General features: G+C 39.6%; 50 protein-coding genes and 2 pseudogenes. 25 read left to right on the top strand and 27 right to left on the bottom strand.

Annotation, left to right across the window (positions count from 1 at the left end; translation table 11 throughout):
- Positions 1 to 437, top strand: a 437-nt coding sequence (locus tag Aru01_RS08500; RefSeq protein WP_042111283.1) for a YidX family protein, incomplete at its 5' end; no start/stop codon positions are given.
- A gap of 71 nt (positions 438 to 508) precedes the next feature.
- Here Aru01_RS08500 and Aru01_RS08505 read toward each other — a convergent pair.
- Positions 509 to 2,989, bottom strand: a pseudogene (locus Aru01_RS08505) (ABC transporter permease).
- 4 nt (positions 2,990 to 2,993) lie between these two features.
- A complete protein-coding gene (locus tag Aru01_RS08510; protein WP_016657121.1) occupies positions 2,994 to 3,704 on the bottom strand; it encodes an ABC transporter ATP-binding protein in 711 nt (236 codons plus the stop codon).
- Positions 3,705 to 3,772: 68 nt separating this feature from the next.
- Here Aru01_RS08510 and Aru01_RS08515 point away from each other — a divergent pair, with 68 nt between their 5' ends.
- Entirely contained in the window at positions 3,773 to 4,387 is a 615-nt protein-coding gene (locus tag Aru01_RS08515) for an arylesterase (RefSeq protein ID WP_016657122.1), read from the top strand.
- Between the two features lie 109 nt (positions 4,388 to 4,496).
- Here Aru01_RS08515 and Aru01_RS08520 read toward each other — a convergent pair whose 3' ends face one another.
- Positions 4,497 to 5,111, bottom strand: coding sequence for a carbonic anhydrase (locus Aru01_RS08520; RefSeq protein ID WP_016657123.1), 615 nt, complete (start codon positions 5,109 to 5,111; stop codon positions 4,497 to 4,499).
- 280 nt (positions 5,112 to 5,391) lie between these two features.
- Here Aru01_RS08520 and Aru01_RS08525 point away from each other — a divergent pair, with 280 nt between their 5' ends.
- Complete coding sequence (locus Aru01_RS08525; protein WP_016657124.1) at positions 5,392 to 6,390, top strand: hypothetical protein; 999 nt, start codon at positions 5,392 to 5,394, stop codon at positions 6,388 to 6,390.
- Between the two features lie 73 nt (positions 6,391 to 6,463).
- Here Aru01_RS08525 and Aru01_RS08530 read toward each other — a convergent pair whose 3' ends face one another.
- Together Aru01_RS08530 and nfuA are read right to left on the bottom strand one after the other, a co-directional pair.
- The gene (locus Aru01_RS08530) at positions 6,464 to 8,494 is read right to left on the bottom strand and encodes a ligand-gated channel protein (protein WP_016657125.1); all 2,031 of its coding nucleotides are present in this window, start codon (positions 8,492 to 8,494) and stop codon (positions 6,464 to 6,466) included.
- A 185-nt stretch (positions 8,495 to 8,679) separates the two neighbouring features.
- A complete protein-coding gene (gene nfuA, locus Aru01_RS08535) occupies positions 8,680 to 9,318 on the bottom strand; it encodes a Fe-S biogenesis protein NfuA (RefSeq protein WP_040331367.1) in 639 nt (212 codons plus the stop codon).
- A 161-nt stretch (positions 9,319 to 9,479) separates the two neighbouring features.
- On the opposite strand from nfuA, the gene Aru01_RS08540 reads away from it, so the two are divergent.
- Together Aru01_RS08540 and Aru01_RS08545 are read left to right on the top strand one after the other, a co-directional pair.
- Positions 9,480 to 10,097 carry a rhomboid family intramembrane serine protease gene (locus tag Aru01_RS08540; RefSeq protein WP_016657128.1) on the top strand — a complete coding sequence of 206 codons (618 nt, stop codon included), beginning with the start codon at positions 9,480 to 9,482 and terminating at the stop codon, positions 10,095 to 10,097.
- A gap of 168 nt (positions 10,098 to 10,265) precedes the next feature.
- Positions 10,266 to 11,795, top strand: a complete 1,530-nt coding sequence (locus Aru01_RS08545; RefSeq protein WP_016657129.1) for a hypothetical protein — start codon at positions 10,266 to 10,268, stop codon at positions 11,793 to 11,795.
- Between the two features lie 73 nt (positions 11,796 to 11,868).
- Here Aru01_RS08545 and Aru01_RS08550 read toward each other — a convergent pair whose 3' ends face one another.
- A complete protein-coding gene (locus Aru01_RS08550) occupies positions 11,869 to 13,494 on the bottom strand; it encodes an inorganic phosphate transporter (protein ID WP_016657130.1) in 1,626 nt (541 codons plus the stop codon).
- A gap of 444 nt (positions 13,495 to 13,938) precedes the next feature.
- Here Aru01_RS08550 and metH point away from each other — a divergent pair, with 444 nt between their 5' ends.
- Positions 13,939 to 17,634 carry a methionine synthase gene (gene metH / locus Aru01_RS08555; protein ID WP_040331368.1) on the top strand — a complete coding sequence of 1,232 codons (3,696 nt, stop codon included), beginning with the start codon at positions 13,939 to 13,941 and terminating at the stop codon, positions 17,632 to 17,634.
- 71 nt (positions 17,635 to 17,705) lie between these two features.
- Here metH and Aru01_RS08560 read toward each other — a convergent pair whose 3' ends face one another.
- The 4 genes from Aru01_RS08560 to sbmA all read right to left on the bottom strand — a co-directional run bounded on the left by Aru01_RS08560 (position 17,706) and on the right by sbmA (position 21,457).
- Complete coding sequence (locus Aru01_RS08560) at positions 17,706 to 18,557, bottom strand: Cof-type HAD-IIB family hydrolase (RefSeq protein WP_016657132.1); 852 nt, start codon at positions 18,555 to 18,557, stop codon at positions 17,706 to 17,708.
- A 150-nt stretch (positions 18,558 to 18,707) separates the two neighbouring features.
- Positions 18,708 to 19,214 (bottom strand): SRPBCC family protein, encoded by a 507-nt coding sequence (locus Aru01_RS08565; protein ID WP_016657133.1) that lies wholly within the window; start codon positions 19,212 to 19,214, stop codon positions 18,708 to 18,710.
- A gap of 182 nt (positions 19,215 to 19,396) precedes the next feature.
- A complete protein-coding gene (gene pnuC, locus Aru01_RS08570; protein ID WP_016657134.1) occupies positions 19,397 to 19,972 on the bottom strand; it encodes a nicotinamide riboside transporter PnuC in 576 nt (191 codons plus the stop codon).
- A gap of 288 nt (positions 19,973 to 20,260) precedes the next feature.
- Positions 20,261 to 21,457: a peptide antibiotic transporter SbmA gene (gene sbmA, locus Aru01_RS08575; RefSeq protein WP_016657135.1), complete on the bottom strand. Its 1,197-nt coding sequence runs from the start codon at positions 21,455 to 21,457 to the stop codon at positions 20,261 to 20,263.
- A 595-nt stretch (positions 21,458 to 22,052) separates the two neighbouring features.
- On the opposite strand from sbmA, the pseudogene Aru01_RS08580 reads away from it, so the two are divergent.
- Together Aru01_RS08580 and kynU are read left to right on the top strand one after the other, a co-directional pair.
- Positions 22,053 to 22,817, top strand: a pseudogene (locus Aru01_RS08580) (COG4705 family protein).
- A gap of 769 nt (positions 22,818 to 23,586) precedes the next feature.
- Positions 23,587 to 24,849, top strand: a complete 1,263-nt coding sequence (kynU, locus tag Aru01_RS08585; RefSeq protein ID WP_040331382.1) for a kynureninase — start codon at positions 23,587 to 23,589, stop codon at positions 24,847 to 24,849.
- Between the two features lie 53 nt (positions 24,850 to 24,902).
- Here kynU and Aru01_RS08590 read toward each other — a convergent pair whose 3' ends face one another.
- From Aru01_RS08590 to Aru01_RS08610, 5 genes are all read right to left on the bottom strand, one after another.
- Positions 24,903 to 25,205 (bottom strand): monooxygenase, encoded by a 303-nt coding sequence (locus tag Aru01_RS08590; RefSeq protein WP_016657139.1) that lies wholly within the window; start codon positions 25,203 to 25,205, stop codon positions 24,903 to 24,905.
- 72 nt (positions 25,206 to 25,277) lie between these two features.
- Positions 25,278 to 26,561 (bottom strand): MFS transporter, encoded by a 1,284-nt coding sequence (locus tag Aru01_RS08595; protein WP_016657140.1) that lies wholly within the window; start codon positions 26,559 to 26,561, stop codon positions 25,278 to 25,280.
- Positions 26,562 to 26,642: 81 nt separating this feature from the next.
- Complete coding sequence (locus tag Aru01_RS08600) at positions 26,643 to 27,926, bottom strand: L-fuconate dehydratase (protein ID WP_016657141.1); 1,284 nt, start codon at positions 27,924 to 27,926, stop codon at positions 26,643 to 26,645.
- A gap of 113 nt (positions 27,927 to 28,039) precedes the next feature.
- Positions 28,040 to 28,885: a fumarylacetoacetate hydrolase family protein gene (locus tag Aru01_RS08605; protein WP_016657142.1), complete on the bottom strand. Its 846-nt coding sequence runs from the start codon at positions 28,883 to 28,885 to the stop codon at positions 28,040 to 28,042.
- Positions 28,886 to 28,902: 17 nt separating this feature from the next.
- A complete protein-coding gene (locus tag Aru01_RS08610) occupies positions 28,903 to 29,655 on the bottom strand; it encodes an SDR family oxidoreductase (protein ID WP_016657143.1) in 753 nt (250 codons plus the stop codon).
- 128 nt (positions 29,656 to 29,783) lie between these two features.
- On the opposite strand from Aru01_RS08610, the gene Aru01_RS08615 reads away from it, so the two are divergent.
- The 4 genes from Aru01_RS08615 to Aru01_RS08630 all read left to right on the top strand — a co-directional run bounded on the left by Aru01_RS08615 (position 29,784) and on the right by Aru01_RS08630 (position 34,967).
- Positions 29,784 to 30,506, top strand: a complete 723-nt coding sequence (locus Aru01_RS08615; RefSeq protein WP_016657144.1) for a FadR/GntR family transcriptional regulator — start codon at positions 29,784 to 29,786, stop codon at positions 30,504 to 30,506.
- A gap of 297 nt (positions 30,507 to 30,803) precedes the next feature.
- Positions 30,804 to 32,195: a GntP family permease gene (locus tag Aru01_RS08620; protein ID WP_016657145.1), complete on the top strand. Its 1,392-nt coding sequence runs from the start codon at positions 30,804 to 30,806 to the stop codon at positions 32,193 to 32,195.
- 41 nt (positions 32,196 to 32,236) lie between these two features.
- Positions 32,237 to 33,400 (top strand): iron-containing alcohol dehydrogenase, encoded by a 1,164-nt coding sequence (locus tag Aru01_RS08625; protein WP_016657146.1) that lies wholly within the window; start codon positions 32,237 to 32,239, stop codon positions 33,398 to 33,400.
- A 70-nt stretch (positions 33,401 to 33,470) separates the two neighbouring features.
- A complete protein-coding gene (locus Aru01_RS08630) occupies positions 33,471 to 34,967 on the top strand; it encodes a CoA-acylating methylmalonate-semialdehyde dehydrogenase (protein WP_016657147.1) in 1,497 nt (498 codons plus the stop codon).
- A gap of 102 nt (positions 34,968 to 35,069) precedes the next feature.
- Here the strand turns inward: Aru01_RS08630 and Aru01_RS08635 are convergent, their stop codons facing one another.
- Positions 35,070 to 35,828 carry an IclR family transcriptional regulator gene (locus tag Aru01_RS08635; RefSeq protein ID WP_016657148.1) on the bottom strand — a complete coding sequence of 253 codons (759 nt, stop codon included), beginning with the start codon at positions 35,826 to 35,828 and terminating at the stop codon, positions 35,070 to 35,072.
- Between the two features lie 256 nt (positions 35,829 to 36,084).
- On the opposite strand from Aru01_RS08635, the gene Aru01_RS08640 reads away from it, so the two are divergent.
- On the top strand, positions 36,085 to 36,843 hold the full coding sequence (locus Aru01_RS08640) for an SIMPL domain-containing protein (RefSeq protein WP_016657149.1): 759 nt from the start codon (positions 36,085 to 36,087) through the stop codon (positions 36,841 to 36,843).
- Between the two features lie 257 nt (positions 36,844 to 37,100).
- Here Aru01_RS08640 and Aru01_RS08645 read toward each other — a convergent pair whose 3' ends face one another.
- The 4 genes from Aru01_RS08645 to catM form a co-directional block, all read right to left on the bottom strand.
- Complete coding sequence (locus Aru01_RS08645; RefSeq protein WP_016657150.1) at positions 37,101 to 38,393, bottom strand: type VI immunity family protein; 1,293 nt, start codon at positions 38,391 to 38,393, stop codon at positions 37,101 to 37,103.
- Between the two features lie 12 nt (positions 38,394 to 38,405).
- A complete protein-coding gene (locus tag Aru01_RS08650) occupies positions 38,406 to 39,413 on the bottom strand; it encodes a hypothetical protein (protein WP_016657151.1) in 1,008 nt (335 codons plus the stop codon).
- Between the two features lie 14 nt (positions 39,414 to 39,427).
- Positions 39,428 to 39,958, bottom strand: a complete 531-nt coding sequence (locus Aru01_RS08655) for a PAAR domain-containing protein (RefSeq protein WP_016657152.1) — start codon at positions 39,956 to 39,958, stop codon at positions 39,428 to 39,430.
- 299 nt (positions 39,959 to 40,257) lie between these two features.
- Positions 40,258 to 41,172 (bottom strand): cis,cis-muconate-binding transcription regulator CatM, encoded by a 915-nt coding sequence (gene catM, locus Aru01_RS08660; RefSeq protein WP_016657153.1) that lies wholly within the window; start codon positions 41,170 to 41,172, stop codon positions 40,258 to 40,260.
- 132 nt (positions 41,173 to 41,304) lie between these two features.
- On the opposite strand from catM, the gene Aru01_RS08665 reads away from it, so the two are divergent.
- From Aru01_RS08665 to pcaD, 6 genes are all read left to right on the top strand, one after another.
- Positions 41,305 to 42,414: a muconate/chloromuconate family cycloisomerase gene (locus Aru01_RS08665; RefSeq protein ID WP_016657154.1), complete on the top strand. Its 1,110-nt coding sequence runs from the start codon at positions 41,305 to 41,307 to the stop codon at positions 42,412 to 42,414.
- Between the two features lie 16 nt (positions 42,415 to 42,430).
- Positions 42,431 to 42,721 (top strand): muconolactone Delta-isomerase, encoded by a 291-nt coding sequence (catC, locus tag Aru01_RS08670; protein WP_016657155.1) that lies wholly within the window; start codon positions 42,431 to 42,433, stop codon positions 42,719 to 42,721.
- A 162-nt stretch (positions 42,722 to 42,883) separates the two neighbouring features.
- Complete coding sequence (locus Aru01_RS08675) at positions 42,884 to 43,558, top strand: 3-oxoacid CoA-transferase subunit A (RefSeq protein WP_016657156.1); 675 nt, start codon at positions 42,884 to 42,886, stop codon at positions 43,556 to 43,558.
- A gap of 14 nt (positions 43,559 to 43,572) precedes the next feature.
- A complete protein-coding gene (locus Aru01_RS08680; RefSeq protein WP_016657157.1) occupies positions 43,573 to 44,223 on the top strand; it encodes a 3-oxoacid CoA-transferase subunit B in 651 nt (216 codons plus the stop codon).
- A 243-nt stretch (positions 44,224 to 44,466) separates the two neighbouring features.
- Positions 44,467 to 45,681, top strand: coding sequence for a 3-oxoadipyl-CoA thiolase (pcaF, locus tag Aru01_RS08685; protein WP_016657158.1), 1,215 nt, complete (start codon positions 44,467 to 44,469; stop codon positions 45,679 to 45,681).
- Positions 45,682 to 45,696: 15 nt separating this feature from the next.
- Positions 45,697 to 46,491, top strand: coding sequence for a 3-oxoadipate enol-lactonase (pcaD, locus tag Aru01_RS08690; protein WP_016657159.1), 795 nt, complete (start codon positions 45,697 to 45,699; stop codon positions 46,489 to 46,491).
- Positions 46,492 to 46,683: 192 nt separating this feature from the next.
- Here pcaD and Aru01_RS08695 read toward each other — a convergent pair whose 3' ends face one another.
- Complete coding sequence (locus tag Aru01_RS08695; protein WP_016657160.1) at positions 46,684 to 47,601, bottom strand: AEC family transporter; 918 nt, start codon at positions 47,599 to 47,601, stop codon at positions 46,684 to 46,686.
- A gap of 233 nt (positions 47,602 to 47,834) precedes the next feature.
- Positions 47,835 to 47,945 carry a hypothetical protein gene (locus Aru01_RS08700; protein ID WP_016657161.1) on the bottom strand — a complete coding sequence of 37 codons (111 nt, stop codon included), beginning with the start codon at positions 47,943 to 47,945 and terminating at the stop codon, positions 47,835 to 47,837.
- 267 nt (positions 47,946 to 48,212) lie between these two features.
- Between Aru01_RS08700 and Aru01_RS08705 the strand changes: the two genes are divergently transcribed.
- From Aru01_RS08705 to Aru01_RS08715, 3 genes are all read left to right on the top strand, one after another.
- On the top strand, positions 48,213 to 48,605 hold the full coding sequence (locus Aru01_RS08705) for a DoxX-like family protein (RefSeq protein ID WP_016657162.1): 393 nt from the start codon (positions 48,213 to 48,215) through the stop codon (positions 48,603 to 48,605).
- Between the two features lie 69 nt (positions 48,606 to 48,674).
- Positions 48,675 to 49,460, top strand: coding sequence for a helix-turn-helix domain-containing protein (locus tag Aru01_RS08710; RefSeq protein WP_016657163.1), 786 nt, complete (start codon positions 48,675 to 48,677; stop codon positions 49,458 to 49,460).
- A gap of 189 nt (positions 49,461 to 49,649) precedes the next feature.
- Entirely contained in the window at positions 49,650 to 50,489 is an 840-nt protein-coding gene (locus Aru01_RS08715; protein WP_016657164.1) for a sterol desaturase family protein, read from the top strand.
- A 57-nt stretch (positions 50,490 to 50,546) separates the two neighbouring features.
- On the opposite strand, the gene Aru01_RS08720 is transcribed toward Aru01_RS08715, so the two are convergent.
- From Aru01_RS08720 to Aru01_RS08740, 5 genes are all read right to left on the bottom strand, one after another.
- The gene (locus Aru01_RS08720) at positions 50,547 to 51,230 is read right to left on the bottom strand and encodes a Rossmann-fold NAD(P)-binding domain-containing protein (protein WP_016657165.1); all 684 of its coding nucleotides are present in this window, start codon (positions 51,228 to 51,230) and stop codon (positions 50,547 to 50,549) included.
- Positions 51,230 to 51,997: an SDR family NAD(P)-dependent oxidoreductase gene (locus Aru01_RS08725; RefSeq protein WP_016657166.1), complete on the bottom strand. Its 768-nt coding sequence runs from the start codon at positions 51,995 to 51,997 to the stop codon at positions 51,230 to 51,232. Before Aru01_RS08725 ends, Aru01_RS08720 begins: the two co-directional genes overlap by 1 nt.
- A complete protein-coding gene (locus tag Aru01_RS08730) occupies positions 51,994 to 52,674 on the bottom strand; it encodes a glutathione S-transferase family protein (protein ID WP_016657167.1) in 681 nt (226 codons plus the stop codon). The genes Aru01_RS08725 and Aru01_RS08730 overlap by 4 nt, the downstream gene beginning before the upstream one ends.
- 55 nt (positions 52,675 to 52,729) lie before the next feature.
- Positions 52,730 to 53,575: a metal-dependent hydrolase gene (locus Aru01_RS08735; protein WP_016657168.1), complete on the bottom strand. Its 846-nt coding sequence runs from the start codon at positions 53,573 to 53,575 to the stop codon at positions 52,730 to 52,732.
- Positions 53,576 to 53,737: 162 nt separating this feature from the next.
- A complete protein-coding gene (locus Aru01_RS08740) occupies positions 53,738 to 54,676 on the bottom strand; it encodes a LysR family transcriptional regulator (RefSeq protein WP_016657169.1) in 939 nt (312 codons plus the stop codon).
- Between the two features lie 102 nt (positions 54,677 to 54,778).
- Here Aru01_RS08740 and Aru01_RS08745 point away from each other — a divergent pair, with 102 nt between their 5' ends.
- Genes Aru01_RS08745 through Aru01_RS08755 form a run of 3 tightly spaced genes read left to right on the top strand, consistent with a single transcriptional unit; the run spans position 54,779 to position 57,612 of the window.
- The gene (locus Aru01_RS08745) at positions 54,779 to 55,939 is read left to right on the top strand and encodes an acyl-CoA dehydrogenase family protein (RefSeq protein ID WP_016657170.1); all 1,161 of its coding nucleotides are present in this window, start codon (positions 54,779 to 54,781) and stop codon (positions 55,937 to 55,939) included.
- Between the two features lie 17 nt (positions 55,940 to 55,956).
- The gene (locus Aru01_RS08750; protein ID WP_016657171.1) at positions 55,957 to 56,757 is read left to right on the top strand and encodes an HpcH/HpaI aldolase/citrate lyase family protein; all 801 of its coding nucleotides are present in this window, start codon (positions 55,957 to 55,959) and stop codon (positions 56,755 to 56,757) included.
- A 21-nt stretch (positions 56,758 to 56,778) separates the two neighbouring features.
- Positions 56,779 to 57,612: an HTD2 family dehydratase gene (locus tag Aru01_RS08755; RefSeq protein ID WP_016657172.1), complete on the top strand. Its 834-nt coding sequence runs from the start codon at positions 56,779 to 56,781 to the stop codon at positions 57,610 to 57,612.
- The last annotated feature ends 59 nt before the right edge of the window (positions 57,613 to 57,671 follow it).

The raw sequence follows: 57,671 nt of genomic DNA on the forward strand, positions 1-57,671 counted from the left end.
AACCAAGCGTACAGACACTTGAGTTTAAAATGAACAGTACCAGCACTGAATCTCAACAAGATATTGCTGGAAAGCTCTATATCAATTTTACTAAACCACTGGATTTACTGAAGGCTGGTGAACAAAAACAACTCGAAGGATTACAGTTTAAATGTGATGCTCCAATCAATGGTCTACTCAACTGCCGACGCAATATTGAAGTCAATATCCGTCTGGCCTCTGCAATCAATTCAACAAAAAATTTGCAGCATACTTTAAATAATCCTGTCTTCATTAAAGTCGTTGAGGAAAAAGAAGGACGGGCACTCTCCAAAGCAACAAATACTGGAAAGTACGCACTTTACCCCCTTGCAGTCACTGTCGATATCGTCACGAGCCCAATCCAATTTGCCATTTTCTATTTTGCGCTTAAAGATGGTAAATGGATGAGAATGTAAAACATCTCCTTGTTGAAAGTCATCACAAGGGCACTGCAATATCGCATGCCCCTGTTCACGACCTCAAAGCTTTAATCAAATTCTCTTAAACTTTTTAATGGCGCTAAATCACATAAATAGCCCAATCGATAGCGTCCAATCAAACCACTAATACAGGCCATTCCAAGGGGTAAAAACACCCAAATAAACAGATGCATCTGCATAGCCATATTCATTTGATTGGCCAAGAGTGCTGCGATTACCTCAGCACAAATACAGGCTACAAAGCCTGATATCGCACCCAGTAATGCAAACTCAATAGTCAACATTCGCTTGAGTTGAGCTCTTGATCCACCAAAACTGCGTAATAGAGCAACTTCTTTCTTACGTTGATCAAGCAATAAATTGATACACGCCAATAAAACTAAAATGCCAGCAATTGCCACCAAGATTGCAAGTACGCTAAGTACCTGAAGTAAGACCTGAATCAACTGTTTGACTTCATTTAAAATCAAACTCATATCAATAATCACAGCACTTGGAAACTGTTCAATCAAACGGGCTATCTTATGCTGATCGCTAGGTGGAACATAGAAACTGCCCAAATAACTCCCTGCATTTTCATCTAAACTTTGCTCTGCAAAAATAAAGAAAAAGTTCGGACTAAAACTCTGCCATTCGACCTGTCTTAAGTTGACCACACGCGCATTAAATTGCCCTTCTGGCAGACTAAAACTAAGTTGATCTCCAACCTTAATCCCCAATGTATTTGCCAGTTTTACTTCTACTGAAACATCACCTGGGCGCTTAAGTACCACATCACCTTGTACAATTACGTTATCACGTGGGTATGCTTTACTCTGAGTTAGATTAAGTTCACGGCGTAGCGCATTGTTCTTTGAAATGAGTTCTGCACTAAACGACTGACCATTTTTTTGCACCAGTCGCGCACGAATATTTGGATACAATGCTGTAGCTTGCCATTGGTTCTGTGACAATTGTTGTTCAAATCGACTTAATTCAAATGGCGGTAAACCATAAACAAATTGGTTGGGTGTCTTGGCAGGAAGTTGTTGCTGCCAACCAGAACTCATATCTTGTCTGAGTACCAGTAACACGGCTATAAGCCCTAAACCTAAAGATAAAGCAGTAATTTGTATTGCACTTTGTACAGGTAAACCAAGATAACGAGCTAAGCCAAGTCTTGTGGCCTTGATGGTGGTTAATAATCCCCACATCAATAAAAACACCACAGCACATAGCACGACAGCAGACAATAAGACGATCACACCCAATTGACGCTGTTGGCTAATCAGCAAGGTAAAAAGCACTAAACTCAATCCACCACTTAGCCCTGTCCAAAGCAAGCGTTTTAACGCAACACCACTTGGTCTTAACACCTTAACAGGCGCTGTGTTCACCAACTGCCATAAACTTGGTAATACAAAACCAACCAGTAAACTGACACTGGTCAAAATGGCGATTGGAATTGGTCCAGTCCAAATTGCAGTCCAAGTTAAACTAAATTGAATTTGTGGGATTAACTGTTGTAAAAGTTGCAATAAGCTATAAGCAAACAACATCCCTAAACCACTGCCAAGTACAATCGCAACCATCACGATAAGCAACAATAAACAGAGATACGTTGTGATGACTTGTAAACGACTTGCCCCCATACAGCGCAGTAAAGCAATATCATCTTGGTTTTGCTGCATATAACGTTGGCAACTCAGCGCAATAGCAATACCGCAGAGCAATAAAGTTAATATATTAGCCAGTTGTAAATAGCTGTTGAGTTGATCAATCGGTTTGACTAAACGGATATTGGCTTTATCTGCAGTACGTAAGCGTAGTTCTGAAGCTGTTGAAGGATCTGCACCTTCATCTAACTCAGCCAACATTTTTGGCCGTAGCTTTTTAAACTGTTATGAAAATTGATTTATTTGTTCAGTATTACCTGCCAATAACAAGCGAGATTCAATCCGACTCCCCTGCTGTACCGCTTGGGTTTTGGCTAAGTCTTGCTGTGAAATCAACACCGTTGGAGAAAAAGCTGAAAAGCCAAGCTCCTGATTACTATCTCGTTGAATAATTGCAGCAACAGTGAACTTGGCATCAACCAGCGCAACCTCATCACCCACTTTTACCTTTAACAATTCAGCTGCTCGTAGGCTCAGCCAAACCTCACCAGAGGCAATTTTTTTCTGGACTGGTTGGAGCTCAAGTACACCACGTAGTGGAAAATTGTTTTCGATGGCTTTGACATTGACCATGACAAATTGGTCCTGACGATGAGCCATAGCATTAAATACAGTCACTTTTGACTGCTGTAGATGTAATTGTTCAGCCAATTTACCCCACTTGGCTTCAATCGGCTTTTGATCTGTTAAAACCAAGTCTGCTGCCTGCATTGCCGCAGCTTGGACATGAATCGCATCGCGAATTTGACTATGGCTAAACTTAAGTGCAGTTGTGGCACTAATTGCTAAAGTCAAAGCCAATAATAATAAGTAAGTAGCAGAACTGGCTAAACTCTGTCGCGCTAAACTGGTTAATAAAGCAAAATACTTCATAGCATCAACCTATAGACTGATCTGATCGAGTCGATAACTCATGTAAACGCCCTTCATGTAATTCAAAATGACGCTGACACTTTGCTGCTAACTGACGATCATGGGTGACCAGTACTAAAGTTGTGCCTAATTCACGATTGAGCTCAAATAATAATTGTTCAATTTCAACAGCAGTATGCTCATCTAAATTCCCCGTTGGCTCATCAGCAAAAATAATTTTAGGCTGGCTGATGAGCGCACGTGCTATAGCCACACGTTGCTGTTCGCCTCCAGATAGCACTTTGGGTTTTTGTTGTGCTTGACGCTGTAAGCCTACGCGTGTCAATAATGCCAAAGCCTGTTGTTCTGCTTGAGCATAATCAAAATGAGTCTGTAAACGTAAGGGTAACATGACATTTTCAAGTGCCGTTAAATGTGACAACAACTGAAAAGATTGAAACACAAAACCAATATGCGCCAAACGCAGCTGCGCTCGCTGTTCCTCATTTAAATCATGCACAGCTTGGCCACAAATATATAACTGCCCAGCACTGGCGCGATCAAGTGTCGCCAAGATCCCTAATAGCGTTGATTTTCCTGACCCAGAACGCCCAGTAATCGCCACTTGTTCTGCTGGAAAAATTTCCAAATCAAGTTGTTCTAAGATACTGAGTTGACGCTGACCATAGTCGATTCTTTGACTAATTTGCTGTGCGGATATAATCGCTTGTGGCATGATGTTCTATCTATTTTGGGCAATGACAAACTAAGCTAACGTTAAATGACCTAAGGGGCAATCTTATCATGTTAAAAAAGTATCTCCGTTATCTTATCTTTTTCATCGTATTGGGCTTTGCCAGCAGTAGCTATGCCAAAACTATTATGATTTTAGGTGATAGTATTAGTGCAGGTTTTGGTATTGCACCAGAACAAGGTTGGGTTAGCCTCTTACAAAAACGACTCGACAGCCAAAAAGCAAAACAACACAAAGTCATTAATGCCAGTGTTAGTGGTGAAACAACCAGTGGGGCTTTGGCAAGGCTTCCCAAGTTACTCCAAACGCATCAACCCGATGTGGTCGTCATCGAACTTGGCGGTAATGATGGCCTCCGTGGTGGACCACCACAGATGATTCAAAATAACTTAGCCCAGCTGATCCAGCTCAGCCAGAAAGCTCAAGCAAAAGTAGTATTACTGGGAATGAAACTTCCCCCAAATTACGGTACAGCCTACAACAGTGCCTTCGAGAACAACTACAAGGTTTTGAGTCAACGCTATAAGGTCACACTTTTACCTTTCTTTATGCAAGGTGTAGCAGGTCAAAACCACCTGATGCAAGCAGATAAAATCCACCCCAATGCCAAAGCACAAATGACTTTGCTAAATAATGCCTTTCCAAGCATCAAATCTGTGCTATAAACCTTTTAAATAGACATAAAAAAACCGCGCTATGTTCAACATAACGCGGTTTTATCCAAGGCTGATTTACCTCATACCTGGCAGTTCAACTGGCTGAGTCTGCGGTAAATCAAAAGTCAAAAAAAGTGACTTCACCCGTTTCTAGAGAATATTCAGCACCAATGACTTTTAGCATACCTTTCTCAATGAGGTTTTCTAATACTGCTGAACCGTGACGTAATTGATTAACTGAAGCAAAAACATTTGAACGTACTGCATGTTTAGACAATTTACACAGATCATTTTTCAATTCGGTTTGCATCAAGATTTCGACAGATGGACGTACCCGATTAACAATAGACATCAAGTTTGCTGAAGGTGGACTATCTGGATTCATCAATGTGTCAATTGTTGCTTGAATAGCACCACAATGGCTGTGTCCAAGGACAATCACCACAGGACAATCATAACGTTCCGCAGCAAACTCAACACTACCGACTTGTGATGGTGCGACAACATTACCTGCGACACGAATCACAAACAAATCACCTAGACCTTGGTCAAAAACTAATTCTGCTGGTACGCGTGAATCAGAACACCCCAGTACAATTGCAAACGGATGTTGCTCTTCGGCCATTTCCGCTCGTTGTTGATGTTCTAACAATGGACGATGTTTGACTTCCCCACTTACAAAACGCTGATTTCCTAATTTTAATCGTTCTAATGCTTCTTGAGCTGTCAGCATGATTTCTTCCCGTTGGTTGCATCAGTGAATTATTTTAAAGAGCTGCCCTTAGAATGTCACTGATAAAAATTTACTCCAACTCGGATATTTTGCTTTAATTTTCTTAATCGTATGTCTTTCGAGCCATTGTCAAAGCGCACACAATCCAAGTACTAATATAGGGCACTTAACAAGTTACAATTCAATCATTATTACTGAATATCCGACACCTTAAGTCATAAACGGATTAACATACTGATTAAGCTCAGCCATTTATACGTTTTATAGGGAGATAACATCCTTGAGCAATCCAAAAACTGAAAAACTGATCAATGCGCATTTGGATTTTTTAGACCAAACCTTTGCTCAGCCAGAAAATATTCAAAGTGAGTTTTTACATTTCTACCAATGGCTCAGAAAACAACAATTACAAGACATTTGGCAGTTTGAACATATCTATCAATTAATTGAACAACAAATTTTACTTACCCCAGCCAGTGATTTTCTGATTGAACAAATTATTGAACACTGCCGCTTTGCTTTAATACACCCTGTCAATGCCGACACACGTATTGAAGATATTATTTCAGTACACAGTATCGATAAAATCGCTCTTTATCTCTCTAAAAAAAGTAAACAACGCCAAAAACTAATCCACAGTATCGTCAATCATGCCGCCTTTACAGCAATGCTGAGTCAATTGATTCAACATGCTATTCAAGACTATATCGACAACGCCATGATGGCGAAGAAAGTCCCGGGTGTTGGGCGTTTTATGAAAATGGGGAAATCTGTTTTAGAAAGTGTCACTGACAGTAATTTAGATGATACCCTCAATCATTATTTACAAAAAAACATGTTAAAAATCATACAACTGAGTGAACAAGTACTCAACCAGCATATGGATGATAATAAGCTCTACCACTTACAAGCCAATATCTGGCACAAAATCAAAGGTATTCCACTCTCACATCTACAAGGTTATTTAGATCATGAGGATATGGACAGTGTGGTGAAACTCAGCAAAGAAGTTTGGGATCATTTCAGACAAACTGACTATTTAAAGCAACAGGTTCATGATGGAGTATATGCTTGGTATGTACGCAATCAGGAAAGAAGTTTCGACCTCTTATTGCGTGACCTCAATATTAACGAAGCCTTAGTCAGCAATCAACTGCAAGCGCTATGCACTCCACTGATCCAGCATATGATTTCACAAGACTATTTACGTCAGCGCGCACGCTACCATTTAGAGCAGTTCTATTATGCACAACATACTCAGCAGATTTTAGCTGAGTAAGTAGTATAAAGCAGGCCTTTTAATATAAAAAAAGGAGCTATTCAATGGCTCCTTTTTTCAAATCTAGCAAATATTAGAACTTATAGGTCATTCCTAAATTGTAGCGACGACCATCCAATACAAAATCATATGTATCTTGATTAATTTCTTTATCTAACAAGTTGTAAACTCCAGCTGCTATTTGTACTTGCTCAGAAACTCGGTAATTCATTCCGACATCCACCATCGCATAAGCTGGTTTACCTTTAGACATCGAAGTACGTGATAAATATTCAGATGTTTTACTTCTAAAGTTTAAACGTGACCATGTTGAGATTTGATCATTTACTTCCCAATCTACAGTCGTATTAAACATATGTTCCGGCATTTGGTTCAAAGGTTTTCCTTTGAATTTACCACTTTTTTGCTCAGTATCAGTGAAAGTATAGTTTGCAGTTAGATTTACAGTAGGAATAACTTGCCAAGTAAAAGTTGCTTCGACCCCACGCATATTCGCTTTATCAACGTTTTCGCGTAAACTCACAAAATCAAATCTCTCCCCCAACCATTCACATTCCAACTTTCCTGAATCACCGCTACAATCTCGCACCTCGGTAATTTTATCTTTAAATTCACTATTAAAAATAGTTAATCCAGCAGTAAGATTATCAAGATTGTCCCAGTTTACAGATACCTCATAGTTAGTACTTGTTTCTGGTTTCAAATCAGGATTACCAACAATAACTCCTTTACTAGAACCACCGCCAGTAGCTTGCCCCCATTCAGCAACAGTAGCTCGTAATGCTGGAGTTTTATAACCTGTAGAAACTCCACCTTTCACAGTCCATTGGTCATTTAAGCTCCAGACCCCATAGACTTTAGGACTCCAATGACTACCAAACTTCTCATCTTTATCTAACCGTAGTGAAGCAGTAACATTAAAACTATCAACGATGCTCCATGTATCCTCTGCAAAAAGTGCCCAGCTATAACGGTCTAAACTTGATATAGGTTCTTTTCCAGAAATCACTAACTGGTTGCCTTTATCGTCTAGTTCTTCTTCTAAATACATTCCACCAAAACTTAAATTATGCGCACCAAGTTCAATTTGGTTTATCGTGTTAAATGTCGTATTTACAGCTTCCATATTACGTGATGGGTTATCAGTTTCTTCACGTTGAATATAAGACTGAGTTTTTACACGGCCAAACTCGCCACGATGGTTAATACTATAATCAGTTCGATAATAATCACTATAAGAGTTGGTTGCTGGACCATTCCGACCGGGTTTATCTTCAATAGTCTTACCCACTGTACCACTACGATTTTGAATAGAACGTTGATACTCAAAATCAATTGCGTGTAAGTCATTTGGTGTCAAACTCAAAGTTGCACCACCTGCACGCATTTTTTGTTTATTGAATCCACCTATAATGTCATCTTCTTGGCGTTGTGAGAATGTACCATTCGCTTTTAGAGATAATAGGTTTTCAATCAATGGCCCTGAAACATAGGCATTAGCTTGATACAAATTTCCAGAGTCTTGATTTTCTTGTAAGGTTGTATCAAGTTTAACAGACCCACTCCACTCTGTAGCAGTCTTCTTGGTAATGATATTAATTACCCCACCCATTGCATCCGAACCATACAAACCCGACATTGGACCACGGATCACTTCAATACGTTCAATAGCTGTAATACCTGGTAACCATCCCTGCTCAATACCAGCATTATCACTATTTGGTCGTACAGAACGAGTATTTACTTTTTTACCATCTACTAGAATAACTGTATAAGCGCTACCCATACCACGGATACTAATATCACTTGAACTACCACCACCTGTAACAACAACCCCAGGTACATCTTTTAGTGCATCTGTTACATCACGGTATGCCTTTTTATTAATTTCTTCTTGGCTCAATACCGAAATCGTTGCTGGTGCTTTTTTAATATCCTGTTCAAAACCACTTGCTGTTACCACAATGGTATCCAATACAACTCTTTCTGACTGACCATTAGTTTGAGTTGTAGCCGAGTTTGTTGTATTCGCTTGTGCCTGTGTAACATACATCATCGACAATACAGCCATCGTTAATGCAGATTTCATTCGTAGTTGTGACATAAATATTCCAAAGTAACAATTGTGTATGAAGTTAGAACTAAATTGAACACATTGTAACAAATGAGAATCAATCAACAATGCTAATGAGAACAATTATTATTGTTTTTTCCTATAACATAAAAAACCTCCCGAAGGAGGTTGATTTATTTAAAGATTATATTTTAGTGAGCGAAAAACAATATGGCTTATTTAAAATAAGCACCTTCACTTTGTGTGTGATCCGTCTCATCTAGAACTCGACTGAGTTCAGGAATATGTTCTTTTAGCGTTGTTTCGACACCTTGCTTTAAAGTGACATCAATTGCTGAACAACCCTGACAACCACCGCCAAATTTAAGCACCGCAGTAAGACCATGTTCTTCATCTTCGATAACATTGACTAGACTACAGTTACCACCATGTCCTGCAAGACCTGGGTTAATCTCAGCTTGTAGAACATAAGTAATACGTTCTTCAATAGATGCATCTGGCCCTACACGTGGCACTTTTGAGTTAGGTGCACGGAAGGTCAACTGACCGCCAAAACGGTCCTTGTTGTAGTCAATAACTGCATCTCTTAAGTACGGAATAGAAGGCGCATCAACAAAAGCAGGAAAATCTGGATAATCTTGCTTGTAATCTGTAGGTACAACCTCTTCAGGGGCACTATAAGCCATACAACACTCAGCACGAGGGGTGCCAGCATTTTCTACAAATACACGTACACCAATGCCTGGCGTATTTTGCTTGGCCAATAAATCTTTTAAGTACTCCTGAGCATTTGGAGTAATCAATAAATTTGGAATTTCATCTGCAACAGCAGCACTGTTAGTCTCAGTCGTCATAACTTTTTCCTCACGCTGACCCAGCCATTCTACCCGAAGATCGAACAAATATAAAAATAATCCACTAAAACTGTCGGAATTCATGACGATACTATTTTTATTCGGTATTAAGCCGCATAATCAAACACTCATTTTTTGATTTGATCCGGTGCCAAACCAATATGATGAATTTACCCCTTAGTCATACACTAAGCCTCATCGCCATTACTGTAATCGTTTCAATTGCTGCTTTTAACATTCCAGCGCTAATGGACAGATTAATTTTTAGACCTACAGCAATGCGTCAAGGCCAATTAGATCGTTTTATTACTCATGGCTTTGTCCATGCCGATGCAACACACCTTCTATTTAACATGATCACGCTATTTTTCTTTGGCAGCATCATTGAAAATTTCTACAGACAATATTTCTATGACATGGGGTTTGTACTGTTTTATTTGGGTGGTTTAGTATTTGCAATACTACCGAGTTATCTCAAACATAAAAGTGATCCCTATTGGGCCAGCCTCGGTGCTTCTGGTGCTGTCTCTGCAGTACTTTTTGCCTATATCTTATTTGAACCTTGGCGCTTAATTTTTGTATTTTTCATTCCTGTACCTGCCATTATCTTTGCTGTTTTATATGTTGCTTATAGTATCTGGGCAGGTCGTCGTAATGGTGACAACATCAACCATAGCGCACATCTTTGGGGGGCTGCGTATGGGGTAATTGTTACATTGTTGATTGAACCACGCATTCTGGCCCACTTCCTCAATAAATTAATGCAACTCCCATTTTAAAAATATGTAGACAAATTAAACCTGCAAACAGTACGTCAGTAGAATGTTTGCAGGCAATAAGCTGTTGCTTATTGCTTGTAATTTGTCACTTCATGCCAGTTCAAAGTGTTAGCCAGAGGGTAATAATGAAGTCATTTTCTATTGTTATATACAGCTTCGGATTACCTTATGTCACAAATCGCAGAGGGTTTACAGTTTCCAGTTAACCCTAATAGTCAAAAAAGTAGTAGTTCTAATACCGCAAAAGCTATTATTGCTGCTGCGCTTCACCCTCTCGATTCAAATCTCGGTGATCAACTCACACAAGAAAAAAACTGGCGCAAAAACTATCCTATTTACTTTAAAGCATTGGTTGAACAAGGTATTAAAAGCACAGCTTATCCGATTCAAATTGCCGAAGCGGGTTTAAATAAGGCTCAGGAAAGTTTTGAGTTTTATCGTGATGGTCATGCTTATGCACTAAAAGATCTGATGCAGATCCCCAATATTGCTCAAATGCATCGCTATACGCTCCAAGGTCAATCCACTGAAGCACCAGAGTGGTATGTGCCCTATCATGGACGAGAGCTTCGCGGTGCAGCATTACTTCAACAAATTGATACTTGGCTGGCCAAAGGTGTTATTGAAAAAAGTCATGCAGATGCACTACGTTTGGTTCAAGCACATCCAGAATGGCTTGATCTTTCAAAACGACATATGGTGTTATTTGGCGCAGGCTCTGAAGCAGGCCCATTGAAATGGTTAGCAAAATGGAAAGCCAATATCATTGCAATTGATCTTCCAAACTCTAAAGTTTGGAAAAAGATTGTAGATACTGTCAGTGCGGGAAATGCCACGCTCATTGCTCCAAGTTTAACACCACTTAACGAGCATACTTCTACAGAACAAGCCATTGAACAATTGGGAGCAAATCTACTGACTCAAACCGCTGAAATTGCTAAGTGGTTAAGTGAACAGCCTGAACAACTTGATTTAGCTGCTATTGCCTATCTAGATGGTGAAAAACATGTCCGTGTTTCAATGGCAATGGACAGTATTATGCATCAAGTTAGTCTACAAAAACCTGATAGTAGTCTGATGTATATGTGTACCCCTACTGACGTTTATGCTGTTCCAGCTGAAGTTCTTGAAACAACCTTAGCCAAAGCACAACAGCGATCACAACTTGAAAAAGTCTGTAGTAAAGCTATTGCGCGTTTATCTCGACAACATTTTTTCAAGGCACAACCTGCCCAGATCTATCCATCTGATAACCATAAATCATATGCCATCGCAGATTGTATCGTGGTCGAACAAGGCCCTAACTACGCACTGGCCAAGCGCCTGCAACAATGGCGTGCAACACTGGCACGTCATCAAGGTCAACAAGTCAGTATCAATATTGCACCGTCTACAACTACACATTCAGTCACCAAGAATCCACTTTTAAAAGCTGCATTTTCTGGTGCGAGTTTATTTGATGTCGAAGCTTTTGAACCAGATACGACCAATGCCATCATGGCTGCACTTTGGGTTCATGACTTATATAACTCTCAAGCTCTAGCCAACCCCAACAATAGTTTAGAACACCCTCTTGAACTGATCATGGATGCTGCAAACCATGGTGGTCTCTGGCGGGTCAATTATGTTGCACGCAGTGCTCTACCTTTTGCAGCTCTGTACGGTTTTGCGAAGGACAAACTTCACTTAAAAAAGTAACCCAGTAAAGCAAAAAAATCGCTGCTCAGTTGAACTGGCAGCGATTTTTTTATCTTGCTTAACGATTTGCTGATTAAACAAATACTTTTAATAATAACCAATACAATATACCAGACAAGCAAATCGTTGCAGGTAAGGTAAAGATCCACGCAGATAAAATTGTTTTAACTGTATTAAAGTTCAGACCCGATTTGTTCGCAACCATAGTACCTGCAACCGCACTGTTTAACACATGCGTTGTAGACACTGGCATACCAAAACCATCAGCCGCAGCAATCGTTGACATGGCAACTAACTCAGCAGACATCCCTTGACCATAAGTCATATGATGTTTACCAATACGCTCGCCCACTGTAATAACAATACGTTTCCAGCCAACCATTGTTCCTAGACCCAATGCCAATGCCACTGCAACTTTTACCCAAGTTGGAATGTACTGTAAAAATGAATCTAAATGTTTGCGGTAAGCTTTCACAGACTGTTCTTGTGTTGCAGTCATCGCTGGAAGCTGTTCAGCTTTCTCTAAACGTTTAAAACTCGTCACGCTCAAATAAATGTCATTACGAATCGCACTGACTTCCTTTTCAGGAATATCTTTTAGATCGTTATATTGACCCACGCGATCACCCAAATGATCGGTCAAACTCGCCAATGCAGGTAAAACCTCAGCATTGCCTTCTTTGGTTTGCACATATTTCGTCAAGATTTGACGTGCGTTTTCATCTGAAATGTCATCATGATTTTGATAGATTGCAACTGCTGTTTGACTAGAAAGTTGCTGAAAACTTTGCAAATGCTGTTGATCTAAGCCCTTGTTCAGCGAGTAGGCTAATGGAACTAAACCAATCAAAATCAGCATGATAAGACCCATGCCCTTTTGACCATCATTAGAACCATGCGCAAAGCTCACACCCGTACAAGTAAAAATCAAAATCGCACGAATCATTGGTGGTGGTGGCTTATTGCCTTCAGGTGGTTGAAAAAGTTCAAGCTGACGCTTAAATACTCGTTTCACCAATAGAAAAACAACAGCAGCGAAAGCAAAACCAATCAATGGAGAGAATAATAAGGCCTTACCTACTTTGATCACCTGATCCATATCTACACCACTCGCACCAGTTGACGAGTGTAAGATATAGTTCATGATGCCCACACCTAAGATTGAACCAATCAAAGTGTGAGAGCTTGATGCAGGAATACCCAGCACCCAAGTTCCAAGGTTCCACATAATCGCAGCGATTAGCATGGCAAAAACCATTGCAAAACCAGCACCACTGCCCACATTCATGATCAGTTCAACGGGTAATAATGCGATGATGCCATAGGCAACAGCACCGCTCGCAACCATTACACCCAGAAAATTACAAAAACCCGCCCACATTACAGCAATTGGCGCGGGTAAGGCATTGGTATAAATAACCGTAGCTACAGCATTTGCCGTATCGTGAAAACCATTTACAAACTCAAAACCGAGGGCAATAAATAAAGCAGTACAAAGTAAAATTATAGAATAAACACTTAATGGTGGCACATGAGACAGATCTGCATTGACCTGTACACCAATATAAATAATTGTTGCAACAATAATCGTCAAAAACACCGGCATAAAAAACTTTGGTGTAGGAACGTGCACATTTGTTGATTGACTTGTAGGTACAGAAGATACCGAATCTGAAGCAGGTGGATGTTTTGAATTCATGCAGACAGTTAAGCAGATAAAAAAATCCACTTATTGTTTAATTAAATTGTGACAATTATATGACAATTCATCATGAATTAAAGCCATTTTTGATAAGTGTACACAGTGTAGTATCTAAAAAAGATCAATTTATCTATTTTTTTCTATATATACCAATTAGTTAGATTCATTAAGTTTCAGAAAAACAGTCATCATTAAATCACGCATTTTGTTGTTACAAAACACGTTTAATATGACAATTTTTAGCCACCTAGGCATTATCCAGATCAAATATGACGATTTGATGAATAAACAGCCATATTTGGCTATTTTCAATGTTATGAAGAGTTTATTAAATATTTCTGATTATGCTTAGTTGGATTTGTCACAAAGCCAGTGCTTAAAAATAATGTAACTTCTGTTAAAATGGCTTCTTTTTTAAGCCAGCCAACTTTGGTGCTCTGTATGTCCACGCTCTCCACATTAAAACAGCTACTTCAACAACGTATACTAATTATAGATGGCGCCATGGGAACCATGATTCAACGTCATCAGTTTGAAGAAACTGACTATCGCGGAGAACGTTTTGCGGATTGGGCGCATGATCTTAAGGGAAATAATGATCTTCTTGTCTTAACTCAGCCTCATGTTATCCAAGATATCCATGAACAATACTTAGCTGCTGGAGCTGACATTGTTGAAACGAATAGCTTTAATGCGACACAAGTTTCAATGTCTGACTACCACATGCAAGACTTGGTTACTGAGATTAACATCGAAGCGGCTCGATTGGCCAAAGCGGCCTGTCAAAAATACAGTACGCCTGAAAAACCACGTTTTGTCGCTGGTGTACTCGGACCAACATCTCGAACATGTTCTATCTCTCCAAATGTAAATGACCCAGCTTTTCGTAATATTCACTTTGACGAGCTTAAAGAGAACTATATCCAAGCTGCTCATGGTTTAATCCAAGGTGGAGCTGACATTATCTTAATCGAAACTGTTTTCGATACTTTAAACTGTAAAGCTGCGATATTTGCTGTTAAAGAAGTCTTTAAACAAATTGGTTATGAATTACCATTGATGATTTCTGGCACGATTACAGATGCATCAGGTCGTACACTGACGGGTCAGACAGCTGAAGCATTTTGGAACTCCGTACGTCATGGTGATCTGCTTTCCATTGGTTTTAACTGCGCATTAGGTGCAGACGCCATGCGCCCTCACGTCAAAACTATTGCTGATACTGCTGATGTTTTTGTATCAGCCCATCCAAATGCAGGCCTACCTAATGCTTTTGGTGGCTATGATGAAACACCAGAAGAAACTGCAGCATTTATACGAGAGTTTGCAGAAAGTGGACTAATCAACATTACGGGGGGCTGTTGTGGTACGACACCAGATCATATTCGCGCTATTGCTCAGGCAGTTAAAGACCTCCCTCCACGGAAAATTCCAGAAATTGCACCCGCTTGCCGTTTAAGTGGTTTAGAACCTTTTAATATTTACAATGACTCACTATTTGTAAACGTAGGTGAACGAACTAACGTCACTGGCTCCAAAAAGTTTTTACGCCTAATCCGTGAAGAAAACTTCGCAGAAGCGCTCGATGTCGCACGTCAACAAGTCGAAAGTGGTGCACAAGTCATTGATATCAACATGGATGAAGGGATGTTAGATTCACAAGGTGCTATGGTGCACTTTTTAAATCTCGTAGCATCTGAACCAGATATCTCACGTGTTCCAATCATGATTGACTCATCTAAATGGGACATCATTGAGGCAGGACTTAAGTGTGTACAAGGTAAGCCTATTGTTAACTCGATTTCACTGAAAGAAGGTTATGATGAGTTTGTAGAAAAAGCCCGCCTCTGCCGCCAATATGGTGCAGCGATTATTGTTATGGCCTTTGATGAACAAGGTCAAGCAGATACCGCAGCACGTAAACGTGAAATATGTCAGCGCTCTTATGAAGTGTTGGTCAATGATGTTGGTTATCCAGCTGAAGATATTATTTTCGACCCGAACGTTTTTGCAGTTGCCACAGGTATTGAAGAACACAATAACTATGCTGTTGATTTTATTGAAGCAACTGGCTGGATTAAACAAAACCTACCACATGCAATGATTTCTGGTGGTGTATCTAACGTTTCTTTCTCTTTCCGTGGTAACGAACCAGTACGTGAAGCAATTCATGCAGTGTTCTTATACTATGCGATCAAACAAGGTATGACGATGGGAATCGTCAATGCTGGCCAATTGGCAATCTATGACGATATTTCACCTGAGTTAAAAGCAGCCGTAGAAGACGTTATTCTTAACCAAAACCAAGGAGAAAGTGGACAAGTAGCCACAGAAAAACTCCTTGAAGTGGCTGAAAAATTCCGAGGTCAGGGTGGCAGCCAAAAAGTAGAAGAAAACTTAGAATGGCGCAATGAATCAGTTGCAAAACGCCTTGAATATGCTTTAGTTAAAGGCATTACCACTTTTATCAATGAAGATACAGAAGAAGCCCGTCTCCAATCAGCACGTCCACTTGATGTGATTGAAGGACCGTTAATGGATGGTATGAACGTGGTTGGTGATCTCTTTGGATCAGGAAAAATGTTCCTGCCACAGGTCGTAAAATCAGCCCGAGTAATGAAACAAGCCGTAGCATGGCTAAACCCCTATATTGAGGCTGAAAAAGGTGAAGGCCAATCTAAAGGTAAAGTACTTATGGCAACCGTCAAAGGCGATGTACATGATATTGGTAAAAATATCGTAGGTGTCGTTCTAGGTTGTAATGGTTACGATATTGTAGATCTTGGCGTCATGGTACCTGCTGAAAAAATCTTGCAAACTGCAATTGATGAAAAAGTCGATATTATTGGCTTATCAGGCCTTATTACACCATCACTTGATGAAATGGTTTTTGTCGCCAAGGAAATGCAACGCAAAGGTTTCCATATTCCTTTACTTATTGGCGGTGCTACCACCTCCAAAGCACATACTGCAGTTAAAATTGACCCACAATATCAAAATGATGCTGTAATTTATGTCGCAGATGCTTCACGTGCAGTAGGCGTTGCAACCAGTCTACTTTCGAAAGAACTTAAAACTCAATTTGTTGCAGATCACCGCGCTGAATATGCCAAAGTTCGTGAACGTATTGCCAATAAACAACCCAAAGCTGCCAAGCTTTCTTATGCAGAATCGATCGAACTTGGCTTTAAACTCGACTGGGACAACTACCTTCCGCCAATTCCTAAGGCCTTTGGCAACCATATTTTCACCCAATATCCTTTGGAAAAACTTGTAGATTATATCGACTGGACACCGTTCTTTATTTCTTGGAGTCTTGCTGGAAAATATCCAAAAATTTTACAAGATGAAGTTGTAGGTGAAGCTGCTACGGATTTATTTAACCAAGCGCAAGAAATGCTTAAAGATATTATTAAAAATAATCGCTTTGATGCACGTGCAGTATTTACGATTCAACCTGCCGCACGTACAGCACATGATAGTGTCAGCGTGTATTCAGATCAAAGTCGCAACTACATCACACATCAATTTGAGCATTTGCGTCAACAATCTGACAAAGTCACTGGGAAACCCAACCTATCCTTAGCAGACTTTATTGCACCACTTGAATCTAATGCTCAAGATCATTTAGGCGGTTTTACTGTTTCGATCTTTGGTGCAGAGGAAATGGCCAATGAATTCAAGGCTAAAGGTGATGACTACAGTGCTATTTTAGCGCAATCATTGGGTGATCGTTTTGCAGAAGCATTTGCTGAACATCTACATGAAAGAATTCGTAAAGAGTTCTGGGGTTATCAGGCTGATGAGCAACTCAGCAATGAGGAATTAATCAAAGAGAAATATGTCGGTATTCGTCCTGCTCCGGGCTACCCTGCTTGTCCTGAACATTCAGAAAAAGCCGTACTGTTTGATTGGTTAGGCACAACTAAAAACATTGGTACACAACTTACCAGCAGTTTTGCGATGTGGCCACCCTCAAGTGTTAGCGGTTTTTACTATAGTTTGCCGCAAAGTGAATACTTTAATGTAGGGAAGATTTCACAGGATCAATTAGATGATTATGCACAACGTAAAAATTGGAGCATAGATGAAGCCAAACGTTGGTTAGCACCAAATCTAGATGACTCAATCAATTAGGCATAATAAAAATCGCCCAAAGCAATCCTCTGGGCGATTTTTAATCATAGTACACTTATAAAATTAATCAGTTATACAACTGAACACTGTTTTTGCTGCCACTGCTCCCATTGCTCAGTATCAGATAAGACCCAATCAATCACATCGAGCACGCCTTCTTGATCATTGCTACGCGTATGATGCTTAGCGACTTGCTTAAGTTCAGCAACTGCATTTTCCATAGCAAAACCATAACCTGCCTGTTGTACCATAGCTAAGTCATTATAGTTATCACCAATAGTCAACATTTCGTGGTCAGCAACATCCCATAAACGCTGTAAAAAAGATAAACCAAAAGCTTTATGTTGATTAGGTAAAATCAAATCGATAAAACCAAAACCACTAGAAACAATATCGACCTGTTTTTGCTGTACATAACTTTTAGTCGCCAACAACTGTAAAGCTTTCGGTTCACTGTTTGGAGTAGTATTCAATGTCAGTTTACACACAGGAGTTTGTACTGTACTCAGCTGTTCTACACGTTGTAAGTTTTTAAAATAAATATTGAGTTTGGTTAAACTTGACTCAGGAAGCTCAGCACCAATATACCCCCGATCCTTAGCACATAGAATCATACAATCAGCAAAGTCTTCAATTAAATCATCGATAATATGCTGTAATAATTCACGATTAAATGAAGAGAAATTTAACTCTTGTTGTCGATGCATAACATGAGAACCATTCTCTGCAACATAAGCAATCTCATGTCCAATTTCAGGGAAATATTGTTGTAGAGTATATAATGGATTACCACTGGCAACGACAAAGTGAATGCCTCGTTGCTTTAACTGAGCGTATTGTTTTAAAAATCTTGCTTTATTATAGCTCTTGTCTGTTTTTAAGAATGTACTGTCCATATCGACTGCAATTAACTTGACTGACATAAGCCTTCCTATCTATCACTTAATTTATATATTTTAGAATAACGATTGTAAGTCTTTATCATGACATAACAATATCATTCATACAAATTATCAAATCATTGAAAAAATAGAAAAAACACAAGACTAATTAAAACACAAATAAAACTCAGCTTAAGATCGAAGTGATAAACATGCTCTTTTCAATTCATCCTCCAAAATAGTCATTTCGATCTCACTATAACGCCTGAGCTCTGCCTCAGCATGACGTTCTAACATACCTCGAAAAAAGGGAGCCTTAATGTGAAGAGTCCAGTCTGACTGGACCAAAATCTGCTTAGCATCACCTGTCACAATACGTTGACAACTTGCGTGAAAAGGAACATTTGACTTAAGCCGAATCGTTGAAGTCAGTTGTTCAATATTAGAAGTATCTTGACGCCTCACCAAAAAAGCATCTTTAAGTAATTTTTTTGCAAATTGAGGCATTTTTACATCTGCATGAAAGACCTGTCTTAAGATGTAAACATTACCTTCAACTCTGGATTCAATAATTTCAAAATGGTCACCCGAAAGCCGTCTACATATTGCTTCATGTAAAGGAGGTGTCGCAGCAATATATTTAAATTCAGATAGAGAAACGCCACAAATAGTTGATTTTATATTAAATTGATGTGTCATTTTTATACTCTTTGTTTTTAGAAATTTTTTTATTTATATGTAAAGCAAAGTCGTCACTTATTAAAGCAACCTAAAAATCATCTTTATGATTAAAAGAGATTGAGTTCACTGAGTCATTAACTTTAATGTAAACAGCTCACTCAATACCAAAAGCGATGTTTTATCAAAATATCGCTTAATACTTAATATGAATTAGCCTGTTGCTTTTGTTTTACCTGTAACCATTGCCACCAACCAAAGGCAGCCAACAAGACAAAAGCAGCATATAGGCCTGCTGTTGGCAGTAAGCCCTTATAAGCAAACATACCTACATAAACAATATCAACGACGACCCATAACATCCACGTTTGAATATGCTTGCGGCTTGTCCAATAAGTTGCGAGTAGACTAAACATAGCAAGCTGTCCATCTAAAATAGGTACTGCAGCATCTGTAAACTGTTGCAAACTTAAGCCAAAAATAAGCCCAGCTATCATTGTCAATATGATTTGTCCCCAAGCAAGTTTAGAACTTAAATGCTCAAGTCGAATCTCATGATCATGTTGTTTTGCTTTGCTCCAATGATAAAAACCATAGATGTTCATCGCCATGAATACACATTGTAAGAGTGTCTCACCATAAAGTTTGACCACATAAAACAAATAAGCGTACATCACCACTGCAATAAAATTGACGATCCAACACCACATACTCCGCCGAATAGTCAGTGTTACACCCAGAACACTAACCAATACCGCAGCAATTTCAAAATTTGACATAAATAGGGACTTTAATGATGAGTGCTTAAGAAACTGTTGAGAAATCTACTCTGAATTAACAACAGATTTGATTATATCTCACATGAACTGCTCGATGCTAAAACAATCGAGTTTCAATCGTGCAGCTTAAAGTGCACCCTACTCTTTTAAGACTTGTTTGCGAGTTTAAGAATATGCTGTGGAATTTATCTTTGCTCTGGCGGTTTTATTATGGTGAATATCCAAGTTAAAAAAAGCCACCACTGCAACAAGATATTGCAGTAGTGGCACTTTAAAACACAATCACATTTACTTATTTAAGATCGACTCAAAAGCCTTAAGACGCTTATAAATAGACAGCAATTCAATAATCGTTGGCCACGAGCTTACTAAGAACTGCAATGATTCACGAATTTTTCCGAAAACATAACTAATTTGGTTAATTAATCCCAAGGTAATAATCCCTGCTGAAATAGATGGGAATAACATAATTAATCCAAACAACACATCTAACTGCAAATACCAATTACTAAAAACATTGAAATAGACATAGTGAAAATAAAGACGGAAATAATTGTGTCTTAAATCTGAATAGAGTGACTTTAATTGAACTGGCTCAGCGCGATCGGCATGATCTTCACCATAAACTAGTTCTTTACGATAAGCAGCCTCTACTTTTTGATTATTAAACTCAAGTCCAGGTAGTTTTATACCCACAATCATCAATAAGAACGTACCGAATAATGCCCACCCCAAGGCTGCCCAAACCAACGAATATTTTATTTCACCAATTAAAGGCAAAATTGGCACATGCTCAGAGAGTTTAATCAGTAATGGTAAAAATGCGATCAATATCAAAATTGCTTTAATGAATTCAACTCCAAGTGACTCCATTGTTTTTGCAAATCGCATTGTATCTTCTTGAACACGCTGGGAAGCACCTTCGATCGTTCTCAACTTTCCCCAATGTTCGATATAATAATCATTCATTGCGGTACGCCAACGAAAAACATAATGACTAACAAGAAAGAGATTAAATACAGCAATCGTAATATTTAACATTGCAATATATAAAAACGTGGAGGCTCCTTGATATAAAGAAGATATTTCCCCACCTTTATTTGTAAGCATCATTTGGATCATGTCCCAGAATGGACCGTACCAAGCATTGATTGCAACACTTGCCTGCACATTGAACCAAACATTAAATAAGATAAAGGCAGAACCCCAAACTGACCACTTTTGCCAAGGATGATTGGCTTTAAATTTCCAAAAACCAGCAAATAAACTGACTGAAGTGAGAAACCAAAGATAAAACCAAACAAAACGAGGAGACCAAAAACGACTCACGCCAATCGCAAGCTCTGCATCAGCATAGCCTATAGGGAAACCAATATACTCACCAAAGCTCTTTCCACCGCTATACCAAAGCACAATATTTAATAAAAACCACAGCACCAGAGACAAAAAAAACCACTTAGGATTTGGAAAAAAAGATCGAAACATTAAATCATACTGCCCTATTTGTTATATTCATCAACCTTGATTGAAAGTTATATCGCAGCGCCTGCTGGGTCAACGTCTTTACGTTAAAGGTTACTTCCCATTTACATTAAACTTACACGATTAATTTGTGTTAGTTTTTAGCTGTATGTCAAGTATTTTCAATGTGCTAAATAACATCGGATAAGCCCATTACTTTATATTAGCACTTGATGAGGCAGTATATGATTATTAAAAACTTGCATAGTTTTTAAATAAATAAAATAAATTCCCAGAAAAAAATAAAGCCCCTCAATCTGGGGCTATGCCGCAATTATCCGGCAAAATGCTTTAACGGTTTAAAGCACACATGGTGTACGTTTAGTTTGGCCCATAAACCATTTCACCGTACACGATGAAATATATCAGAGCTCACAAATAAACAAATGTTTTAATAACTAGTTCAACAATTTAATGCATAACTTTCTTTTACAATTTGCAGTATTTTTATAGTAATACTGTCAACTTCTGATTTTTTTTATAATCGAAAACACCAAATTCAGCTCTGCTTAAGCAATAAGATTTTTAATTAAACTCTATTATTTATTGAGTGCTTGTCATGCATTCTGATCCCCATAAAATACTTATTAAAGTTCCAGAAATTACCGCCTTGTTTTGGATCACTAAAATTTTGGCCACAACATTTGGAGAAACAGCGGGAGATGCTCTGTCCATGTCCCTGAATCTGGGCTATCTGGTCAGTACATTAATTTTTGCAGTAATTTTTATAAGCTTTCTTTATGTGCAAATACGAAGCAAAAGCTATCGGCCCGTTTTTTATTGATCAACCATTATAGCCAGTACCACTGTAGGTACGACGCTCACTGATTTTGTTGATCGATCTTTAGGTATTGGCTATGTTGGAGGAAGTACATTACTACTCAGCTTAGTTCTGATCTCTTTATATAGTTGGTATAAAACAGAACACTCGATTTCTCCCTATAGTGTAAACAGTCCCCGAGTCGAAATATTTTATTGGATCACTATTACTTTTTCACAAACACTTGGTACAGCTTTGGGAGATTGGTCCGCCGATACTGCTGGACTTGGTTATAGTGGTGGTATCATTTTATATTCTTCTTTAATTTTACTGATCTTAGCTCTGCACTATCGCAGTAAAATTTCCAATACTCTATTATTTTGGGCAGCATTTATTTTGACACGTCCACTAGGTGCTGTTGTTGGGGATTTTTTAGATAAACCTCTTGATCATGGTGGACTGAACCTAAGTCGTTTTACTGCTTCATTTGTTCTATTAGTAGCTATTTGTTTATTTGCATATTGGTCAAACAAACTTAGTAAAAAATCTCAAACAACCGCTTAGCAAAATATAGAACTTAAGCCAGCCAATACTATTTTGACTGGTTTAAAGCGAATTTTTTATCCACCTCGCATTGCCATTAAAACAGTTCCGAACACTCTAAAACAGTTATTTTCTCAGTTGCCTTCCTCACTCTAATTAGCATCAGCCTCGGTATAAGTTCATCAAGTGTGTCTATGCATTTGAAGATAGAGCATGCCTGATCAATCTATCCATTTTGGCACTCTAATACATCAGCACAATACTATTTCTATTGATCAGTCCATGAAAATATAAAATGATCTCTCCATGATAAAAACAAATTCCTTTTCTCTGATATTTTTAAAAGCTTGCCTTACTATTTTTTGAATCACAATAATCAGATAAATCCATTAAGCACAATTATAAATACAAACTTCACAATGTAACTTTTAAAACTTATAAATATTTTACTTCATCAACTAAAATCATGATGTATTTTCTATAAAATACCGTCTAAAAGCAAGACCAAAACAACTTATAAGTTGAATGCAAAAAAAGATTAAAAAAAATACCAGACAAAATTAGTTATGTTTTTAATTGTTAATTCAAATTAAATAAAATATAGCTAAAAAGCTAAAATAAGGCTTTAAGTAATGTAAAAAAACCATGTAATTAATTTAAATTAATAATTTATATTTTACACCATGTTATAGTTTTCGCATAAACTATGCGAAAATACGAAATTAAAACACTAAACTTGTGTTATGTAATCTCGTGCTATATTCACATGCTGATGGAGTTTAATGTGAAAATACTTAACCAGAAATATTGTGTAGCATTAGATGATAAAGATGAGCTACAACATTTAAAAAATGAGTTTGTTCTGCCAAACTCAATCATTTATTTAGGAGGGAATACGTTAGGTGCACGTCCACACTCTTCAAGTGCCTTAACCCAACAATTCATTGCACATGAATGGGACGAGAAGCTCGCTCATCATTTAAGCAATGAAGATTACCATACTGAACTACCACGTGATTTAGGAAATAAAATTGCAGGGTTAATTGGTGCAAATAATGATGAAGTCATGGTCGCTGACTCAACAGCACTTAATTTATTTAAAACACTCGCTGCAGCAATCAAGATCCAAGCAAAAAAACATCCTGAGGCAAGGCTTATCGTTGCAGAAAGAGATGCACTCCCCACTGATATTCATATTATTCAGAGTTTTATTGAGCTACATCAGCAGCTTTATCAACTTGAATTAATTGAACATGAAAATGAGCTTGAGCAGCTCTTGGCAACGGGTCAAGTTGCTGTGGTGGTGTTATCTCAAATTCATCATTGTACAGGTCGTCTCAAAGACCTCATGACCATCAATAGACTTATTCACCAACATTTCGCCTTAGTGATTTGGGATTTATGTCAATCGGTAGGTGTATTTCCAACTCAACTGAACCAAAGCCAAGCTGACTTTGCCGTGGGTTGTACCTATAAATATCTTAATGGGGGCCCAGGTGCTCCAGCATTTCTTTGGGTGAATGAAAAGCATTTAACCACCTTTTGGGACCCTCTCAATGCTTGGAATAATCATAACAACCCACTAGATATCATTGACTTTTATGAACCATTTACTGGACTTAAACGTTATATGTCAGCTCATCAACCGATTATTTCTATGCGTTTAATCGAATGTGGACTCAATATATTTGCTAAAACTAACTTGGAGGCGATTCGATTAAAATCTTTGAAACTGACTGATCTATTTATTGAATTAATGGAACAAGAATGTGCTGATTTTAATTTTAAATTAATTACACCCCAAGAACACCAACATCGTGGTGGTCATTTAAGTTACAACCATCCTTTTGCCTATGAGATTTGTCAAGCATTATGTGCACGTGGTGTAATTACCGACTATAGAGAAGCTGATATTATCCGTTTTGCTTTTGCACCACTTTATATTCGTTATATTGATGTTTGGAATACAGTGCAACAAATCAAATCAGTTATGCAAAATGTTGAATGGCAAATTAAACCTTATCTCTTAACTCATAACATTAATTATGACTAATATAATAAAAATGGGAGTATAACTCCCATTTTTATTTCCATGCTTAAAACAGATTATAAAGGTGCATGGTTAATCTTAGATAATTCGTTATTCGTGGTAAAAATTTTACCCTCGACCTCATCTATTCCAAAACCATTTAACCGAAGACTATGCATCTTTAAATAATTTTGTGCATCAGATTCAGTCTCAAATAGGTAAATCCCCCCTGCTCGATTTTCTGCTTGGTTTTCAGTCCAAATCTTCCAAATCATTCCCGCTTCGTGGTTAATGGACTGTGCGAGATCCTGCATAGCAGCGGTCATCTCACTGCCCCAAGGCCCATTAAATGGAAAATCAACTTGCAATATATATGTCATGGTGTCTGCTATATTGGTTAAGATGTGCAGTCAGCAGTATGCCATATCCTCCAGAGCTTATCGTTAACAACGTTAGGCGCTTCGCGGTCTTGCCCACAATAAGCAAAGCACACCAATAAATGCGACACTTGCTAGAACAAATAAACCAGCAATATCGTTATGCCAGATTTGATCCATCCAATTTTTCAAATTAGGGGCTACAAACCCGCCCAAATTGCCCAGTGCACCAATAAGTGCGGCGCCAATTGCCGTTGCCTTCCCTGATAAATACTGCGTAGGTAGATTCCAAAATATCGGCTGCACCACAATGAAACCAACAATAGCTAAACTAATAGCGATTAGAAAACCTGTGATATGTGTTGTGAATGTTGAAAATGTAATACCTAAAACTGCGCAAAGTAATAGCCCAATCGCCATGTTATGCCAGTTTGCTTTGCGATCTGCCCAACGTGTTAATAAGGGTAAAGAAATTAATACGACTAACCAAGGTACGGCACTATATAAACCGACTTCCAAACCGACGGGCTGATTCAATATCAAAGACAGTTTAGTGGGTAGATAAAACAAAACACCATAAACACTCATCTGAATACTAAAATAAATCAATACAAACCGCCAAACTCTCCAATCTGATAAGACAGACTTTAATGATCCTGTTGCTAAGACTGCTTGCTGTTGATCACTATATAGAGCGCTATTGAGCAATTTTTTCTCTTCATCATTTAACCATTTTGCATCATTGGGTTGACTGACCAAAATAAAATATCCAACCACCCCAACAATCACAGTCATTGAACCTTGTACTAAAAACATCCATTGCCAATTTTTAAGTGCAAAGTTCGATTCCGTTTCTAATAGCCACCCTGAAAATGGCCCACCTAACATTAAAGCCAAAGGAACACCCAAATAATACCAGCCATAAGCTTGCCCACGATATGCACTTGGAAACCAATAGGTCAAAAACAATATTACGCCAGGTGCAAAACCAGCTTCAGCAGCTCCCAACAAGAAACGTAAAACATAAAAGCTTATGGGATCTCGCACAAACATCATCGCAATACAGACAATCCCCCAACTCACCATAATACGACTTAACCAAAAACGAGCTCCCATTCGATGCAACATTAAATTACTGGGGATTTCAAATAGTGCATAACCAATGAAAAATATTCCTGCACCTAGGGCATAGGCTGAATCACTAATTCCGACATCGAGTTCTATATAATGCTTTACAAAACCAATATTAGATCGATCCAACATAGAGAGCGCGTACATCAATATAATGATTGGCAGTAGGTGCCACTTTACTCGCCGAATAACATTATTCAGCTGCTGCTTATCCTGAGCAGTATCCATATTCACATTCCTTTGATATATGTGAAAAAAAGCCACTTGTTTTATTATTTTTTAAAATGTACAAGTGACGGGATCATCATTTTATTTACACTGAGTATGTCGATATTGTTTTAAGCTGCTTGCTTTCATTTCTATTGAAAAGCCCGCTAAATGTGGTGGCATATATGCAGCCTTGTGTATTACACAAGGCTCTATAAAGTGCTCATGTAAATGGTCCACATACTCAGTTACACGATCTTGTTTTGTGGCAGAAAAACATAAATAATCAATCATTGAATAATGCTGAACATACTCACATAAGCCGACCCCACCCGCATGTGGACAAACTTTTAATTGATATTTGGCTGCCATTAATAGAACAGCCAACACTTCATTGACCCCACCCAAGCGACATGCATCTAACTGAATTATATCTACAGCTTCTCGCATCATAAATTGCTTGAACATGATACGGTTTTGACACATTTCACCAGTGGCCACTTCAATCGGTTTCACTGCAAAACGAATTGCACGGTGTGCTTCAATATCATCAGGAGAAGTGGGCTCTTCAATAAACCAAGGATCGGCAAAAGCTAATTTCCCAACCCAATCAATAGCTTGGTCCCTCTCCCATACTTGATTGGCATCAATCATTAATTTTCGATCAGTACCAATGATATCGCGTGCAATTTTTACCCGCCGTATATCTTCATCAATATCACGTCCCACTTTAAGTTTAATGTGGGAAAAACCTTGATCTACAGCTTCTCGGCACAAGTACGCTAACTTTTCATCGCTATAACCTAACCATCCAGCCGATGTGGTGTAACATGGATAGCCATTTAACAATAACTCTTGTTCTCTAAGTTCTTTATGTGCAGCACGTTGCTGTAATAAGATCAAAGCTTCATCTGATGTAATACAATCAGTCAAATAACGAAAATCAATACATTTCACCAACTGTTCAGGACTCATATCCGCAATCAGTTTCCATAGCGGTTTATCTACATATTTTGCCCAAAGATCCCAAATCGCATTGACTACAGCCGCTGTTGCCAAGTGAATCACGCCTTTATCTGGCCCAATCCAACGTAATTGGCTATCTGATGTTAACGCCCTCCACATCTGTGCAGGATCTGCGATTACTTGTTCAATATTTATTCCAACAATAAGATGTCGCATAGCCTCAATCGCCGCACAACACACTTCATTACCGCGCCCGATCGTAAAGGTTAAGCCGTGTCCAGATAACTGTGGATCTTGTGTTTTCAATATGACATAAGCAGCAGAATAGTCTGGATCTGGATTCATAGCATCCGATCCATCACGTTGCTCTGATGTGGGAAAACGAAGATCTAAAACTTCAATGTCTATAATTTCAATCATTTTAATGTCCTTAATAAATGATCTTAGCGTGATCTCTGATTTTTAAGAAAATAGCAGTTCGACGTAGTATGAAAATCATCTACGTAGGTTTATCTCATCGCTGAAAAGGCTTGTTATATTTTGGCTGCAATCACTCGTTGTTTTTGCTCACCCAGACCATCAATACCCAAATGCATCAATTGTCCTGAACGCAAATAGACTGGAGGGTTTTGTCCTAAACCTACACCAGGTGGCGTGCCTGTCGAGATAATATCTCCAGCTTGTAAACTCATAAATTGGCTTAAATAACTAATAATTGTTGCTACATCAAAAATCATTGTGCTGCTATGTCCATCTTGATACCGCTGGCCATCAACGTCTAACCAAAGATGAAGTTGACCTGGATCAGCGATTTCATCACGTGTAACCAACCACGGTCCGATGGGCCCAAAGGTATCGCAGCCCTTACCCTTGTCCCATGTTCCAGTTCCCTCTAACTGGAATTGACGCTCAGAAATATCATTTACAACACAGTAACCAGCAACATAATTCATCGCATCACTACGTTCGATATATCGTCCTGATTTACCTATCACCACGCCCAGCTCTACTTCCCAATCAGTTTTTTCAGAACCACGAGGGATTTCAATATCATCATTTGGTCCAACCACTGCACTGGTCCATTTAGCAAATACGACAGGTTCACTGGGAATATCTGCACCTGATTCAGCAGCATGATCGGCATAATTCAAACCAATACAGATAAATTTGCCAATATCTCCAACACACGCACCAATGCGCACATCAGCATCAACCACAGGTAATTGTTGTAAATCTAATGCCGCTATTTTATCGAGTTCAGTCTCAAGTGTATGACCATTAATATCTTTAACGATATTGGATAAGTCACGAATCTTCCCATCTATATCCAAAATAGCGGGTTTCTCTTGACCTTTTTTACCATATCTTAAGAGTTTCATAGTATTTCCTTATTGGTTTAATTGGTCCAACCACCATCAATATGGTTAAATGTTCCTGTGGTAAAAGCAGATTCATCACTGGCCAAATACACGGCTAATGCAGCAACTTCTGCTGCATTACCGATCCTTCCCATAGGCTGGCGTGAAATAAACTGTTGATATACTTCTTCTCTAGACCGATGCTCTCGCTCAGCTTGATGTTCAATGCGTTGTTGTAAAGAAGGAGAATCTATGGTTCCAGGACAAATAGCATTACAGCGTAAACCTTGTGTTATATAGTCCGCTGCAATTGCTTTAGTCATGCCCAATACCGCAGCCTTTGTCGCGCTGTAAGCAAAACGATCCATCACGCCTTTAATACTTGAAGCTGCTGAGGCCATATTGATAATTGAGGAGCTTGGCCGTAAGAGTAGCTGCGGCAAGAAAGCGCGAATCATGTAATACATCGAATCCACATTTATTTTAAAAGCTTGATGCCACTGTTCTTGGCTACACGCCAAAATATTGCCGGTCGGTACCCACCCCGCACAGTTAAACAGTACATCTGTATAAGGATAATGCCGAGCAAGATCCACAACTTGTTCAACTTGTGTCACATCTAATAATTCAATTTCAATGCGATTAGATTGTTGCTGTAATTGTTTTAATGCAGCAAGATTAATATCTGTTGCAATCACATGTGCTCCTTCTTGAGCAAAGGCCAATACAGTGGCTCGACCAATCCCTTGAGCTGCTGCTGTAATAATGCAAGTTTTGTTTGCGAGTCTCATCTTCTTTTCATCCCGATTTACATTATACTAAGAGGGAAATACAAATTGTACAGACCAAAATATTGGTCTAGACAATTTACGAGCATTTATTATTTTTGGCAAGACCAAATGTTAAAAAGTTGAGTTCTATGCAGCAAACACGTCTCTATCAAACTATAGTCACAAAAATACAAGATGATATTAAAAATGGGGTATACAGCGTTGGATCTAAGCTACCACCTGAACGCGATTTAGCGCAGTTATTGGGAGTGAGTCGTACCTCTATTCGTGAAGCCATCATTGCTCTAGAGGTCTGTGGTATCGTAGAAGTCAAACTTGGCAGTGGTGTTTATGTACTAAAGACTCAGTTCGAAACGGCCTCGCCAGTCACTGATCCTGTATTGAATATCCATCCTCGATTAGCTCCATTTTTAACAGAGACTCAAGACATGTCGCCTTTTGAATTATTAGAAGCGCGATTATATATCGAGCCTTATCTGGCAGAGCTCGCTGCCAAACATCGGACAGAACAACAACTCGCAGAGATTAAACAAGCCTTCATGATGAATGTCAGTGATAATCTCGAACACTCACACGACCATATTGGTGATCGCTTATTTCATATTCGTATTGCTGAAGCGAGTCAAAATAATGCCTATACTTTTTTCTTAAAATACTTATTGGGCCAACAATATACTGAGCTGTTTAGTCGCCTGCTGAGTCTCTACACCACAACTGACATGCCATTGCGTTCTCAATATGAGCACCAAGAAATCTTAACTGCAATTCAAAATCAAGAACCCGAACGTGCACGAAAAGCCATGCAAAACCATATACAGCAGGTCATCCAGATTTTTTCTAGACAGGAGTAAATCCTAGACCAATACTGACAACTTCAAAAATACTCCCTTGTTCTTTTTGCTAAAAAGAAATAAGGGGAGCCTCTGAAAATGATCTTTTAATTGACTAAAACCTTCTATTTTTATCGCCTGAAAGCCCTTTTCTTGGGCTTAATCTCTACAAATTTTATCGAGTAACTGTGCCATTCTCAGCGCAAATTTTATGATTTGCTCTGTTGACTTCGCTTGGATTAAATTATATAAACACCAATAACGATACATATCGTATCAATATAAAACAACAATCACTTTTAACATAGGATGTTAAACATGATAGGACTCATTGGAATAATCCTATCCTTAGTATTGCTCATGTATCTGGCGTATAAAGGATTCAGCGTCATCATTCTTGCACCATTACTGGCATTATTTGCAGTACTTTGGAGTGGCCTCAGTCATGAGGTTTTAGGTGTCTATTCTCAGATTTTTATGACGGGACTTGGCGGTTATATCATCAAATATTTTCCATTGTTTTTACTCGGTGCAATCTTTGGAAAACTCATGGATGACTCAGGTTCAGCTCGAACAATTGCAAACTTTTTTGTTGATAAACTTGGACATAAACGTGCCATGTTATCGATTGTTTTATCATGTGCAATTTTAACCTATGGTGGTGTATCACTCTTTGTTGTTGGATTTGCTGTCTTCCCAATTGCAGCTGCATTATTTAAAGAACTCGGTATCCCAAAGCGTCTAATTCCTGGTGCAATCATGCTTGGAGCCCTAACCTTTACCATGACTGCATTACCTGGTACGCCTGCGATTCAAAATGCGATCCCGATGCCCTTTTTTAATACAGACCTCTATGCTGCTCCAGGTCTAGGGATTTTATCTTCGATCTTTATTTTAATTACAGGTATGTACTGGCTGAACTACCGCACTCAACGAGCACATGCACAGCAAGAGGGTTATGGCCAACATATCGAACCTGAAACACAGATCTCTATGGGTCAGCAGGGTCCAAGTTTAATCATCGCCATGCTGCCGATTATTGTAGTGATTGTGACGAATCTTATTTTGACCAAATTCATTTTACCAAGCCTAGATACTGCCTACTTGAGTACAGATAAATTTGGAAATACTTCACTAAATTCGGTGCTTGGTTTATGGGCAATTATCTGTGCACTGGTCTTAGCCTGCCTGACAATTATTGTTTGTAATTGGCAACGTATTCGCGATATCAAAGACTCATTACAACAAGGTGTATCTTCTTCATTTTTACCTATCTTTAACACGGCCTCTGAAGTTGGTTATGGTTCGGTAATTGCCTCTTTGGCAGGCTTCTTAATCTTACGTGATTTCTTAATTGGGCTCGCTCCTCACAATCCCCTGATTTCAGAAGCGATCGTGATTAACGTCTTAGCGGGAATTACAGGTTCTGCTTCTGGTGGACTGAGTATTGCACTGAACACGATGGGTGAAACCTATATGAATCTGGCAATACAACATGGGATTTCACCTGAACTCATGCATCGTGTTGCGTCGATGGCTTCAGGTGCCTTGGACTCACTCCCACATAATGGTGCAGTGATTACTATCATTACCCTTTGTGGTCTAAGCCATAAACAGTCTTATTACGATATGTTTGTCGTTGCCGTGATTATTCCCTTAATTGCATTAATTGGCGTGATCAGCTTCGGCACTATGTTCGGTTCATTTTAATCTTCACCTTAACACTTACAATAATTGCAAAGGAATACCTTATGTCACATGCGATTCAACTCCCCCGTATGATGGAAGTCGGCAAAAATGCACGCGCAAAACTCCCACAAATATTAGCTGCATTGGGTTGTCATAAGCCATTAATTATCACTGATAAAATCATGGTATCTTTGGGCTATATCCAACAAATTCAGACCCTCTTGCTTGAAGCTAACATTCAAGCAGATTACTTTGATCAAACCATTCCTGAACCAACCTCAGCCTCAATTACAGCTGGAGTTACACATATTCGCACTCATCAATACGATGCAATTATTGCAGTTGGCGGAGGCAGCCCAATAGACAGTGCCAAAGCGATGAGTATCTTGGCTAAATTTGGTGGTGAAATCCGTGATTATAAATTTCCACGTCAAGTAAACGAAGCTGGATTACCGATTATTGCTATACCCACTACAGCTGGCACAGGTTCAGAATGCACGCGCTTTACCATTATCACTGACGATGTAAGTAGCGAGAAAATGCTTTGTGCTGGTATTGGCTTCCTGCCTGTTGCCGCGATTGTTGACTACGAGTTAACGATGTCATTGCCAGCAAGAACTACAGCAGATACAGGCATCGATGCACTAACGCATGCGATTGAAGCCTATGTAAGTGCCAAAGCAAATGCCTATAGCGATGCCCAAGCTCTAGCCGCAATGAGCCTCATCGGACCCAATCTACAAACGGTTTACCATGAACCTGATAATGAACAAGCACGTGAACAGATGATGCTGGGTTCAACTCTTGCGGGTATTGCTTTTTCTAATGCCTCTGTCGCTTTAGTTCATGGTATGAGTCGTCCAATCGGCGCATTTTTCCATGTGCCACATGGCTTATCCAATGCCATGTTATTGCCAAGTGTTACAGCCTATTCAATACCAGCTGCGCCAACACGCTATGCAACGTGCGCCAAAGCCATAGGTGTTGCACATGCCGATGACAGTGATGAGATTGCGAATGAGAAATTAATCCAAGCCTTAATCAAAATTAATCAAGACCTTAATGTACCTACCCTCGCAGAATTCGGTGTCGATAAAGCAGAGTTTGATCAAGTTCTTCACACCATGGCGGAACAAGCACTGGCATCAGGTTCACCCAATAACAACCCAAGAGTTCCAAGTATTGCTGAAATGAAACAGCTCTACCAAGCACTTTGGAACTCATAAATTTTTCAAATCTTTTTAACAAAACCCCTTTTATAAATAGCAAATCCAAGGACTCATTGAGGATCATCCTATGCAAACTATCGGACACTTTATCAATGGTCAACACCATGATGAACACAGCAGAACCCAAGCTGTATTTAACCCATCCACGGGGACACAAGACAAACAGGTCTCCATTGCCAGCGCAAAGACTGTTGAGCACGCCATCGCCTCAGCACAAGCAGCTTTCCCTGCATGGCGCGATACTCCTGTCATCAAACGCGCACGCGTAATGTTTAAGTTCAAGGAGTTACTTGAACAGCATGCTGATAAGATCTGCGAGTTGATTGGAGAAGAACACGGTAAAATTGTCCATGATGCAGCTGGCGAATTACAACGTGGTATTGAAAATGTCGAATATGCATGCGGGGCACCAGAGTTTTTAAAAGGTGAATTTAGCAAAAATGTAGGACCATCAATTGACTCATGGAGTGAGATGCAACCACTCGGAGTCGTTGCAGGGATCACACCTTTTAACTTCCCAGTGATGGTGCCTTTATGGATGTTCCCAATGGCGATCGTCTGTGGCAACACCTTTGTACTCAAACCCTCAGAACGAGATCCGTCTGCAACCTTATATATCGCACAACTTTTGCAACAAGCAGGCCTACCCGATGGCGTACTTAACGTTGTCAATGGTGACAAAGTTGCTGTTGATACACTGCTACATGATCATCGCGTCCAAGCAGTCAGCTTTGTTGGTTCAACACCAATCGCACAGTATATTTATCAAACTGCCACCGCCAATGGTAAACGTTGCCAAGCATTAGGTGGTGCAAAAAACCATGCCATTGTTATGCCTGATGCAGATATCGACAACGTGGTGAGTTCTTTACTCGGGGCTGCATTCGGGTCTTCTGGTGAACGCTGTATGGCACTTTCTGTAGCTGTTGCAGTAGGTGATGAGGTCGCTGATTTGATGATCGCGAAATTATCAGAAGCAATGAAAGCGCTTAAATATGGGCCATACTTTGATAAAAACAATGACTTTGGTGCTGTCATCACAGCCGAACACAAAGCTAAAGTGATTGCTTATATTGATAGTGCTGAACAGCAAGGGGCAAAAATTATTGTTGATGGTCGTCAAGCCGCACCCACAGGTTATGAAAATGGCTTCTATGTCGGTGCAACATTAATTGACCAAGTACAAGCCAATATGACCAGTTATAAAGAAGAAATTTTTGGTCCTGTGTTACAAGTTATGCGCGTGAACAACATGCAAGAAGCCATGGACCTGATTGATAATCATGAGTATGGAAATGGTACATGTATCTATACACGTGATGGTGAAGCAGCGCGGTATTTTAGTGATCACATTAAAGTTGGTATGGTGGGTATTAATGTCCCATTACCTGTACCTGTTGCCTACCATAGTTTTGGGGGGTGGAAACGTTCACTCTTTGGTGACTTATATGCCTATGGTCCAGATGGCGCACGTTTTTATACCCGTCGTAAAACCATTACACAGCGTTGGCCAACGGCTAATGTGCGTGAAGGAGCTCAATTCTCAATGCCTACATTAAATTAAATTTAATCCACTCAATTAAAACTGCGAGAGGGTTTATTTTTATTCACCATCTCGCAGTTGCTATTGATCAGCATGTTAAATAACAAAAATTAAAGTGCGGACTTATTCGTTGCTGTGTTGTTCAATTAACATACCTAAGGCTTGAGCAGCTTCGCGTAACATCGGTTCAAAAGCGATAAGGTCTGCTAATGATTTTCGAATTGTAGGCGCATGTGTATATAAACATGCCACGATTTGTTCATTACGACAGATCGGTACGGAACACGCTACCATTCCTGCGATAAACTCCTCATCATCAGTCCCAAGTTTTTGCTCAAAAATCTGCTCTAAATTATTGGCAAATGCAGTCGGATCAACCAAGGTATTTTTGGTCATGGCCTGAATTGGTAATAATTTTAAAACTTTTTGTTGTCTAGCTTCAGGGAGATAACTTAAAAATAGTTTTCCACTCGACGTACACCAAAGCGGTACGGTAGAGCCTACTGGCAAATAAACCTGTAATGGCCAATTGGTTTGAATACGATCGGTGTATAGCATTTGATTATTATTTAAAATTGCGATACCACAGGTTTCGCCAATCTGATCTGATAAACGCTGTAAAATTGCAAGACGCTCTATTTTTAAAGGTTCTTGTTCCCACGCTCCCATCAGCATTTTAAAGGTACGATCACCAATCACATAACCACCATAACTCTCACACTTGACAAACCCCTCTTGTTCTAGCGTTTGTAAAAGACGATGTATACTCGGTTTTGGAATATCCAGTGCTACAGCTAAGTCGAGTGGTGATGGTGGATGTTTTGCCTGTGAAATGGCTTCTATAATATCCAATACACGGGTGATTGAAGAGCCTTTCGTCATCGATCGCTATTCCTAAATGAAGCGGCAAAAAAAGCATTATAGTATAGCGTCTACAGCTTGGATAGTTGATGATCAGCTTCGTTCTCCATCAACATGCCCTGTGATCGTAAACAACAAAACAAAACACATAAATCTGAAGTAGTCTCTTGTCCTTGTCTAGTTCTTCACCTATATTTCAGTGCATGGCCATATCGCAACGACAGAACTCAATAACGATTTTCACCCTAAAACATCAGAATATTAGTGAAGCATAATTATGGAAAATAAATCGGTCACGCCTAAAACCTTATGGCTTTTTGCTGTCATATTAAGCTTAGGTTTTATTATATCTTCTGTTGTTATTGGCTATGCCTTTAAACAGCTTAATGGTAATAGAGACTCAATCACGGTTAAAGGGCTTGCTGAAAAACCGATAAAAGCGGATACCGCGCGTTGGGAAATCCATCTCACAACCAGTCGCGCCACACCCAGCATTTCAGAAGCCTATCAGTTACTTGATCAACAAATGAAAACTCTAAAAAGTTTTTTTGCTGAACATGGCTTTAAAAATGTCGAACTTCAATTGGGAAATAAAAGTTCAGAAGGCTACTATGAAAGTGTGGAAACCGCTGATGGCCGAACTATACGTGAGTTTAAAGGTTATACCGCGAAACAATCATTAGTCATTACCAGTCGTGACCTTGCCAAAATTACCCAAGCCGCAAAAGACGTCTACTTACTAGATGAAAAAGAAATTAAAGTCGATGAAAAACCAGAATATCTGGTATCAAACTTAGAAGAAATTAAAATGTCCTTAATTGCCAATGCCACCAAAAATGCCCATAGCCGTGCCTATGAATTTGCCAAAGTTGGTGATGTCAAAGTTGGAGCAATGCGTTCAGCGAGCCAAGGTGCGTTTTATATTTTGCCAGAAAGTGGGTCTGATGATGACAGCGATTATGGCGGTGCTTATGACAAAACCACCTTGAATAAAATTGCGCGTGTAGTCGTCACAATCAATTATGCCATCGAATAATACTGCTCTATATAATGCTAAAACCAGTCAGTTCCACTGACTGGTGCGCAGTAGCAGGAAAAGTTATTTCGATTATTAGACTTTCAGTTTTTTATTCAAAAGAGGTTAAGTGAGTTAAACATCAGATTTGAAAATCTATATGATTTACTCTATATCCATTATTAATGGATTTTCTCCAAATACTGTGCAGAAAATCAAGTTTTCAAATTGAGCCTTTGTATCTCGCTCTTTGGCATCAAATTAGAAAAGAACCGATTTCAATTTTGAATTTGAACTATTTCACTCACCAAGTGCCATTTTATTTTCTTCGCTTGCTTTAAAACGGCATGATCATAAAACTCCAAGAACCTTGGGGCGATATCGCCTTTGAGCAGTACCACATGCTGGCGATAATCATCAATCGAATTTTCCTCATAATGATCTCGATCGTTATAACCTACGTATATCGGCTGACCATCTAAATTAACTTGCTCATCATAACGATAAACACCATCAACAATGACCTGCTGACCTGATTCCATATAAATCCTCTTGTCAGGTTTCTGCTCGCGATATACCCCTTGATCTGGAAATATATCAGGTGCATCTAAACGACGAATCCATTTACGACTTTCATCCACGTCTAAAACTTGATAATTATTTCCCACATCATAGCTAATATTCAAATATGAACCATTTCGCAAAGGACGTAGTGCCTTATTAAGATCGTAATAACTTTCTAAAACAGGTTGATTACTTGGTAACAACTGAGGAAATTCCTCAAGCTGAAATAAAAATCCCTCTTTTTGTTGCTGTGGTTTGAGATTAAAATACTCACAATATTTGGGAAATGTTTTGGCTTCACAAATTCGTTGTACCAATGTATTACTGATATAGGTTAGCCAATCAATGCTTTTAATCCCATCTGCAATTTTGCTTCTTTCTCGAATACCCGCACCTTGATAAATCCCCCAAAAACGTTCGCCCTGTGCTAATGAGTAATCTCCAACACCCATTGGCTTATATGGGAGAACTCCTTGAAAACCAGCCACAGCATGATATACACCGAGCTTATCAATGCACATTTGGATGAGAAATAGAAGAATCTGCTTTTGCTCTGCATCAAAAATCAATTGATTAGGAACATGAAAGGTTAAGGTTGATGCGAATAACTTATGTCCTTCCCACCCCCGATTTGTAAATGCATAAATCATATACTCAGGAGCTTCATTACGTTCACCAGAAGCACAGCGCCATTCAATTTGATCATCTGGGTGGGAGTTTTGAGAAATTACTTCTTTAATGCTGGGTATCTCAGCAATATCGTAATAGCGCATTTTTCCTTTTTCATTTACATAGGACCCCCAAGTGAAATGCTCTACATAATGTTTATTAAATGCTTCAATACACTCAGCTAAAGCTTGACGTTTCTCAGGTGTATGACCTGCAAAATAAAGGAAGTGTGCCTGAAATTCAGCGCCAGTTATAAATAATGCAGGTTGATCTTTTCGAACCTCCATCCACTGAAAATCTTTACAATACGGGTCTAAATCCTGATAACTATTAATCATTTTTATTCCTTATCATCGTGCCAAAACAGAAAAACCTGTAATCAATAAAGCATCTTCAATCACTGTAGTTGCCTCAGCAACTCCTGCTGTAGCTACTGTTCCTGCACCACCTTCAGCGAATACAACTGAACCACAAATAAATGCACCTGCCAGTCCTACACTTGCAGTAATTGGGATCATTAAATTTTGATATTCTTGTAAAGGCACCAATTGGCGATAAAACTGAACTTGGGGTGAAGGTGGAGCAATCATTTTACCCATTGCACCAAACATACTTGGTATACCTTTCTTAGGTACTAAGACTGTAACGGCAGGACGAAATATAGCGCTTTTATAAGGTGTTGGATTTTTGATCGGTGGATAGACTGGAATTTTTAAACCACCATTAGGTGGTTTACGCGTATCACAACTACAATCAGTATCCGATAATTCTTTAACTTTTTTAGGAGCAATGATTTCATAGGCGTCAAATTGACCATCCGACCAATCATCCTTCCCAAACTTAATTTCAACAAGGCGCTCTATATTTTTTCCTTCAGGATAGAATCGACTCCAATCTATCGTTCCTGAATTACGCATTGCAATAATTTCAGTAGCTTTAATCGTTAAAATCGTCAAATCTGGAATACGGAAAGCACCTTTCGCCATTTCTTCAATTTGTTTTTGTGCAGCACCTAATGGAAAAGTTGATGGCCTATGCATCCGTTCTGGTTTACCACTCATAAGGGGCTTGGGTGGAGTAAGCCGCATGTTATAACCTACCTCAGCCAAATAAGCCCATACTCCGAAATTGACCTCAGCTTCAGCTCTAATAGCCTCAGTTACCGTTTGCTGAAATAATCTATTTCCATTTTTCGCTAATTTGGGCTTCTTATTGGCGGCACAAATATGTGCACAGAGATAAGTTTTATTTGTCCCAACTTCTAATGTTTTTGGCTGTCCCTGAGGCATTGATTTGGTTTCTGATTGCCCATTTTTATTTTGTGCCAATATACCCAAACTTGAACCACTACGTCCCATATCCCAATCTCCATTTATGATTGATCAGTAATGTGGTAACCATCAAATTGTGGCTGGTTTTCATCATCAATCACTTCAAGATTTACAGGAAGTTTCTCGTGTGTCCAAAGATGCTCTGTCTGCCCATGCTCATTTGTATACCCCTCAACAATAGAACCATCAGCCGCTGAAATTTTGTATTTTTGATTTACCACGGGATTATTGTCATCATCTAAAAGGGTAAAAAACTCGTGGTATTTCTGAGGTGTTGATATTAATTGTTCAGGAACACTTGACTCCCCGGTTTCATTAGACCATCCCATTAGGTTTTGGCTTGCGATGACTTGATGACCACAACTTAATAAACAACCATCGTAAGCAATACTTTTACCTTGATCAGTATGCATAGGCTGACCTTGCATGATTGTCTGTGGACAATTACAACACAGCGCTTTCATACCGATTGCAGTTACAGGACGTCCTAAAATAATGGTGCTGACATTCCCTTCAAGGACAACTCCACCGCCAGATGTTCGATCTCCAATACAGATATAATACTTAATCATTTGCATGACCTTTTTATCAAAAGAAAATTAACCTAAAACCATAAAAGCTTTTCAACGGCGGAAAACTAGCATGTTTTTTATTGAATAATCTTGAGATAAGGTTAAAATTACAAATGTAATCAATGTATTATAAAAATAATAATCATTCTAAAGTGATATATATACTGTGATAAAGACTGCGTTACTTTGTTTGTAACATTAGAACGGATTAATGTTAAAGAAGAGGTAAAGAATACCAGTCAGGTCAACGTCTCACTGGTATTATCATCAAAATATTCGACCGATAAAACACTTATGCGCTAAACATCAATACGGACATCAATCTGTTCGTCTTTAAATACCTCTTGGATGCAGTCTAAAATTTTAGGGATATAGCTGCTTTGATCCATATTTCGAACAGATAAAGAGATTGGGCTATAGGCCTCTAAGTCCAAAATCGGGATATAAACCAAATTTTTCATTCCAATGTCACTTGCACTTTCAGGAATTAAGCAAATCCCCTCTCCTGATGATACTAAGCCCATAGCCATATGGATTTCTCGTACTTCGATCAGTTTTTTAGGCACTAAACCTAACTCTGTGAAAATCGACTGCACCGCGGTAGCAAAGTTTGGCTTTGGTGTAGTCGGATAAGAAAATATCGACTCATCCACAATCTGAGCTAAATAAATACCACTTTCCATATATTGAGCTAAATGGTGTTGTTTATGTACAGCCAACTTCAATCGTTCTTTACGTAGCAACATCCGTTTAATGGATGGATCACTAATGCGTAAGCGTCCAAAACCTAAATCAATCTTGCCTTGTTTTAATGCTGCGACTTGTTGGTGAGTACCGCATTCAATCAATTCAACCTGAATATCAGGGTTACGTTGTCTGAACAGATAAATAATTTGTGGCAACAAGGCATACAATAAAGAACTGACATAGCCGATCTTAACTGTTTGATCTACTGAACTAATTCTCTGTGCCATACTGGTCGCTTGTGCAGTATGTGTTAAAATTTGCACAGCATGTTGATAGAAAAAACGGCCAGCTTCAGTGGTTCGCACAGGTCGAGTGCCACGTTCAAATAATAAGATCCCAAGCTCTTCCTCAAGCTTTTGGATTTGTCGACTGAGTGGTGGTTGAGCGATACACAATTTCTCAGCAGCTTTAGTAATACTCTGCTCTTCAACTACAGTAACAAAATAACGTAGATGTCTTAATTCCATTTTTGAGCACTCCTCAGTCCAGATACCCCAGCAATATACCCGATAAGTATGTAAAAATACCAATTTTCCTCTAGTTTAAGATATTACATTATTTTAGGGTATATAAAGAGTCCACTGTTGAAGAATATTAGGATGTATAAATCAGTAGAAACACTGCTTGTTGAAATTCCAACCATCCGTCCACACAAAATGGCGGTTGCAACAATGCAGACTCAAACCCTTGTTTTGGTCAAAGTCACCAGCAACGATGGATTAGTTGGTTGGGGTGAAGCGACTACGATTGGCGGTTTAGGCTATGGAGAAGAAAGTCCTGAAAGCGTCAAGACCAATATCGCAACTTATTTTGAACCACTGCTTAAAAGCTTGTCTGGGCTAAATTTTGCGCAGACCATGCAGCAAATTAAAAAGCAAATCAACGGCAACCGTTTTGCAAAGTGCGCAATCCAAACTGCATTGCTTGATATACAAGCACAGCGTTTAGGCCTGCCACTAAGTGAATTACTGGGTGGCCGTCTACGTGATAGCATTCCAGTATTATGGGTGTTGGCTTCTGGTAATACAGAGAAAGATATTGCTGAAGCACAAAAGATGATTGAGTTAAAGCGACATAATATCTTTAAACTCAAAATTGGTTCACGTCCAGTTGAGCAAGATGTAGAACATGTTCTTGCCATCAAAAAAGCACTCGGATCAGATATCTCAATTCGTGTTGATGTCAACCGTGCATGGTCTGAACGTCAAGCTGTTCAAGGTATTCAACTGCTACAAGAAGGTGGCGTTGATCTTATTGAGCAACCTTGTGCAATTGACAATATAGATGCCATGCAGCGCCTCACTGAGCGTTTTGATATTGCCATCATGGCCGATGAATCCTTGATGGGGCCAAATAGTGCTTACCAATTAGCACGTCGAAATGCTGCTTCAGTATTCGCAGTAAAAGTTGCTCAATCTGGTGGTTTAGTTGAAGCATGTGAAGTTGGAAAGATTGCCAACTTAGCAGGCATTGACCTTTACGGTGGTACGATGCTGGAAGGCCCTGTAGGTACGATGGCTTCGGCACATGTTTGCACGACTTTTGAAAATCTAGCCTATGGTACTGAGTTATTTGGTCCACTGCTATTAACTGAAGAAATTTTAAAAACCCCTCTTCAATATCAGCAATTTGAACTGGTTGTACCGACTACACCAGGTCTTGGTATTGAATTGGATCTCGATAAAATTGACAACTTACGTCGTAAATAACTGAAGGAATCTCCCCATGTTGTTTCAAGTTCGCATGGATGTAAACATCCCACTTGATATGCCAGTTGAACAAGCGAATCAAATTAAAGCTGTTGAAAAAGCGTATTCGCAAGATTTACAACGTCAAGGTAAATGGCGTCATATTTGGCGTATTACTGGCCAATACTCTAACATCAGTATTTTTGATGTAGAAAGCAATGAAGAGCTGCACAACATCCTACAAGGTTTGCCTCTTTACCCTTACATGAATATTGAAGTGATGCCGTTAAATCGCCACCCTTCATCTATTCGTGAAGATGATCGTTAATTGTTCTCCTAGCAAACAATTAAGGCTGATCACTTAACGTTACAAGATATCCCAATATCTTGTAACGTCATGACTATGGATGGTTATGCACAGCCATTGGTTCTTCCCCATCAGGAGATCAATGGCTGTGCATAAAAATTCGGACTACTTCGGGGATGCAACATGATTGATAAAAGCACAGGGTCTTTAATCAACGTATTATCCGTCATTAAAGATGGCGCCACCATTATGATTGGTGGTTTTGGTACAGCTGGGCAACCAGCCGAACTCATTGATGGTTTGATTGAACTTGGTGTCAAAGACTTGGTCATTATCAATAATAATGCAGGTAATGGCGACTATGGTTTGGCGAAACTGTTAAAGGCAGGTGCTGTTCGTAAGATTATCTGTTCTTTCCCTCGTCAGTCTGACTCATGGGTATTTGATGAGTTATATCGTGCTGGAAAAATCGAACTAGAACTTGTTCCTCAAGGCAACTTAGCTTGTCGTATCCAAGCTGCTGGTATGGGATTGGGTCCAATCTATACACCTACAGGTTTTGGTACTTTACTTGCTGAAGGCAAACCGACAATGCACTATGAAGGCAAAGACTATGTCTTAGAAAACCCAATTCGTGCAGACTTTGCTTTAATCAAAGCTGAGCAAGGCGACCGCTGGGGTAACCTGATCTATCGTAAAGCTGCGCGTAACTTTGGCCCGATTATGGCTATGGCAGCAGATTGTACAATTGCACAAGTTTCACAAATTGTTGAGCTTGGAGCACTTGATCCTGAGCATATCGTTACACCAGGTATTTTTGTCCAACATGTGGTTCAAGTGAACCCAACTCAGGCTTAAGTAGGAGCACCCGTATGAGCTATAGCAAACTCAGCCGCGATCAAATTGCTGCACGTGTTGCACAAGACATTCCAGACGGTGCCTATGTCAACCTTGGCATTGGTTTACCTACCAAAATTTCAAAATACCTTCCGAGTGACAAAGACGTATTTTTGCACTCTGAAAATGGCTTATTGGCCTTCGGTCCACCTCCAGCAGAAGGTGAAGAAGACCCTGAGCTCATTAACGCAGGAAAAGAGTATGTCACCATGCTCACTGGCGGTGCTTTTTTCCATCATGGTGATTCATTTGCCATGATGCGCGGTGGCCACCTTGATATCTGTGTATTGGGTGCATTCCAAATTGCAGCCAATGGTGACTTAGCAAACTGGCACACTGGTGCCCCTGATGCCATTCCTGCTGTAGGTGGTGCAATGGATCTTGCAGTCGGTGCTAAAAAAGTTTTTGTCACCACTGACCATGTAACTAAATCAGGTGAGCCTAAAATTGTGGCTGAACTGACTTATCCAGTGACAGGTCAAAAATGTGTAGACCGTATTTATACAGATCTATGCGTGATTGATGTAACGCCAGAAGGGTTAAAAGTACTTGAAATGGTTGAAGGCCTTAGCTTTGAAGAGTTACAAGCTATGACGGGTGCAAAGTTGTTGCCAATAGGTGCTTAGGGATAAATTTCTCCTCGGTGAGTTTACCCCTGTATAAATCCCCCCTCTTTTTCAAAGAACAAAGCTACTGCCTGTTCACTAAATAGAATGGCACTTTTCCCCCTTCAATACTGGGGGACAAGGGGGGAATTTTGATCAGAGCTTAGGAAATGATGAAACAATAAATCAGATTTCTCCAATGATCGCTCTAACAAACCAAACCTCATATGCTCCCACTCATGGCGAATAAATAAGGAAATACAGATGAAACACGCTTATATCGTTGATGCAATTCGTACCCCATTTGGCCGTTATGCGGGTGGGCTGGCACCAGTACGTGCAGATGATCTTGGTGCTCTCCCCATCAAGGCACTTATTGAACGTAATCCATCAGTAAAATGGGAACTGGTTGATGATGTGATTTATGGCTGTGCCAACCAAGCAGGTGAAGACAACCGTAACGTTGGACGTATGTCTGCACTGTTAGCAGGTTTACCCGTTGAAGTACCTGCAACGACAGTGAATCGCCTTTGTGGTTCATCTCTAGATGCCATTGCGATGGCTGCCCGTGCAATTAAAGCTGGCGAAGCTGATTTAATCGTTGCAGGTGGTGTTGAATCAATGTCTCGCGCACCTTATGTTATGGGCAAATCTGAAGGTGCTTTTGGTCGTAGTCAAAAAATCGAAGACACAACAATGGGCTGGCGCTTTGTGAATCCTGCCCTAAAAAGCTTGCATGGTGTTGATACCATGCCGCAAACAGCTGAAAATGTTGCTGAACTATTTAACATTTCACGTGCCGACCAAGACCAATTTGCGTTAAACAGCCAATTGCGTACTGCTGCTGCTCAACAAGCTGGTTTCTTTAAACAAGAGATCGTGCCTGTAACTATCCCACAGCGCAAAGGTGATCCTGTAGTTATCAGTGAAGATGAACATCCACGTGCATCAACCACTATTGAGGCTTTAAATAAATTAAAGCCTGTGGTTAAAGCCGATGGTTCAGTCACTGCGGGTAATGCTTCTGGTATCAATGATGGTGCAGCAGCCCTATTGATCGCATCAGAAGAAGCGTTAAAACAACACCAATTAAAACCTCGTGCCAAAATCATTGCAGCAACTACAGTGGGTATTGAGCCACGTATTATGGGCTTTGCTCCTGCACCTGCGATCAAAAAGCTACTAGCACAAGCCAATATGACAATCGATCAAATGGATGTTATTGAGCTCAATGAAGCATTTGCAGCTCAAGCTCTAGCCGTTACTCGTGATCTTGGTTTGGCAGATGACAGCACTAAGGTCAATCCAAATGGTGGTGCGATTGCACTTGGTCATCCGCTTGGTGCGTCTGGTGCTCGTTTGGTCACGACTGCGCTGAATCAACTCGAAGCAAGTCAAGGTCGTTTTGCATTATGCTCAATGTGTATTGGTGTAGGTCAAGGCATTGCTTTGATTATTGAACGTGTAGAGTCAGTTTAAGTTTAGGAATTGCATATGCCATCTTTTCAACAACAAGATTTGCAACAAAAAAATCTTCAAATCAACTATCAAACTTTTGGTGACTCAAAAAATCCTGCAATTGTATTCTCAAATTCGTTGGGTACCAACTACAGTATGTGGCAGGCACAAATTGAGCATTTTCAGAAGCATTACTATGTGATTTGTTACGACACCCGCGGTCATGGACAATCAACTGCCCCTCAGGGTCCTTATCACCTTGAGCAATTAGGTCAAGATGTGATTGCCCTACTTGATCACCTCGGTGTACAACGCGCAAGTTTCTGCGGGATCTCTATGGGTGGTCTAACTGGTCAATGGTTAGCTGTTCACTATCCTCAACGTTTCCACCGCGTGATTGTTTGTAATACTGCTGCCAAAATTGGCATAGAAACCGCTTGGTTAGACCGTGCTAAATTGGTCCGTGAGCAAGGTTTAGCACAGATAGCAGCAACTGCAGCATCACGTTGGTTTACCGAAAGCTTTATCCAAAGCCAAGCTGCAACTGTCGAACTTTTAAGTCAACATCTGGCAGCTGGCAGCGCAGAAGGCTATGCAAGTTGTTGCGAGGCTTTGGCTAAGGCTGATTTACGTGAAGACATTAAAACGATTTCAGTTCCAGTTTTAATCGTTGCAGGTCAATTTGACCCTGTAACTACAGTTGATGATGCCAAGCAAATGCTTGCGGCAATCCCTGGTAGCCAACTCTTTGAAATTGCAGCTTCGCATATTTCAAATATTGAATGCCCTGCTGACTTTAATACTGCGGTAGAAAACTTTATTGCGGCCTAAAATTTATTTCTATTTGATGGACCAATCGTCCATAGAAAAGGAGTGCTAAGGCACTCCTTTTCTATATATTAAATTAAACTTGGCACCTTGAGCCTTTCATTCAATCGTATCAAGACGAAACCATACGGTATTCATCGCGATTCAATCTAGGTAATTGGTAAGCGTGATAACCGCCTAATTGTTCAACTTAAACTACAACAAATACTGCATCAGAAGAGACAATAACAAAGGTAAAGTAATCGCAGATAATGCGGTTTGTAAACCAATGACCCCAGCCATAAGCGAATGATCCCCTCTTAAAATCTTGGTTAGCACATAAGCTGAAGAAGCTGTTGGAATCGCAAAAAAGATCAAGAGTGCCATAGTTTCAGCATGACCTAAACCCATAGCATAAGTTATGGCAAACACTAGCGTAGGTAATACCACCAAACGTAGCACGCTCATATTTAATGCGCGTACTAAATGCTGTCTAATTTCTCGTATTTGAATAGCAGCACCTACACATAACAGCCCCAGCATTAAACTACTGCTTGAAAATATATTCAGCACACTTTCAAAACCACTCCAGATTGGAATGTCTAAATAATTCACTGTCATCCCAAGCAGACACGAACTAATCAAAGGGTTTTTAATTAATGAAATAAAAATATTTTTAAGATTTAACTGCTGCCTTGGTGTCAAAGAGAGAATGGATATGACATTTACCGCAGGGATCGCAATAGCCAAGATATTAATCAATAAACTTTTAACTTCAGGATTATTCAGTGTTGTTGCAATTGATAAACCAATATAAGTGTTAAATCTTAGTAAACTTTGTACATAAACACCAATTCGAGCAACTGGAGTATGCCGAATCCATGCGACTAAATACACTGTCGTTGTTAGCAAAAACATGAGGACAAAGATAATCCCCAAGACAGTCGACATCTGTGAAATTTGAGTATTGGCTTTGGCTAAAGATAAAAATAAAAGTGATGGAAATAAAATATAATAATTGAGTTTTTCAGCACCATCCCAAAAGTTCAACTCCAGCACCTTGGTTCTTTTTAAATAAAAACCCAATACAATTAGTGCGATAGATGGGAAGAAGATCCCCAAAAGTTGAAACATGAGATTGGCCTATTACTGAGTATCTTGTTAATTTTATATGACCTATCCCGAACCCTCCCCAGTTGATGGAGAAGGCGTGAAAAACAAGAAAATAACTGATCTCGGCCACATACCATGTAAGACAATCAATGATGTAAAACACATTGTTGCATTAATCTATGGATTTATAACAAATAAATACCATGATTATTTGGGAGAGTGCAACACGCGCTTACACCTCAGCAGATCTTATCTTACATAAAATATTCCCAGATAATATAGCCGAGACCAAAACCAATGAAGGCATATAGTGTAATGATAAAAAACACAAAACTTGCCTTATTTTTCTTTTTTAATACGCCCATGTTTATCCCCTTAACTATGCTTTGGATACAGTGTTATTTTGGCTGATTATAAACAAAATCATAGACACAGATTTGTTTTAAAAAAATATAACAGTTTAGCTATAAACTTAAGAACTGTTATAGAAAAAACAATGCAATCCAATGATAGATTTCAATTAAATTTCAGCGTAAACAGCTTAGACTCATCTGTGTTTAATGATTTGAGAAAGTGAGATAATCTATTACACTGAACTCACTGTCATTCACCAAATTTAAAATGATACGCTTATGGATAATCAACAAATTATAAGATTTATTCACATTATCCTCGCTGGGCTATGGTGTTATCAGGGGTTAATTCCAAAACTGATTTTTACCAGTCCAGATGAAATCGCAGTGTGGCAATGGATTGGACTGTCATTCACTCAAGCCACGTTATTGGGCCAAATCAGCGGTGCACTTGAAATTATCTTTGGCTTACTCTTTATCTTTTTCCATACAAAGCTACTGCATTATCTGAGTATATTCAGTCTAATATTTTTATTATTACTCATTGGGTTTGTCATTCCAGATACACTCATTCGTGCATTTAACCCTGTGGTGATGAATATTTCGATGATCAGTTTATCTTGCATTGCGCTGATGTTGATGCAACAAAAAACAACCCGAAAATCAGGATGATCATTAAACTGAAGATCTTTTTAAAATACGATTCATTTGTTTTATACCGACAAGAGCACCAGCAAGAACATGACAGTGGCTACAAAATATTGGACAGGTAAAATTGCACTGGGTTATGGCATCGGATATTTTACTGGAATGACAGGTGATAACCAGCCACATCGCCACCATGCTCATCAGCTCAGTTTCGCCCAAAACCCCAAAGACAAAGTGCATATTCAGACTGAGCAACAATCTCTACACTACGCAGGTATTTTTATTACTGCCAATACTGAACATCAGCTATTCGCTGGGCATTATTGCTCAATCTATATAGATCAAACTCATTTTCTTGCTGAGATTATTCAGGATTATCTACAACCTCATACTGCGATCACTGCATTATCCGAAGACTTGGTTGATTTACTCAGAGCCTGTTTTTTAGAGCAAGACTCAACCTTACATGCTTTTGAACAACTCATCCTGTTTTTCAAGCCAAAGCTTGATCTCGATCTGTCGAATAGACAACAAGACTTTAGCCAATGTCTTAAACTCAATCTACACGGCGATCTAACCGTACAACAGATGGCTACTGCCTTAAATATTTCGGTGAGTCGTTTTAGTCACTGGTTTAGTGAAAGTTTCGGCATTTCATATCGCAGTTACCGTAAATGGTTGCGATTACTACATACCATCCAACGTATTAATCAGCGTAATAACCTTACAGATCTGGCTCATCAGGGGCAATTTTCAGATCAAGCTCACTTTAGCCGTACCTGTAAACAAATGTTCGGCATTCAACCCTCATTATTAAAATTTATTCCAGAGATTGAGCAATTACCTATTTTAATTCCTAGCCCTACTGATGAACAATAATCTCAGGTTAAAATCAGCTTCACGCTAAGCTCATCAAAAATACAATGCAATCAAGCGTCAGATCTCCAGCGCTTCAATTGATTTATTTCTACTGAAACAAGATAGTTCAATAACAGCTTAGCGGTTTCATTCAAGTTTTAATGGAACACGCTACACATACTGGTCGGACATACACCTATTGGAGCTAATATGTCTGCCCTGATGAAGATAATGCTACGCTATTTATTTTACCCACTGTGCATAGCGTTCACACTTTATATCCTCACACTTATTGTTTCAGAGGCTATCCCCTATTGGCCAACGGCAATATTAATGATCCTTGGCAGTGGTTTTCTCATTGCCTTAGTTGAACGTTATATGCCTTATCAACGTGATTGGTTAGAATCACATCAAGATACCCTCACCGATATCATTCATGCGGTATTTAACTTATTTTTGATTGTTTCTGTGGCATACCTTGTTGAATACTTAAATATCTTTAGGTTTTTCCCACGACTGTGGCCTGATCAGTTGGCATGGTATTGGCAGTTGGCCATCATTGGATTAGTCATCGATTTTGGTTTATGGCTGATGCATTATTTGAGTCATAAATATAAATTTTTATGGAAACTCCATTCAATTCATCATCAATCGAGCCGTTTATACTGGTTAAATGCTGAAAAAAGACATCCGCTAAGTGCTCTAGTTTTGGCAGGACCAAGTCTAAGCTTACTCGCTTTATGCGGTGCACCGAGTACACTGATTGCTTGTTGGATGATGCTCATGGCAGTACATTTATTTTTCCAACATGCTAATGTTGATTATCGGGTTGGGCCATTTAAGTATATTTTTGCAGTTGCAGAAGTTCATCGCCTACACCATAAGCATGGTTTGGGTCGTAAAAACTTTGGTGAAGTCTTTATATTTTGGGATGTATTCTTTAAAACTTTCCATTATGAAGATCAAAAAGTGCAAGCCGATAAAGTTGGTGTACGTAGCCCGATTCCCAATGAATATATTGGACAGCTACAATGGCCTTTTAAGAAGTAAAATTGATTGAATCATTCAGGACTTCAGTGGTGAATATCCTGAAACGCTCAGTCACTTTTAAATACGCAGCTCCTGACTCCAAGTCGATGGGGGCTGTTGATAAAGATGATAACAAGTATTACTCAGTACCTGCATCAGTGCAGGTTGAGTACTCTCCCACCGTGTTAGAGCACAGTGCACAATATGAATACCCTTAGGTTGAAACTCTCGCGCAAGAGATTGTGCCAATGCCCGAATACTGGCCTGCACACTTTGCTGCAACAAATCGGTGTCTGATTGTGCCACTTGTTCTACACCTAGAAAAATCAGTGTTCCTTGCGATCTAGCGAGCATCTGCCGAATCATTACTTGCGCAATACTCACAGTACTTAGACCATATTTCTGCCAATAGTGCTGTAACTGCTGTATAGATGACTCATCCTTAATATCGGGTACATGACATGCGGCTTGAAACACACATAAATCGATAACGTATCCAGCTTGATTTAACTGTTGTACAAATGCATGAACAGCGAAAGGATCCAGCAGATTGATATGAATTTTCTGCACACCACTCTGATGAGCTGAAACTTGTACTGCATGTATCGTGCTGTCTGTTTGTAATTGATAAATTGGCATATCGAGATGTTCTAAACTGACAGCAAAGCATTGAGTAAAAGCTTGAAAATCATCACCAATCAGTACGACACATGCACGAGATTTTGTACCCAGACCAAAACAACGCCGAATAAACCTTCTCATTAAAATTTCTCCTGATAAGGACGTAAATCCAATTCATGGGTCCATAGCTCTGCTGTTTGCTGATGTAACATCCAATAACTTTCAGCAATGGCATCAATATTGAGTCCACCTGTACCCCGTGTTAGACGTGCTATACGTCCCAATCCCCATAGTGCCCGATTCACTCGATCACCATCGACCATTCCATCAATCACAATATGAGCCACATGGATCTGAGCAGAGCGATAATACTGTGCCAGATTGAGCGCATAATTTCGTAGAGCAAACTTGCCCATGCTAAATGCAGCAAAAAAAGGTTTTGCACGCATCGAAGCACTTGCACCGGTAAAAAGCAGAGTTCCACTTTGCTGTTTTTGAAAGATTTTTAAACTGCTTTGTGCAACGACAAATGCAGATAAAAATGTAGAACGCCACATTTGATTAAAAAAATCAGAACGAGTCTGTAAAAATATTGACGGAATATTGCCACCAACATTATGAATCACGGCAGCCAAATACTCTTGCTGTTGACTAATTTGGTCAAATAAAGCCTGAACTTGAACACTATCTTCAGCATCAACAACATGAGCAACAGCTCGTCCACCGTGATGATTAATGGTATTTGCAACTCGTTGCACTTTCTTTACGCTACGCCCGACCACATAAAGCTTGTATTGTGCTTGGGCAAAACGCCGACACACTGCAGCGCCAATGCCCTGCTCTGCACCTACCCCAAAGACGACAACTACCTGAGTTTGCGTTGTTATTTGTGGTTCTGATGGCTTCATAAGCGTTGAATCCATTGCTGAATATGAGGATAACCCTTGATATGCTCAGCCCATCTCATACTGGTCCGAATCACTTCTCTCAACTGTGAACCTACAGCAATATCTGCAATCGTTTGACAATCTCCAACCAACCAGCCCGTTTGTTGTAGGACCAGCTCAATTCGCGCTAAATGACCTCTAAATTCAGCCTCAATATCTGCTTTAGCCATTCGCCCAATGCCCTGCATCTTGATTTGCATCATTAAAGCTGCCTTTAACATGGGTTTGACCAAGATACTTTCATGCGCAGGTCGGCCTTGACCCGCAATCGCCACAGCTTGATTAAACGCCTGTGGATCTGTGACCCGAAAATAAACCTCATAGAAATATAACAGCTCATCTGCCCAATCTTCCCAGAGTTCAACTTGAGCCTTGAGTAAGGGATCTGTCGGATAGAGTAAAGGTAAATCAGGATAAGTTTGGTCTAAATAACGCGCTATACGGGTACTGTCTTGTATAAGTTTACCATTGATGTCGAGTACAGGCACTTTCCCCACCTTACTCAACATCGGAACTTTTGCAGCCAACAAACCATTATAATTTACACTTTCAAAAGCAATGCCTTTAAAGCGCAACATCCGACTGACCTTCTGACAAAAAGGTGAGATTTCCCATTGATGCAAAACCACTGAACTCATTGTATTGGCTCTCTTTATGATATGAATTAATTGTCTTTATTCGATTAAAATTCGGCTAGGTCGCTAAGCCAATTTTGGCTTTAGTTTGGGCTAAAATCTCTGATTCATCGACATCATTGGGATGAAAACCAAAACGATAATATGGCAACAATTGTGGGACTAATTTACGTCCAATTTGCACAGAGAAACTGGCAAACTTTGCCCAAGACCTTAAATTCAGTAATTGTTTATCACGAGACATCAAAATCAACTGATAACTATTTGATAAAGTTGAAATGAAAGCCAAGCAAAAAGTAAAAATAAAAATTCGCGGTAGGTAAGCATCTAAGCCTTGACCATAAAGATATTGATACATATCAAAAGCAACTGCTTTATGTTCAGTTTCTTCAATACTATGCCATAACCAAAGATTACGAATCGTGTCATCTACAATTAACTCATGACCCTTTTTCATCATTTCTGCCCCAAGCACAGCAGTATAGTGTTCAAGGCCAACCGTCATTAGTAAATTCCATTTTTTGGGCATGACTTTTTCGAGTGCAGTTAAAATAGTGCCTGTCAGTTTTTCCAATGATTGAGGATCTAAACCATGCTGCTGGGCACTTTGATGAAAAGCATGATGTTCTTTTGAGTGCATCGCCTCTTGACCAATAAATGCCCCAATCTCTCGGTCTAAAGCTGAGTTATCTTTTACTCGACCTCTTAATGCGCGTACTGAGCGCACAAAATACGCCTCACCTTCAGGAAACAAAGTCGATAAGCCTGTAAAATAATGGGTCATACTCGGATCGTGTAGACACCAATATTTAGGTAATTGTTTAAACTCATAATCCATACGACGTACAGAAAATGATGCCGTTGGTTTCACATTCGATGTTTGTTGTAGCACTGACGTTGACATAACTCACCACCTCATACTTTATATAGAAAACTTCGCCTAACAAGCAGGCTTTTATTATTAGTTCTAAAAAGGAACTTAATAGAAAGTATCGGGGTGATCTGGTGTTGTCAATCGAGTACATGATGAAATGATTAAGGTTGTCCTGATATGACTGTAGTCTTCCTAAAAAGATATATGAACCCACTGTGCATTGGGCCATTTTTTCTCTTTAATCGATTGTTCAACACAGCACATGATGTCTTTAGAAATAATCCGAATATGTTTGGGCATACTCCGCGTTGCATGCATCGCTAAAGTCACGACACGAGTAAAAGCAGGATCATCAATCGCTGCGACTTTAATCTGCCCTGTTTGAAACTCATGAATCACGGAAACCAAAGGTAATATGCTATAACCGAAATTTTGGATCACCAATTGTTTTTGGATATTTAGATCATTCGTTTCTGCATAAACACTTAAGTCAAAGTCCTGCTGCTGATAAGCCTGCTCAATCAGCGAGCGTAATCGATGCGGATGAAAAGGTAATATTAAAGGCAGTTGCTGAATTTGATCTAATGCCAATGACTGTTGCGACTGCAAATTCGATTGCGCTGATCCAATCAGAAACAGGGGCTCTTTCACTAACGGAATCATATCGATAAGTTTTGATGGTGTTGCATCATACATCAGCGCTAAATCGATATCCCCTGCCTCTAGCCACTGTTTTAAATGCCCTGAATAAGCCACCGATATTTTAAGCTGTACCTCTGGATATTTTTCCTTAATCAAACTCATGATCAGCGTCGAGAGTAATTCACTGATACTCGACAATACCCCAATATGCACTTTGCCACGAACCACACCCTTACTTGCAGTCAGTTCTAATTTGGCTGCTTCAAGTTCATTTAAGATACGACGTGCATAGGGTTCGAGTAACTTACCATCCTCTGTTAATGCCATTCCATGACGTGAGCGATGAAATAGTTTCACCCCAAGCTCCTCTTCGAGCATCTGCATCTGCCGAGATACTGCGGGCTGCACAAGATTAAGCATTGCTGCTGCTTTGGTTAGGTTCTCAACCTCTAAAATTGTGATGAAAGTCCTCAGCTGCTTGATGTCCATATCAATGATTTCCTGCTATCTATTCCATCAAAATATACTATTTTAAACCTCCATACATAACAATATATGATCAAAATAATTAATCAGCATAAGGACAGCACAGTGAAAAGCACATTTAATAACTATCCAGAAATCCGTGAAGCAGTACGGGCGTTATGTGCACAATTTACAGATGAATATCATCGTAAAATTGATGAGGACAAGGCTTATCCTGAGGAATTTGTGGATGCCTTAACTGGCGCTGGCTGGCTGGCTGCAATGATCCCTGAAGAGTTTGGCGGCTCAGGTCTAGGTTTGGCAGAAGCGTCTGTGGTGATGGAAGAAATTAACCGCAGTGGCGGAAACTCAGGCGCTTGTCATGGACAAATGTACAATATGAGTACTTTGCTACGAAATGGTTCACAGGCGCAAAAAGAATTTTATCTACCTAAAATTGCTTCAGGTGAATGGCGTCTACAATCCATGGCAGTCACGGAGCCAACAACAGGTACAGACACCACCAAGATTCGTACCACCGCAGTAAAAAAAGGTGATCGCTATGTGATTAATGGTCAAAAAGTCTGGATTTCTCGCGTACAACATAGTGACTGGATGATCTTACTCGCACGTACCACTCCCTTGGCTGAGGTGAAAAAGAAATCTGAAGGTATGTCGATTTTTATGGTCAATATCAAGGAAGCCATGCAATCTGGCATGGTGGTACAACCCATTGCCAATATGGTCAATCATGAAACCAATGAATTATTTTTTGAAAACTTAGAAATTCCTGAAGAAAACCTCATCGGTGAAGAAGGCAAAGGCTTTCGTTACATCCTTGATGGCTTAAATGCTGAACGTACTTTAATCGCAGCAGAATGCATTGGTGATGGTTATTGGTTTATGGATCGTGCAACTCACTACGTTAAAGAACGTGAAGTTTTTGGTCGCCCGATCGGGCAAAACCAAGGGGTGCAATTTCCTTTGGCAGAATCCTTTATCGAAATCGAAGCTGCGAATCTCATGCGCTTTCGTGCCTGTGAACTGTTCGACCAAGGCCAAGCCTGTGGTGCAGAAGCCAATATGGCCAAATACTTAGCAGCAAAGGCCAGTTGGGAAGCGGCCAACCACTGCTTGCAGTTCCACGGTGGTTTTGGTTTTGCCAATGAATATGACATTGAACGAAAATTCCGTGAGACCCGCCTGTATCAGGTTGCTCCAATTTCAACCAACTTAATTTTAAGTTATGTGGCTGAACATTTACTTGACCTACCACGCTCGTTCTAAGGCAGGAGTTAGATCAAATGCAAAAAATCCGCTCCATGCTGTTTGTACCTGCCAATCGCCCCGAGCGTTATAGCAAAGCGCTCAATAGCGGCAGTGATGCAGTGATTATCGATTTAGAAGATGCAGTTCCTGAAGCAGATAAAATCACAGCACGCGTGCAACTCAAGCAATGGTTGATCGCACACCCTGAGCAACAGGTCATGATTCGGGTCAATGCTGATCAGACTCCATGGTTTACCGAGGATATTCTACTGGCTCAGTATGCCAATGTATGTGCAATTGTTTTAGCCAAAGCTGAGCAAGAACGTGCTTTTGAAGCAATTAAAAGTATTCGTAACCTTGCAATTTATCCGATTATAGAAACACCTTATGGCATGGCTCATGTTGAAGAGATCGCTGGTTTTCCTGCAGTACAGGCACTAATCTTTGGCTCTATCGATTTTCAACTGGAAATGCAAATGACAGGAGATGCTTTAGAACTGATGTATTTTCGCAATAGAATGGTTTTAGCCTCTAAACTTGCTGGCATTGCGCAACCAATTGATGGTGTGACTGCAGATTTTAGCAATCTTGAACTGCTCAGCGACGAAACCATACAAGCTAAAAAACTAGGTTTTCAAGGCAAACTCTGTATTCATCCCAAACAAGTCGATATAGTTCAGCAAGTCTTTAAGCCCAGCTTTGCAGAAGTGCAATGGGCAAAAGAAGTCTTAGCAGCAGTACAAGCAGCTCAAGGACAGACCATCAGCTTAAATGGAAAAATGATTGATAAACCAATCATTAGCCAAGCTGAAAAAATCTTACAGCAACTCGATTAATATAGGTAAAGGATCATACACATGCAGAACTTCGTCGAATGGATTGGCAATAAACAGATTAATCAAGATCGTTGTGAGCAACGTGCGATTCAGATGTTACAAGCTTTGTTTAATCACAAAGAGCAAGCGATCAATGAACTACCACATTTATTTCATTGGATGAACTTCCCGCATGTCGTTAACCAAGCCGATTTAGGTGCCGATGGTCATCCGAAAAAAGGGGGCTTCTTACCCCCAATCCCCTTTCCCAAACGAATGTGGGCAGGTGGTCGCTTACAGTTCTTACAACCGATCTATGCAGGCCAAGACTTGCGTCGAGTTTCTGAAATCGCTGATGTACAGTTTAAACAAGGTCAAAACAGTGACCTGTACTTTGTCACTGTTGACCACTTTATTTATGCCAATGATCAGTTGGTGATTAAAGAGCAGCAAGACATTGTCTATAAATCAATAGAACGCACAAACTCTCAAACCAAGATTGCCCCTGCTGCAGCGAAAACAGTGCGTAACTACAGCTTTAAACAGCAGCATCAAGTCGATAGTACCGCTTTATTTCGTTATTCAGCACTGACCTTTAATGGTCATAAGATTCATTATGATCGTCCTTATGCTGTGCAAGTTGAAGGTTATCCTGGTCTCGTGGTGCATGGTCCCCTGCTTGCCACTTTATTGATGCAAACTCTGCAAGCAAATTATCCCAATAAGATCGTGAAAAGTTTTGATTTTCGTGCCATACAACCTGTATTTGACTTCAATGAATTCTATATCTGTGGTGATGTACAGGCAGATACTGCGGAATTATGGATCGAACATATCGATGGGCAAATTGCCATGAAGGCCAAGGTCAGCTTTTAAGATCACAAGCGTTTATCACAGATAGCCTGAAACAGCGGCTTGCAACAATAGGATTAAGC

The organism is Acinetobacter rudis (genome assembly GCF_000829675.1).
Classification (GTDB): Bacteria; Pseudomonadota; Gammaproteobacteria; order Pseudomonadales; family Moraxellaceae; genus Acinetobacter; species Acinetobacter rudis.

Bases quoted from the DNA above. Each gene is read 5' to 3' on its own strand.
- Aru01_RS08715 (WP_016657164.1), top strand. From the start codon at position 49,650: ATGTCTGCCCTGATGAAGATAATGCTACGCTATTTATTTTACCCACTG.
- Aru01_RS08595 (WP_016657140.1), bottom strand. From the start codon at position 26,561: ATGGATACTGCTCAGGATAAGCAGCAGCTGAATAATGTTATTCGGCGA.
- Aru01_RS08540 (WP_016657128.1), top strand. From the start codon at position 9,480: ATGATGAATTTACCCCTTAGTCATACACTAAGCCTCATCGCCATTACT.
- Aru01_RS08695 (WP_016657160.1), bottom strand. From the start codon at position 47,601: ATGTTTCAACTTTTGGGGATCTTCTTCCCATCTATCGCACTAATTGTA.
- Aru01_RS08655 (WP_016657152.1), bottom strand. From the start codon at position 39,958: ATGATTAAGTATTATATCTGTATTGGAGATCGAACATCTGGCGGTGGA.
- sbmA (WP_016657135.1), bottom strand. From the start codon at position 21,457: ATGTTTCGATCTTTTTTTCCAAATCCTAAGTGGTTTTTTTTGTCTCTG.
- Aru01_RS08530 (WP_016657125.1), bottom strand. From the start codon at position 8,494: ATGTCACAACTACGAATGAAATCTGCATTAACGATGGCTGTATTGTCG.
- Aru01_RS08615 (WP_016657144.1), top strand. From the start codon at position 29,784: ATGCAGCAAACACGTCTCTATCAAACTATAGTCACAAAAATACAAGAT.
- Aru01_RS08710 (WP_016657163.1), top strand. From the start codon at position 48,675: ATGACAGTGGCTACAAAATATTGGACAGGTAAAATTGCACTGGGTTAT.
- Aru01_RS08605 (WP_016657142.1), bottom strand. From the start codon at position 28,885: ATGAAACTCTTAAGATATGGTAAAAAAGGTCAAGAGAAACCCGCTATT.
- Aru01_RS08750 (WP_016657171.1), top strand. From the start codon at position 55,957: ATGCAAAAAATCCGCTCCATGCTGTTTGTACCTGCCAATCGCCCCGAG.
- Aru01_RS08705 (WP_016657162.1), top strand. From the start codon at position 48,213: ATGGATAATCAACAAATTATAAGATTTATTCACATTATCCTCGCTGGG.
- Aru01_RS08515 (WP_016657122.1), top strand. From the start codon at position 3,773: ATGTTAAAAAAGTATCTCCGTTATCTTATCTTTTTCATCGTATTGGGC.
- Aru01_RS08680 (WP_016657157.1), top strand. From the start codon at position 43,573: ATGAGCTATAGCAAACTCAGCCGCGATCAAATTGCTGCACGTGTTGCA.
- Aru01_RS08590 (WP_016657139.1), bottom strand. From the start codon at position 25,205: ATGACATATATATTGCAAGTTGATTTTCCATTTAATGGGCCTTGGGGC.
- Aru01_RS08735 (WP_016657168.1), bottom strand. From the start codon at position 53,575: ATGTCAACGTCAGTGCTACAACAAACATCGAATGTGAAACCAACGGCA.
- metH (WP_040331368.1), top strand. From the start codon at position 13,939: ATGTCCACGCTCTCCACATTAAAACAGCTACTTCAACAACGTATACTA.
- Aru01_RS08565 (WP_016657133.1), bottom strand. From the start codon at position 19,214: ATGACACATCAATTTAATATAAAATCAACTATTTGTGGCGTTTCTCTA.
- Aru01_RS08675 (WP_016657156.1), top strand. From the start codon at position 42,884: ATGATTGATAAAAGCACAGGGTCTTTAATCAACGTATTATCCGTCATT.
- Aru01_RS08720 (WP_016657165.1), bottom strand. From the start codon at position 51,230: ATGAGAAGGTTTATTCGGCGTTGTTTTGGTCTGGGTACAAAATCTCGT.
- catC (WP_016657155.1), top strand. From the start codon at position 42,431: ATGTTGTTTCAAGTTCGCATGGATGTAAACATCCCACTTGATATGCCA.
- Aru01_RS08610 (WP_016657143.1), bottom strand. From the start codon at position 29,655: ATGAGACTCGCAAACAAAACTTGCATTATTACAGCAGCAGCTCAAGGG.
- Aru01_RS08510 (WP_016657121.1), bottom strand. From the start codon at position 3,704: ATGCCACAAGCGATTATATCCGCACAGCAAATTAGTCAAAGAATCGAC.
- nfuA (WP_040331367.1), bottom strand. From the start codon at position 9,318: ATGACGACTGAGACTAACAGTGCTGCTGTTGCAGATGAAATTCCAAAT.
- pcaD (WP_016657159.1), top strand. From the start codon at position 45,697: ATGCCATCTTTTCAACAACAAGATTTGCAACAAAAAAATCTTCAAATC.
- Aru01_RS08755 (WP_016657172.1), top strand. From the start codon at position 56,779: ATGCAGAACTTCGTCGAATGGATTGGCAATAAACAGATTAATCAAGAT.
- Aru01_RS08630 (WP_016657147.1), top strand. From the start codon at position 33,471: ATGCAAACTATCGGACACTTTATCAATGGTCAACACCATGATGAACAC.
- catM (WP_016657153.1), bottom strand. From the start codon at position 41,172: ATGGAATTAAGACATCTACGTTATTTTGTTACTGTAGTTGAAGAGCAG.
- Aru01_RS08740 (WP_016657169.1), bottom strand. From the start codon at position 54,676: ATGGACATCAAGCAGCTGAGGACTTTCATCACAATTTTAGAGGTTGAG.
- Aru01_RS08600 (WP_016657141.1), bottom strand. From the start codon at position 27,926: ATGATTGAAATTATAGACATTGAAGTTTTAGATCTTCGTTTTCCCACA.
- Aru01_RS08520 (WP_016657123.1), bottom strand. From the start codon at position 5,111: ATGCTGACAGCTCAAGAAGCATTAGAACGATTAAAATTAGGAAATCAG.
- Aru01_RS08620 (WP_016657145.1), top strand. From the start codon at position 30,804: ATGATAGGACTCATTGGAATAATCCTATCCTTAGTATTGCTCATGTAT.
- Aru01_RS08560 (WP_016657132.1), bottom strand. From the start codon at position 18,557: ATGTCAGTCAAGTTAATTGCAGTCGATATGGACAGTACATTCTTAAAA.
- Aru01_RS08635 (WP_016657148.1), bottom strand. From the start codon at position 35,828: ATGACGAAAGGCTCTTCAATCACCCGTGTATTGGATATTATAGAAGCC.
- Aru01_RS08545 (WP_016657129.1), top strand. From the start codon at position 10,266: ATGTCACAAATCGCAGAGGGTTTACAGTTTCCAGTTAACCCTAATAGT.
- Aru01_RS08550 (WP_016657130.1), bottom strand. From the start codon at position 13,494: ATGAATTCAAAACATCCACCTGCTTCAGATTCGGTATCTTCTGTACCT.
- Aru01_RS08625 (WP_016657146.1), top strand. From the start codon at position 32,237: ATGTCACATGCGATTCAACTCCCCCGTATGATGGAAGTCGGCAAAAAT.
- Aru01_RS08650 (WP_016657151.1), bottom strand. From the start codon at position 39,413: ATGGGACGTAGTGGTTCAAGTTTGGGTATATTGGCACAAAATAAAAAT.
- pcaF (WP_016657158.1), top strand. From the start codon at position 44,467: ATGAAACACGCTTATATCGTTGATGCAATTCGTACCCCATTTGGCCGT.
- Aru01_RS08730 (WP_016657167.1), bottom strand. From the start codon at position 52,674: ATGAGTTCAGTGGTTTTGCATCAATGGGAAATCTCACCTTTTTGTCAG.
- Aru01_RS08640 (WP_016657149.1), top strand. From the start codon at position 36,085: ATGGAAAATAAATCGGTCACGCCTAAAACCTTATGGCTTTTTGCTGTC.
- Aru01_RS08665 (WP_016657154.1), top strand. From the start codon at position 41,305: ATGTATAAATCAGTAGAAACACTGCTTGTTGAAATTCCAACCATCCGT.
- Aru01_RS08725 (WP_016657166.1), bottom strand. From the start codon at position 51,997: ATGAAGCCATCAGAACCACAAATAACAACGCAAACTCAGGTAGTTGTC.
- Aru01_RS08645 (WP_016657150.1), bottom strand. From the start codon at position 38,393: ATGATTAATAGTTATCAGGATTTAGACCCGTATTGTAAAGATTTTCAG.
- pnuC (WP_016657134.1), bottom strand. From the start codon at position 19,972: ATGTCAAATTTTGAAATTGCTGCGGTATTGGTTAGTGTTCTGGGTGTA.
- Aru01_RS08700 (WP_016657161.1), bottom strand. From the start codon at position 47,945: ATGGGCGTATTAAAAAAGAAAAATAAGGCAAGTTTTGTGTTTTTTATC.